We start from the raw sequence: 57,671 nt of genomic DNA, 5'->3' as shown, positions 1-57,671 counted from the left end.
GCGCTTTTGTCAGCGCTATTTTGTCACCCCGGGTCAAGGGGCTTGAGGCGAAATCGAGGTCAGCACCGGCTGCAGCTCTCTAGGCACAGAAAGTACTTTGTCTTCGACCACACCGGACGGCTCGCATGTGCCGTGGGCTTGGGGTTCCCCACCCAGCGGATTGGCCCTGGCGGCGTCGCCCGGTTGGGGCCGGTGGTGGCCCGAGCGGGGCAGGAGGCACGTTATGCGCTCGGGTATGAGGGGCACGGGGACTGGCCGAGGACGCCCTGGCCTGCCAGGTTGGATTCAGGACTTGTCGCCTGGCATCGGATGGGCTGTCAGTTGATTGGCTGTTTGAATCGGCGGCGACGGATCACGGTGTCGGCAACTGCTACGCCAATGAGGGGAAGCAATGCGCCCATAGCGGCAACGAAGGCGGGCAGGAGAAGGCTCAAGCCTGCCAGCACCGCCAAGGTGCCGATGCCGATGAGATCAGTTGGATGGCGCAGGCCCAACACCTGGCGGATAAAAATGCCTCGGCCGGCAAGGAAGAGGGCGGGGCCGCCAAACAGGAGCAGAACGGTGGACAGTTCCGGACGGGCGGACGGATCGCTGATCACAAGCTGATCGCCCGCAGCCACAAGGATCAGGCCAGCCAGGAGCATCAACAAGGTGTTACCCGCCAATATGCCCGGCCGAAAATGATCATCGACCGTGGCGAGCTTGTCCAGGATGTCCCGTTCGAGGCTATGGAAGTAGCACCACCAGATGGCGATGCTTCCAGCCAAACCTACAGTCCCCGTCACAAAGATCAGAGGGTCCTCCAGATTCCCCGCTATTGCCAGGCCGGTCGAGAGGATTGTCTCGCCGAGCGCGATCAGGTAGAACAAACCAAACCGCTCGAACATCCTTTCCCCCGGGAGCGGAACCCGGCTTCCTTCGGTTTTGCGGCCCGGCAATCGGTGAGCCAGCATATGGCCAAGAAGGTCAATCGCGGCAGCAACACCCCAGATCATCAGACGTGGCACCGCATCAAAGAAGACCCCGGCAATCCAAAAAGGCGCGCTCATGAACCCCCAAGTCAGCGTGCGCACGAAATGGTTGTGCGTTGTCTCATCCAGTCCCGCCGTAAGCATCCACGCACCGCGGCCCAACTGGACCGCCAGATAGCAGGCAACGAACAGCCAGCCGAAAGCGCCAAATGACGAGTCGATGGAGGCGTTCATGAACAGCGTGACCAGCATGACGATCAGCAGCATCCACTGCACTTCCCGCAGCGAAGTGTCCAGCAATGTTGCTGACCAAGTGGTGTACACCCATACCTTGTAGACCGCCAGAAGCAGCACGAATGTCTCCCCGGCACCCAGCCAGGACAGATGTTCCAGTAAATGATGGGACAGCTGTGACAGCGCGAAGACGAAGACCAGGTCGAAGAACAGTTCCACGCGGGTAACCCGGTCTCCGGAGGTCGCGGAGCGCATCAGCGACCTGGCACGGACCATCAGTATCCTCCACTGGACCAGGAACGGACGGATGCCCCCTCCTGTTGTCGACAACAGTGGCTGTGGTCAGTAGCAAAGTCAAGGGAGGGGAGCCAGCACAAACGTCAGGAGGTCGCAGGCGCGGGAGAGCGGCTTGGTTACACGGAAGATATCAGCGCATCAGGTTCACCGCCGCGTTGACGATCGATGCTTCGTCTATGCCGTGGATGCGGCAGGCGTCCTCCACGTCGGATGACTGACCGAAATCCCTCACACCCAGTGAGACAGCTCGGTCCCCGCGTGCCCCGGCCAAAAAGGACAGGGTGTGTGGGTGCCCGTCCTGGACCGTGACAAGGGGCGCAGGAGCGTGCCGCGGAAAGAGAGCGTCGACGATGTCGAATCCGGCTGGTCCGGATCCGTGGTTCAGCGAGTTGCGGCTTTGGAGGGAGTCGAAGACCAGGTCGGGGCTGGTGAGACAGACGACGCCGGCCGTGATGCCCAGTTCTTTCAGCCGTGCAGCCGAGGCGATGACTTCGTGCATCATTGCTCCGATGCCGACCAGGGTGACCTTGACTTCGACCGGGTCGTGGTCGCTCAGCCGGCCACCGAGTGCCAGCGGCGTCGCTCCACCAGCACCTCGTCCGTCGGCATGGCGGCCAGGCCTTGATCCAGTGGACGGGTGGTGAGCCGGAAGTAGGCAGAGCGTCCTCCGGGGAGGCCGATCCGGCGCTGCGCCTCGAGCATGCACCATTCCGGATCCTGGGCGAAGGCAGGCTCCCAAGCCGTGCACTCGGCTGTTCCAGGCCAATGGAGGCAGTGGTGAGGGATTGGTGGGCGCCGCCTTCCGGTGCCAGAGTCACACCTGACGGTGTTCCAATGAGGATGGACTGGCCGCCGGCATACATGCCAAAGGACCACGGTTCGAGGGTGCGGGCCACAAAGGGGTCATAGATGGTGGCGATCGGAATCAGGGGCTGACCCCAGCGGCTCCAGGTCGTTCCGAGCTCGGAGACCAAGCCCACGAGGTTGGTGGAGGAGGCAACGTCAGGACTGCAGGTGACGACACGGTGGGCTACGTCGGGCGCTGCCCGTTTCAGGTCGGACAGGAACCGTCCCAGCGCCGCTGCGTGGAAATTCTGTCACCATAGCCCCAAGGCAGGGAATCGGGGTTCTGTTCGAGCGGAGCCTGCTCGGGTTGCCTGCGTTTGAGGCGGAGGGATGTCCGGGCGCAGGTCCGTTCCTCGACCGTTCCCGCGGGGAATTTCCGTCAAGGATCGCCCAGGTCCATCCCTCGAGCAGCAGTCCAATGGCATGTCCGGCGAGGTCCCGTACCGCCACAGCCTGTCCGGCCGGGAAACATCGGACTCTGCACATCCAAAAACGGGAACGGGCTCTGTCGACGGGGGCTACTATGCGCGAGATGCTTCTTCCGTCCGGTGAAGCACTGATGTGCCCTGAAGTTCGAGTTCGCGTCTGACGCGGCATAGGCCATTCGGGATGTCGATGGACGCTCCGGCGTTAACGAGGACGACGGCGGGAGTTATGCTCCCGCCGTCGTGCGCCGTTCGGCTTGCCGCCTCGCATCGTTGGCGCGGCGCTCAGCCTTCATGCTTGGAATGCTCGCCCAAGCGGTGCCATGAGCGGTTGTGGTAGACCAGAGCGTCGCCGGGTTCGCCAGCTTGGACGTCACGCATCACGCGGGACTCCAGGGCGTGAACGGCGATGATTGTGGAGGTCCCCACCTCCATGCGATTGACGACGGCGCAGCGCACCCAGGCGCGGACATCGTCATACACCGCTTCGCCGGTTGCAAGGGTCGACCAACGGTGCGTCTGGTCAAAGCGGTCGGCGCCAGGGGTCGCGCCAAACTTCGCCAAGTCGACGTCGTGCGCGTCCAGCAGGTGCACGACGACAGTTTCGGCGCGTGAAAGCACCTCGGAGGCAGAGGACAGTGCCGAGACCGAGAAAATCAGCAACGGAGGTTCCGCACTCACTGACACCACCGACGATACCGTCAGCGCCACCGGTCCTTCGCCGGCATCCGCCGTGATGACGGCGACACCTCCCGGGTGGCCGCGGAACAGTGCTTTGAAATCGTCGGCCGATAGGGAGGACGGGAAGCCCGGCTTGGGAGCCTCGAGCCGGGTGTCTGGGGGGTAAGCGTGAAACATGGTTATGACACCGGGGTTGCAGAGCGGGCGAGTTCTTCGCGAATGATGTTCGTCCCTGCGCTGAGAGCACTCAGCTTGGCCAGTGCGACGTCCCGGGGGAACGGTGCCATGCCGCAGTTGGAGCTGGCGATGAGCTTGTCCGCATTGACGAACTGCAGGGCCTTGCGGAGGGTGTTGGCGACGTCCTCCGGGGTCTCGATAATCTCGCTTGCGACGTCGATTGCCCCGAGCATGACTTTCTTGCCGCGGAGGAGCTCGATGAGGTCCATGGGCACGTGGGAGTTCTGGGATTCCAGCGAGATGATGTCGATGCTGGAGCTCTGAAGCAGCGGGAACGTTTCCTCGTACTGCCGCCACTGTGAGCCGAGCGTCGCTTTCCAGTCAGTATTCGCCTTGATCCCGTAGCCATAGCAGATATGCACGGCGGTCTCCGCACGCAGCCCTTCTGCCGCCCGCTCCAGCGCAGCCACGCCCCAGTCCTTGACCTCATCGAGGAAGACATTGAACGCGGGCTCGTCGAACTGGATGATGTCCACGCCGGCCGCCTCCAGTTCTTTCGCTTCCTGGTTCAGGATTGCAGCGAATTCCCAGGCCAGCTTCTCGCGGCTCTTGTAGTGGTCATCGTAGAGCGTGTCCACCATGGTCATGGGGCCGGGAAGAGTCCATTTGATCGGCCGGTCTGTGGTTGCGCGGAGGAACTTTGCGTCTTCGACGAATACCGGACGCTCGCGGCGCACCGCTCCGACGACGGTCGGCACGCTCGCGTCGTAGCGATCGCGGATGCGCACGGTCTTACGCTGTTCAAAGTCGACCCCGCTGAGATGTTCGATAAAGGTGGTGACGAAGTGCTGGCGGGTTTGCTCGCCGTCGCTGACGATGTCGATGCCGCGTCGGGTCTGTTCGTGGATGGCGATGCGCAGAGCATCTTGCTTGCCCTCGAGCAGCTCATCTCCCTCCAGTTTCCACGGGGACCAAAGAGTCTCCGGCTGTGCGAGCCACGATGGTTTCGGCAGGCTTCCGACAACGGTGGTGGGCAAAAGTGTGTTCATGATTGACGATTCTCCGTGGGTCAGTTGACGAGAGCGGGGTATTTGGCGGTCCACTGGTCCAATAGATCCTTGTGGGGCGTGATGAAGTGTTCCTCCGTGTACTTCGCCTGAGTGATCGCGAGCTGACTGCGCTCTACGCGGTCATAAGCGATCTGGGTCCGCGAGTAGTCCTGCTCTCCCAGGCTCGGCTGGTAGACGACGGCGGCGGCGGAGTTCGCGTTGTAGATCTCCGGGCGGTAGATCTTCTGGAACGTCTCCATAGTGCTGATCGTGCCGATGAGCTGCAGGTTGGAGTAGTCGTTAAGCAGGTCGCCGCGGAAATAGAAGGCGAGCGGCGCAACGCTGCCGCGTGGCATGAAGTAGCGGACCTGCAGCCCCATCTTTGCGAAGTACGCGTCCGTCAGCGAGAACTCGTCCTGCTGGTACTCGACGCCCAGGACGGGGTGACGGTTCTCCGTTCGCCGGTACGTCTTGCTCGTTGAGACGCTGATGCACACCACTGGCGGCTGCGGGAAGCGTTCCTGGCACGCCGGGGAATCGAGGAATTGCTGGAACAGTTTGCCGTGAAGATCGCCGAAGTCCTCGGGCACGGTGGGCCCGCCTGCCGCCGCTGCTGCCGCTGGCAGTACGACGCTGAAGTCGAAGTCACGGACGTACGAGGAGAAGTTGTTCCCCACGATCCCTTGGTGGCGGACCCCGTTCAGCTGGTCGACGATCTGGATGTCGAGAACCTCGAACAGCGGGAACTGCTGATCCGTACCTTCCGCGGTGAACTCTATCTGCACGGAAACGATCTCAAGGTCGAGCGTGTAACGGTCCCGGTCCGGGTTGTCCCAGCTTGCGAGATCGTTGAAGCGGCGCCGAATCATGGTCAAGGCGTTGCGGAGATTCTCTTGGCGGTGCTCGCCCCGTGCCAGGTTGGCGAAATTCGTCGTGATCCGCGAGCCTTCCGACGGGGAGTAGTCCTCGTCGAAGGGGGTGGTGGTGATGCTGAAGGTGAAGTCGTCTGCCATGTGCTGCCAATCCGTTGATGGGCCGGAGACGGCCTTTCAGAAGGTGATGTATCCATGGTGCAGCTTTCCGATGGGTATCAGGTAACTAGTGGTTACTATGCATTCATATAGAATTTCCCTATGTCCCAGATTTCGAGCGGATTGACCCTGCAGCAGCTCCGTTACTTCATAGAAGTTGCAGCTGAGGGATCCATCTCCGCGGCCGCCGATCTTCTCTACGTAGCGCAGCCGACAATGTCCGCCTCGATGAAGGATCTTGAGGCCCGGGTTGGCCGTGCACTCCTGCTTCGCTCCGCCCGCGGAGTCACCCTCACCGCCGACGGGGTAGAGTTCCTCGGCTACGCGAGACAGGTCGTAGAGCAGTTCGCTCTCCTCGAGCAGCGCTACCTTGGTAGGCCACCGCGGCGACGTCTGCTCGGGGTGTCAACGCAGCACTACTCGTTCGCGGTGGACGCCTTCGTCCGGATGGTCAAGGCCACTGATGTGGCCGAATACGAGTTCTCGCTGCGTGAGTCCCGTACTTGGGACATCATCGAGGATGTCCGGACGCTCCGCAGCGAGATAGGCATCCTCTACCGGAACGATTTCAACCGGAAGGTCATCGACAAGCTGCTCCGGGAATCCGGGCTCGCGTTCACTCCACTCTTCCTCGCCGATCCGCACATCTTCATTTCACGGAAGAACCCGCTCGCCTCAAAAGAGCGTGCAACTCTCGACGATCTCGCCGGCTTACCGCGGCTAACCTTTGATCAAGGTGCGAACAACTCCTTTTACTTCGCCGAGGAGATTCTCTCCACCTTGTCCAGCAAGCAGGAGATCCGGGTCTCTGACCGTGCCACGATCTTCAACCTCATGATCGGGCTCCACGGGTACACGATCTCGACGGGCATCATCAGCGGGCAGCTCGACCCGGAGATCGTCGCTATCCCGCTCGACGTTGACGAACGCATCGAGATCGGCTGGATCGGCCACGCCGCGATTCCGCTCACCGACCAAGCGCAGCGCTACCTCAAGGAATTGCGGGCCGTCGTGGCTGAGTTCGGCGTCGCGCTACTCGACTGACTGCCGCTGAGCGGGCGGGTCTTTACCCTGCAGTGATGGCACGTAGTTGATGCAGCCGTGCAGGTTGCTGAGCCGTGAGGCATGTTGGGCAGCCCTCGGAAACTGCAAGACAAAGATGCCTAGCGGGCATGCCCCCGTCAGAGGGGTTTTTGCTTTTGACGTGTATATATTCTGTTCGGTCAGGTCCCTCTGACACTGGCCGCGGGTGCGCTTGGCGTTGCGGGTCGCCTGTTTAGTTGTGGGGGGAGCACGTTATGGCTGGTGTGCCCTGCGCTTGCCGTGAACTGGGACTGAGCGTTCCTCGCTTGGTTCTTCTGGTTGGCCTACACCGCTTCATGGGTGGAAGGGCGGAGCGCAACATGACTTCTGGAGGACGAGTCGAAGCCACCTGGTTTCAACTCGTTTTTGGTTCCCAAAAGCGAGTAGCTGCAGCAGCGTGAGTCTCCACACGTTATTTTGAGTAGATCGTAATAAGGCGTACCTTGGATGTAGGCCAGAGTAGCCCTCGAGTACCGCACCGGTGAACATCCCCGGGCCGGCAGGGCAAGCAACACAACCAGCACAGCCCTTCCGCTTGAGCGGCACTGAACCTGAACCGGCCCTGATCCTGAACCCCAAGGAGAACCCATGACTTTGCTTACCGAGCGCCCCGCAACAACCGAACCCGCCCCTGAGGCCGTAAACCGTATCTCTGTAGCCGGTACCGCACTGCGTGGCGGCAGCTACGTATCCCTTCCCGCAGGCAGCGCCCAGGCCCGTGTTGAAGGCGCCTATGTCACCGCCCCCTGTAGCCGAAAAATCTCTGCTGTCACCCATGGCAGCTATGTCGCGGTATCCGGCGCTCCCGCTGTTGCCGGCGGCACCGTCGAAGGCAGCTACGTAACGCTTTCGAAGGCAGCCTAAGCCCCGGGCGTCTGTGGTGGATGGCGCCATCCGGCGCAAGAAGGGGAGGACGACGGCGACACTGCGTGTCGTCGTCGTCCCTTTTTATGCAGCCTTCGGCGGTCGGCGGGTTGTCCACATGCAGCACTTCGGGGCTGCCTCCATGGGGTGGCCGCTGCAATGCTCGAGGTGCCCAGGCGGCTCAGAGAGGCCCCCTCCCGGAGCGGTAGCACCCAAGCCCCGCCTGGGCAGTCACAGCGGCCGGCACCTCGGTCGGATCGAGGTGGTGGAACGCGACGAGAACATCCACTGTCTCTCCAAACAGGGGGTCACAGTAGGTGGCTCGACAGCAAGACTCGCCGTCAGCAGGGCGACAACCTACAGCTGGATGGACAGGCTGGAGGATCACCCATCCGAAATAGGCGGTCGCCGCGCAGACTCCGGGGAGCCCCCTGTATCTTTCGTGTCCTCCGGCAGCGGAGTAGATTGAAGAAACACGGCGGGTGTCGCCATGGTCCGGACGAGAATCATCGGACGCGGTGCGGCCGACAACGGAACGGGCTCTTTCTGAGAGGAGTTACGTTGCGCGAGATATCTCTTCCTTCCGGTGAGACTGTCCCGGTGCTCGGGATCGGAACGTGGGGCATGGGCGAGAACCCCGACAACGCCCGCCAAGAGACCGCGGCGATCCATATGGCCTTGGACGTGGGAATGTCCGTGGTTGATACCGCCGAGATGTATGGCAATGGCGCGGCCGAGGAACTCGTCGGAAGGGCGCTGGCAGCCCGGCGGAATGAAACGTTTCTGATCACCAAAGTCCTGCCGCATCACGCCACATTGCGCGGAACCATCGATGCCTGCGAAGGTAGCCTGCGCCGGCTTGGAACGGACAGCATCGACCTCTATTTGCTGCATTGGCGAGGTGTTGTTCCCTTGGCCGAAACGCTCGAAGCCTTCGAACACCTGCAGCGGGCCGGGAAGATCCGGTACTGGGGCGTCAGTAACCTCGATGTAGCGGACATGGAAGAACTTCTGCGCTTGCCGGGCGGCCGGAATGTCGCGACAGACCAAGTGCTCTATAACCTGACCCGCCGGGGCATCGAGTTCGATCTGTTGCCCCGCTGCGTCGAGAGGGGCATCCCGGTGACGGCGTACTCGCCGCTGGAGCAGGGGCGGATGCTGAATGATCCAGTGCTGGTGCGCATCGCAACCGAACACGGCGTCAGTCCCGCGCAGATTGCCCTTGCCTGGGTGCTCAGGCAGCCACTCGTCTTGGCCATTCCCAAAGCGTCAAGCCCACAACATGTCCAGGAATGCCATCGGGCCCTCGACGTTCGGCTTGCGCCCCAGGACCTGGCCGACTTGGATCGCGCCCATCCTTCTCCCACCCACAAACGCGTGCTTGAGATGCTCTAGCGGCCTCCTCGTGGCGCGCATCCCTCAGCCGGGACCAAGGCTGCGATGCCAGTCCACCGGCAAGCGGAACCGTCTCTTGTGGTGACCAGCGATCACTGCGAGACTGGCAGTGCATCGCGCCGCTCCGTCGATAGGTTGAGGAGGGTTCCACGATGTCGGCTCGGTCCGCATCTTCCCCGCCGCAGTTCCGTTCACAGGAGGCTCGCCATGAAAACTGCCCTGCAGTATGGAATCCGTCAGATCGGGCCGGGTGAGGGAGCATGATTGAGGTTGCATTGTCGGTGATCCTGAAGGCAAAACCCGGCAAGGAGCAGGACGTCGCAGAGTTCCTCCGCTCCGCACGCTCCGTCGTTGAACAGGAGCAAGGGACGCGCGCCTGGTTCGCTCTCAAGTTCGACGATTCGACCTTCGGAGTATTCGACGTATTCCCCGATGACGAAGCCCGCCAGACTCACCTTGCCGGGGGTGTCGGGCAAGCACTAGCTGCTCAGGGAGCTGAGCTGTTCAGCGCGGAACCGAACATTCAGAACATTGACGTGCTCGCCTACAAGCTGCCCGGTGAAAGCGGGTAGAGGGCTACCGCTCCGCCGTCACCGCACTGCGATCCCGCCTGATGCATAGGTTCAGGAGCGGAGGGTGACACGCTCCGACACCGGCCGTGCCGAGGCGTTCAGCGATGCCGTCATCGCGATCGTTATCACGCTACTGGTACTTGAGCTCACTCCGCCGGAGACCGAACCCGGGGAGCTGCTGGCCGGACTGCTCGGTCAATGGCCGACATACCTGGCGTATGCGGCGTCCTACATCTATTTGGCCGTGATCTGGCTCAACCACAAATCTGCCTTCTCCCGTATCCGGCAGATGGACATCGGCCTACAGTGGGCCAATCTGGGAATCCTTGCCACGCTCGCCCTTTTGCCCTGGCCAACAGCCGTGATCATCGATACAGCCAAGACAGGCAATGTGGCCGACGAGCGGGTCGCGGTCGCGTTGTACGCGATCGTCGGGGCACTGCTGTGCCTGTCATGGCTGGTGTTCTTCTCGCACTTGGCACGGCATCCTGAGCTCACCGAGGAAGAAGTGGAGGATTCCTACTTCGCACGCGAGCGACCACGTGCCCTTGCCGGGGTAGTGCTGTACCTCGCGGCGGGAACAGTAGGTGTCCTCGTCCATCCGCTGGTAGCATCGGTGATTTTCGTGATCCTGCCTGTTTTCTACGGTCTCACCAGCCACGGGGTCGAGCACAGGCCGGGCTTCCTGCGAGGTCTCTAGGGCGCTGTCCACAGCCGCAATCGCGTTACTTTGCCGCGCCGACTTTGCAAGCGGGATTCCCGGCCCCTAGGGTACTAAGGAAGCTTACCTTTTTGGTTGAGTGCAGTAATCGATTTGCCGATCAACATCGAGGAGAACGCGCAGTGCCAACTGAGGACAACATTAAGATTCCAGGGGCTCCGTCGATTGAGCAGCCCGCCGTAGAAGAGCCCACAGCGTCGCGTGAGCCTTTGCCGCCGAAGCCTGATCAGCAGGGGCCGGAGGCCGTGTCACCCACGGGGAGCCCCACCGGCGCACCCGCAAACTCACGTGCCCAGTCCGGCCAGTACCTGACAACGGCCCAAGGTCTGAGGCTCGGAGATACAGACCATTCCTTGAAGGCCGGGCCGCGGGGCCCGATTTTGCTGCAGGACCATCACTTGCGTGAGAAGATCACGCACTTTGATCACGAGAGAATTCCTGAGCGCGTGGTCCACGCCAGAGGAGCCGGGGCGCATGGAACGTTCCGCTCTTACGGCACGGCTTCGAAGATCACCAAGGCAGGGTTCCTTGCGCCGGATGTAGAAACCCCGGTGTTCGTGAGGTTTTCCACTGTTCTGGGATCCAGAGGGTCGGCTGATACGGTCCGTGACACCCGTGGCTTCTCCACCAAGTTCTACACGGATGAGGGCACCTACGACCTGGTGGGGAATAACATTCCTGTTTTCTTCATTCAGGACGGCATCAAGTTCCCGGACCTCATCCACGCGGGGAAACCGCACCCTGACAGGGAAATCCCGCAGGCTCAGAGTGCGCACGACACATTTTGGGATTTTGTTTCGTTGCATACCGAAGCGCAGGCCCACACGATGTGGAATATGTCGGACCGTGGAATTCCCCGTTCCTACCGGACCATGGAAGGGTTTGGCGTCCACACATTCCGGTTGGTGGATGCTGTAGGTAAGACCACTCTGGTGAAATTCCACTGGAAGCCGAAGCTGGGTGTTCACTCATTGGTGTGGGAGGAGGCCCAGATTATTAACGGCATGGATCCCGATTTCCACCGTCGCGATCTGGCCGATGCGATCGAATCAGGTGCGTACCCGGAGTGGGAGCTTGGCATCCAGACGTTCCCGGACACCGAAGATCAAATGTTCGAAGGTATCGACCTTCTGGATCCCACCAAGTTGTCCCTGAGGAACTGGCGCCGGTTCAGCCAATCGGACTGATGACGCTGAACGCCAACCCGACCAACTACTTTGCCGAGACCGAGCAGGTGGCCTTCCATCCGGGACACCTCGTCCCAGGCATCGATGTCACCAATGATCCTCTGCTGCAGGTCCGCCTGTTCTCATACCTGGACACGCAGATTTCGCGGCTCGGTGGACCGAACTTCGCCCAAATTCCCATCAATCGTCCCCACGCCCCGGTCAACGACATGCTGAGGGACGGGATGCACCAGACTGCCGTGCATGGGGGAGTGGCCCCTTACCATCCGAATTCCCTTGATGGTGGTTGCCCCTTCATGGCCGGGCAGGACGTGGGAGCATTCGTGGACGTACCTGAGGAAATCGCGGCAGGAATTAAGGAACGGAGAAACCCGGCGTCCTTCGATGACCACTTCAGCCAAGCCCGGCTGTTCTTCCGCAGTTTGACGTCGGTAGAGCAGGACCACGTGATTCAGGCCTACACCTTTGAGCTTGGCAAGTGCTATGAAGCGGCGATCCGGGAACGGCAACTCATGGCGCTGGCTAATATTGACGCCGGACTTTGCGCCGCCGTCGCCAAGGGCCTCGGGATGCCGGCTCCCACGGCCACCGTTGACACGCCGGACGTGGAGCCCAGCCCCGCTGTGTCCCAGATTGGTGGGAAATGGCCTGTTGCTGGTCGTGTCGTGGGCATCATCGCGGACAATGAAAGTGACCTGTCGCTGGTGGCCGCAGCCCGCGAGGCGGTTGACGCGGCAGGCATGGTCCCCCTGATCATTGCGCCGACCGGTGGTGTGATTGAGCCGGAGCATGGTGCTGCAGTGACTGTCCAGCGGAGCTACCTCACAGCACGCTCGATCGAGTTTGACGCAATTATTGCAGCGGGCGGTGGGATTCCAGCAGCCGATGCCGTTCCGGGCCGCGATGCCAAGGCCGGCGAACCAGGTGCGACCCTTGATCCGCGCGTGGTTCTTATGGTCTCTGAAGCTTTCCGTCATGGCAAAGCCATTGGCGCCTGGGGTCCAGGTGCCGCAGTTCTGGACGCGGCCGGCGTCCCTCAAGATGCCCCCGGAATCATCAGTGGAGAAGGTCCGGACACAGTGATTCCGGTGGTCCGGGAACTGCTCTCTGCACACCGGGCATGGGAGCGGTTCCCGGCGGCAGGATCAGCTTCGTAGCACTTCCAGTAGGAGGCTGTTAGGTTCGACGGCGGCGGGTTGCCTATACGGGCCAGCCCGCCGCCGTCGGGCTGTCAGGCCGGACGGTGCTTTCGCAGCGTTCTCAAGGCGGCTACTGCCCCCAGTCCCGCCAGTACCCACGGGGCGCCGACGAGGATGGGGTCGATCCACTGATGGTTCAGGTCGGCGCGCCTTTTCCCGACGCGGGAGCTCGCACCATGGTGGGAGAGCTCGCTGAGCACACCGGTTTCGGTCACCGGGTTGTCCGGTCGCAGGGTTGCGAACGAACGCAGGTGGCTTTCCCACGCGTCCACTCTGTCGGCGGCGATCAGGACCAGCCAGTGGGCTGCGCGGCCCTCGCTGTACTTCCGGTACGCGTACTTTCGCAGCGCACCGGAGATACCCTTGGGAGGGGTTGAGGTGCCAAAGACGGGGGTCACGAAAGCGTGTTCAACGGACCGTTCCCTGGGCCACTTCTCCGGCTGACGTTCGGGAAAGTCCCAGCGCGCACCGGTCTCGATACCGGGCTGCTCGCGGGGGTAGGAGGGTCTGTCCGCCGGGTCGAGGTCAACGCCCCATCCCGGAATCCGTGCCCGCAGCTCCTCCGCAGTCTCCTTCAGCGCGGGGGTGCTGGAGGTGTAAGGCGTTGGTATTTCAGCCATCATGGTCCCTTTCAGGCCGAGGTTGCGACGATGAGGGGCTTGATGCAGTCATCAAGCTTCGCCGAGAAGATGTGGTAGCCCTCGGCGATGTGCTCCAGAGGGATGCGGTGGGTGACAATGTCACTGGGTTTGAGGTGCCCGTTCCGGATGTGTTCGAACAACCGGGGCCACTGCCTTTTGACCGGGCATTGGTTCATCCGAAGCGTCAGCCCTTTGTTCATCGCGTCGCCGAACTTCACGGCGCTGAAGAGCGGCCCGTAGGCGCCCACGACTGACACAGTGCCGCCCTTGCGGACGGAGTCGATGGCCCAGTTGAGGGCGATGGGGGATCCGCCCTGCAGTTTCAGCTTGCTGCTGGTCACATGCTGGAGGAAGTTGCCGTCCGCTTCGGCTCCCACCGCATCGATGACGACGTCGGCGCCCAGATAGTCCGTGGCTTTCTTCAGGTGCACCACAATGTCGTCGTACTCCACAAAGTTGTAGGTCTCGGCGTGGGCGAATGAGCGGGCCTTTTCCAGTCGGTATTCCAGGTGGTCGATGACGATCACCCGCCCCGCTCCCATGAGCCAGGCTGACTTCGCTGCGAACAGTCCCACCGGGCCGGCACCGAACACCACAACGGTGTCACCTTCGGCAATGTCGCCCAACTGGGCGCCGAAGTAGCCAGTGGGCAGGGCGTCGGTGAGCAGTACGGCGTCCTCCTCGTCCATCCAGTCCGGAATCTTGGTGGGACCCACATCAGCGAATGGCACGCGCACAAACTCAGCCTGGCCGCCGTCGTAACCCCCGCAGGTGTGGGAGTAGCCGTAAATGCCGCCCACGGCGGTGGCGTTCGGATTGACGTTGTGGCAGTTGGAATACAGGCCGCGGGAGCAGAAGTAGCAGGACCCGCAGTAGATGTTGAACGGAACCATGACCCGATCCCCGACCTCCAGGTTTTGGACTGAGGAACCCACCTCGTGGACCACGCCCACAAACTCATGTCCGAAGGTCATCCCGACCCGCGTGTCCGGCATCATGCCGTGATAAAGGTGCAGGTCTGAGCCGCAGATGGCCCCCAATTTCACTTGCACGATCGCATCATTGGGATGTTCGATCTGCGGTATGTCTTTCTCTTCCACGCGCACCTTATAAGGCCCGCGATACACCATGGATCGCATCAGTTCCCCTTCCGGGAAGTAGTTCGTTCCGGCATCGGATTAGCCTGTCAGGCTCTAGGAGCCGGCCGGGTGGAGGACCACTTTGGTCCAACCGTCGACGCGGTCATCGAAGTTCCTGTAGGCCTCCGGGGCCTTGTCCAGTGGCAGTTCGTGGCTGACGAGGAAGGAGGGGCTGGCCTTCCCGCCGGCAATGAGGTCGCGAAGGGCCCGATTGTATTTCTTGACCGGGCACTGACCGGAGCCCATCGTTTGTCCTTTGAACCAGTAGTTTCCGTAGTCGAAGGCCACCTGCCCCTGCTTGGCTAGTTCGTCCGGGGCTCCAGGATCCTGCGGCAGGAACACGCCTACTACGCCTAGGCCGCCGACGAACCGGACGGAGTCCACCAGGCGGTTCAACGTCAGGTTGGGCTGTTCGTTTCCGCTCGGGTCGTGGGCTTGGTACCCGACGCACTCGCAACCCCGGTCAGCCCCGAACCCCATGGTTTGGTCTTTGACGAACTCAACAGGGTCCACTTTGGAATCGTCTACAGGGATGGCACCGATCTGTTCGGCAAGCTTCAAGCGGTCACTTTGCCGGTCCACCACCATGACTTTTCCGGCGCCCTTGATGATGGCCGAGTAGGCTGCCATAAGTCCTACTGGCCCTGCGCCGTAGATGACTACCGAGTCGCCGGGGTAAACGCCGGCCATCTCGGTTGCGTGCCATCCGGTGGGGAAGATGTCCGCGACCATGACATAGTCGAGTTCCTTCTCCTCGGCGTCCTCGCCCAAACGCAGGCAGTTGAAGTCTCCGTACGGCACGCGCAGGTACTCGGCCTGTCCGCCTTGATACGGGCCCATGTCCGCGAACCCGTACGCCGCGCCGGCGAGCTTGGGTTCGGGCTGCATGGTCAGGCAGTAGTTGGTGAAGCCCCGTTCACAGTTCTTACAGAATCCGCAGGCGATGTTGAACGGCAGTACCACCCGTTCGCCCACCTTGACCTTGCTCACTGCTGAGCCGACCTCGATCACTTCACCGAGGTTCTCGTGCCCGAAGGTGCGTCCGGTTTCGAAGCTGGTGCGGCCCTCGTACATATGCAGATCGGAACCGCAAATATTCGACGACGTTATTCGCACCAACACGTCGGCGGGGCGCTCAATCTTGGCGTCAGGTACGTCCTCGACGCTGACATCGTTCGGTCCTTTGTAGACTACTGCCTTCATTTTTCCGCTCTTTTCTTGTTGCCCAAGCCGATCCGACCACGTCGATGTAGCTTTCCGTGGGCGCAGGCGCAGAAATGCCGCGGTGCCCTGAACGGAATGATGGCGCAGCCGTTACCCAGAAACGGGCGTTGATTCAGCGAGGAAATGGGGAATGCAAGTTGAGGTCCGGGCCCGCTCAAAGGGGCGGAATGCCCGAGGCTCTTAGACGTCAGGCTGTCCGGGTACCTGCCCGTCCGCCCGAAAACGAGACAACGAATGAGCCTTAATACTAAGCACACTTATTAACGCTGTCGAGGTGTAGCGCCAGAAACTTGTTGCAGACGGGTGGGCGGGTGGCAACGAATGAACTGGGCCTGTGCCTCGTCCACTTGTGACGCGCGAACGGGGCCGGCGTTGGTCATTTCAATGCCGGGATTTCCCGATTTCGATCAGAGATAGTGTTGCGGACCGTTTCGAGGACCTTCCCTGAACGCCTTTGAGGGAGATTCCCAGGAGCGTGGGAGGCTGCCACCCCGCCCATCAACCCAACTGCCTTGTCAGACCCGAAGGATGCCTGCAGGAGACCTGCCGCGAAGTTGCGGCCGCCGCGGGCCGTGCGTCGATCACTGGAGACTTAATCGAGGAACTCGGTAATCAGCGAATCCGCCACTGAGGACGAGACGCTGCGAAGTGGGCTCCGCCAACTACCTCGACCCCGGCCGGAACATGGGTTGCGAACGTCATTCCCACATGGCACGGACAACCATGGCCGCGTCGATTGCGATGTGCCGTCCAGTATGCCCGGCATCGAGAACGCACATCTCCTCGATTTCGTGCTGACCTGACCAGACAGGGCACCCGACGGCGCTAAAACTCAACAGCTCCAAGGGGAGGTTGTCGCCCACGCGGAGTTCGCTCATGATGTCCTTTGTTTGGTCCGGGAATTCTCAGTGGGGTCCGTGCCCGGCTCGGGGGAGGGACTGGTTCTCTTCCCCGGAGGCGGCCGGAAGTCATCAGCGTATAGCCCACCGTTGCCCGCCGGATTTACTGGCGCCGGGTGGAACATCTCCTGATTCGACGGGCCCGTGCGATGAATTGCGCGTTCTGGATGGCCCCTTGGGCGGAATGTTCCAGGGCGGCAAGTTGTCGTCAATGTGCGGCGCGGACAGGATTCTGCACGAATTGATCGCTTAGCAATCAAAGGATGCACACATTGGAATGCTTGACGCCCAGGCCCGGTGGGCGGCAACCGTAGGATTTGAAAACCGGTCGGCGGCTTCAAAGCCCACAAGTGCGGGAGGCAGCGTTTGCCCATGCGCGGCACTATGGCCCGGCGACCCCAACACGAACAGGAGGGCCTTATGTGCACCGTCAACACCATGCCGACTTTTCCCAGCGTGGGCTGTCGGCCACAGGTGATGGCCCTGCGTCCTCGTTTCCGTCGAGGGAGTGGCGTGGAAGCGGGCCCGCAGAGAGTGCGGATTTCTCGTGAAGCGCCATCGATCGACCCCCATTCAGTGAACACCCGATGCGCTGCATCACCACACTCCCACGACTGATGCAGCGGCTAGGAGCGCACGTCGGAGCATTTCTCCGTCGACGCCTGTTGTCCATGTGTCCAGCTCTGACTGACGGCGTCCCCCCTCATAAGAGCGTTGGTAGTCGATGGTTGCTATGCCTGCTGTTCGGCGGGGTGCTGTCAACGTTGTCGGTACTCCTGCCCCTCGCTTTTGGACTTGAGCCGTGGGCCGGCCTGGAGGCGCATGCCAGAGTGTGCACCCTCATCACGGTCCTGCTTTTCCCGGCCGCAGTTCATGGCACGTGGCGGCTCATTCGGCACCGAGACGGTGAGCTCATCGAAGCCTCACATACCTTCGGCCCTATGGAGCTCGCCACCGCGGATGTCCCGCGTGCGCTGAGCCGAAGGGACCAGGACATTGCGGCACGCGTCGATTCTCTGTTGACCACCCGGTCACTAACCGTGGTTTTCCAGCCGATCTGTCATTTGGGAACGGGCGAGGTTGTAGGCGTCGAAGCGCTCACGCGCATCATAGGCCCTCCGTTCAGGTCTGTAGATCAGTGGTTCACAGACGCAGAGTCAATCGGTCGCGGCCTCGAACTCGAATTCCTGGCCTTGAAAATGGCACTGGCCGCCGCTGCGGGTCTTCCTGCCCACGTCTACGTCGCCGTCAATCTCTCACCATCTGCGTGCCTTGACGTGAGGCTAAGTGGGATCGTCAGGAAATCAGGTCTCAGGCCAGAGCGAATCGTCGTAGAGCTGACCGAGCGCTCACCCGTAGCTGACTACGCCCGTCTCACGGCAGCGCTCGCCCCACTGAGAAGCGCTGGGGTACGCATAGCTATTGATGACGTCGGAGCCGGGTTCTCCTCCATGCGACACATCCTGAGGCTCAATCCGGAGCTCATCAAACTCGACCGGTCAATCGTCGCGGGAGTTGATACCAATCCTGGCCAGAAAGCTCTGCTCGCGGCGATGCTCAGCTTCTCTTCCCACATCGGGGCCGGGCTGGTCGCCGAGGGAATTGAAACCAGTTCCGAATTGGCCACGCTGGCTGAGCTGGGAGTTAAGACCGGACAAGGGTACCTCTTGGGGCGACCCTCTGTGCTTCGGGCGATCGGGTCCCACTCGTGGTGGCGGAACCGGTTGCCAACAAGTGCGATTGACGATCGTCACCATATCCAGGGCTGATCCTCGGGAGCAAGGGGCTGCGCCGGCCAATAGGGACCTCGATGATCTTGATCGCTTGGTGTCCCTCCGAGCCCGGCGCCGAGCCACCTGGCTTATCCCTCTGAAGCAAACGCGGTCCGGCGGTTTCATGCCAGGCGAGCAGCTGTCCGAGGGGTCACAACTCGGTCTGTTTTCTTAGTTCGGCGGCTCTAATCTGCAGTAGTACTGGCTTCTCCTGCGCGTCCCTCAACGAGAGGCCAGTGAGTTCCTTGACAGCGCGCCGCATGGCTGGGAGGGTTGTGAACCCGCTGGCGCCCGCTATGTCCGTCAGGGAACGTCTCCATGAGTTTGCCTCGGCCAGGAGATCAATGGCCTCCAAGGTCCGCAGGGCGCGGATGTATCCGCTGACCTGAAGTGTTTCGTCGTCGAAAAGGTAGTAGAGCGCCCGGCGTGAAAGAAAAGAGTAAGCTACAACCTCGTCAACGGTGAGCGCAGGACTTCTGAAGTTCTTGCGCACGAATTTCTTGATCGTTGCGATGCGGGCCAGCTTGAGATCCCCGGGATCGGCCGGGGTTTCAAGCAAGGAGCTGACCAGAGCCAACATCATGGACCGGGCGACCGGCTGGAGATGTTGGATCTCCTGCGCAATGACCGTCCGCTGCCACCCAGACAGGGCAGGAAGAATCAACCCACGCAGGATGGGATTGCTTCTGATATCAGCCAGCTCTTTCAGCCGTTTCATGGCTTTGTCGTCCAAGCCCAGCAGGTCCCGATCGAAGTGGATCCGCACAGCGCTAAAACCGGCTGGTGCATGGAAGTTGCCCGGCAAAGAAAGATCAAAGAACCTGACTGTCCCGGGCGAGACGGACTCCCCGCGTCCCGAGAAGCTGAACTTGTTACAGGCAGTTCTGAAATATACAAGCCAATCGCTGGGCCTCGTTTCACCGCTCCAGAAACAATCGGCGGGTTCATTCGTGACATCGACAAGGCTGAAGCCGGGACCGTCCAGGCTCAGGGCTGTTGGATTGAAACTCGGTCGTACCAGCTTGTCGGTCTTTTCCAGCCGAACTGGAGCGTCAATTGCACTGCCGTACCAGCTTCGCCAGTGTTCGAACTTTTCTTCGGGACTGAGCCCGACCGGAACCGCGTAGCGCCGTACGTGATCATGCGGTGCGCCGTCCGGTCTGCCAACGGGATTGTCGCGAGAAGTGTTTTCCATGGGCTTGGGACTTTCTGGCTGGAACTAGATTAGATGTGCCGCGTCCCTGCGACTGTTCGTGATCATGTTGTTGGGGTGGTTGGCCGACAGTAAATTCTACCTGCGGCCGACGGGGAGGTTCGTCCGCTGAGGGTGGGTCGGCCTGCGCCGCGGCGGAATGACGTTAAAGTCGTGGATTTCCGCCGTCAGGACACGATCATTCGTCATCGGCGACCGACTGGCGACGGTGGCGTTCCCGTTGACCGTACGCAGCTCGAAGAATGTCGTCCTTTGACTCGAATCCCGAGCCCAACGCACCACCGATCAGCGCCGCCGAAGTGGTCATCCACGCGACTTCGGCAAAGTCCCAAAAAGTCACTGGGTGTTGCATGGTTACCGCCAACAGGGCGTTGTCGATGGTGAACGCAGCGGCCAGCAGCACGGCCACGAACAGCAGGAAGTAGCTGATAACGACGCCGATTATGAGGGACCACACCGTCGAGATGTTATACAAGGAAGCCTTGTATCGTTCGAGGGAATCGTTGCGTTTGGCGCTTTCCCACAGATCGTGCTGGACGATGATCCAGAACACCATCGAACTGATGGAAAGTGCCATCAACAGTGTCAGTCTCGTCGTCCCGAGGAGGTCTGCGAGCTGCCAGATGGTGTTCGTGACAAGGGCGAAAGCGCCGGTGGCAATCGCGGCGGCCATCGCGCTTCTCAGGCCGAAGACGAGACGCCATGGACGGTTCGCACGCAGCATGCCCGCCAGTAATCGTCCCCGGCCGAGGCGGGTTGCTGAGACGTAGCGGAACCCAATCGGCCCCTGGTCGGGAACAGTGGCTTCAATATGCCTCGATTTGTGTAACGAGGGTGGACCGAATTCCACCGCTTCATCTTCGGGATCGAAAGGACGGTGCATCGCCCAGCTGAGATCGGCGACGGCGGTGCGGACCCGGCGGTCCATGTTGATGGCACCGAGAGCGGGCACGGAAACAAGGGAGATCTGCTCGCCAAGCGCAACCTCCGCGATCACGGTCCGGCCATCCATCCGGATCGGAAGGTCGGTGAGGCAAACCATGACGTCCCATGCGCGGAGGTTCCTATGCTTCGCCAAGGAGCCCAACATGGGCTCCAACCCGTTGCCGGCAGTAAAATCCTGGTACTCAATCACCACTGACCAGACGTGCCGCTCATCGGCGAGGTTGAGCAGATCGCGTACTTCGCGCCCGTTGCGCTCGGCAAATTCGGCTGTGACTTCGGGTTCGGCGAGCACGCCCAGCGTACGGGCACTAGTAGGGTTCATATCGAAAGAATGTTCCAGCACGCGCTTGTCTCCTGTTGTTCATCGTTCATAACGAGTGAAGCCGGATTCCGTGACGCATCCCCGCATGGTCAACCGGTGGCGCGCTCACTGCGGCCACAGCCTGATTTAGGCACCGCTATGGGAGGTGGAACAAGGCACCGTGCGGACGAAGGCGCCAAGCCCGCGTTGCTACGTGCAGATTCAGGCGGGTCTCGGGATGGGCAAGATCGAAGCCGGTGATCTGCCGGATGGAATTCAAGCGATAGCGCAGAGTGCTTCGATGGATGGCCAGACTTTCTGCCGTCTTGTCGTAGTTGCCGCCGTGGTCAAGGTATTGGGCCAAAGTTTGAACCAGGTCCGACCCTCGGCTCTCGTCGGAACGCTGAAGGTCACCTAGCCACTCGTCGAGATAACCGACCAGGTCCGGTACGTTCCCAGCTGTGTCCAGGATCCGGTAGATCCCGAGTTGATCAAAGCGGGTGGCCCCGTAGCAATCGATTGAGGCGGTTCGAATGTGCAGCGCGTGCAAGGCCTCCGAGAAGGAACGCGGAATTTGCTCGACATCAAGGCTGGAACCACCGATGCCCACGGAACCGGTGGCACTTCGCAGGGTTTTGGCAACGACGGAATACACTTCGGCACCCAACGGATCTCCACGCACCACGGCAACAGCCATGTCCGAACGCCCTGATACAAGTGCGGAGCAGTGGAGTTTCTGGAACGTCCGGCGCAATGCGTCTACCACCGTGTCATCAGTTCTTGGCGGCTCCCACACCGCCACGACGACGTGCTGCGGACCACTGATGTCATATCCCAATGCCGCGGTACGGACTACTGCTGTTGCGGCCTCCATTCCGGATACGAGTTCGTCCACGAGGTCCCGCCCCAGCTTCAGCTCCAGCAAGGCAAGAGCGCGGCGGTGCGACAACTCTGCTTCCAAGAGCCGCGCTGCGTACTTCAACGCGAAGACATTGGCGGCGGTGACCGGAAGGTCGGTTTCCAGCATGCAGACAGCTCCCAGCACCTCTCCGTGCGACAAGGCAAGGGCGACGAGCCTTCGATGTTCGCTGACTGGCAAGCCCGAGGAGATCCAAAGTTGGGCAGTGCGCAACCTGGCCGCTGCGGGCAGCCTCGGGTAAGGGGGAGTCGAACCGATGCCAGCCTCCGCACTGATTTTCCCGAAGGCGTCCTCAATGTAGATGGGCCGGCCCGTCAGCCGTGAAAGGACCTTCGCCAGTAGTCCCTCCCTGGTCTCACTTGTACCGAGGTCGAGGGCCGCGCCCTGGTCCAAAGCCTCCCGGATACTGTCGCGTTCTTCCAGCTCCAGGATTCGCACCGACAGAGACCGGAGTCGCGGGTCCACGCCGTCACGTCGGTGTGGCTGACCGGGAGTGTCCTGGGGAAGTTCTGAGGTGCGAGCTGCTGCCACTACCCCTGCAACGGCCCGCAGCTGTTTTAGCTGGGGGATATCCGGCGGGTTGTCGGCGGACAGGACCAAGCACCCATTCAGCTCGCCGCCGCTACTTGTGAACAGCGCATAGAGCCAGCCAGGCCTGGCGCCCGGGAGCACCGAGTCCTTGCCGTTGAGGCGTCGGACGTCTTGATCCTGCGGTGATGCCGCGCGTGCCAGGACGGGCTTCAGCTGGCCATTCACCGCAAGGTACCGGTCCTGGATCTCACAAAACGACAATTCGGATACCGCCTGCGTGGCCGTGTTGAGGAATTCCTCTGCCGCACGTTGGTCGATCATGTGAATCCTCGCTTCGTCCAATGGGAGGCCTGCTGGACACAAGACCGGGCGGAACTGTTGCTCTCAGTGATCACGACCCGGCCAAGCCGCTTGCCTCCATCACGTGCAACAAAAAATCGACGATCCTGGGCCCCGGTAGGCCTTCCTGTAGATGAGCCTCTCCGCAGGTTAGCCAACGCCGTATTTGGCCAACATGCCGTCTTTCATTCACTTGCCAATGTGGAAGGCTTGAATCGGCATCTTGGGACCCAACCTACGCCTGTACTCCGCCGTTGTTAAGCTGTTGTGGCCGATGTGCGATCTGAGGCTAATGGTTCAGCGTCCGACGACGGCCCAAACCGGAGTAAGCGCAGGTGTTCGTGGATCATGGCCACCGCTGTTGAGCCCTCACCGGCAGCAGCTGTTACACGTTTCACTGATCCATGCCGAACATCCCCCACCGCGAACATCCCGGGTACGCTGGTTTCGAGGGGTAGTCTTCTGCGCCCCAGATGGCTGAATTCTGGAGGGAACTCCCCGAGGTCAGCGCCGGTCAGAATGAAGCCTTTGTCATCCAGCGCGAGCGTACCCTGCAACCATTCTGTGTGCGGTACGGCACCGATGAAAATGAAGAGGTAGCGGGAATCGAAGGTGTGTTGTTCACCCGTGGCCCGCAGATCGACCACGACCTGTTCCAGTGCGCCTGAACCACTGACGCCCACGATAGTGGCCCCCAGAAGCACCGTTATGGCAGATTGCTCTTCGATCCGGTCCGCGAGGTACCTCGACATATCCGCGCGCAGGTCCGTCCCCCGCACCACCAGACGCACTGCTGCTCCGGTGCCGGCCAGGAAAAGCGCGGCCTGGCCGGCGGAGTTTCCCCCGCCGACGACTGTCACTGGTTGCGATCCGCAGAGCCTGGCTTCATGGACAGTGGCGGCGTAGAAGACGCTGTTTCCCTCCAGCGACTCCAGCCCAGCAATCGGCAGCCGGCGGTAGTGGACCCCTGTTGCCAGCAGAGCGGCCCGTGATGAGGCAGGGCCGCTGCCGTTGAACTCGGCGCGGAAACCGCCATCCGTCAAGGCGATGGTGCGTGCCCCGCAGGCGACGTTAATGTGTACCCCGAACTTTCGGGCCTGAAGGATCGCCCTTTCTGTGAGTTCGCCGCCGGAGATGCCGGCGGGGAAGCCGAGAAAGTTTTCGATCCGCGGTGAGGTACCTGCCTGCCCACCCAGCCCGCCGCCCTCTTTAAGGACGACGGACAGTCCGTCGGATGCTGCATACACGGCCGCCGCCAGGCCAGCAGGACCAGCGCCGATCACCATGAGATCGTAGGTGGTCGAATGTTCTTTGACAGCTCGCAATCCCGTGGCGAGGGCCAGGTCTGCGTTTGAGGGGTTCCTGAGGACTTGCGAAGCATTCAGCACCACTGCGGGAAGGTCGCCCGCGGGGATACCGACCCGGTCCAGAATGGCTTGTGCTTGGCCGTCGTTCTCAAGATCAACCAGTCGGTGCGGCAAACGGTTGGAGGCGGAGAACTCCAGGAGGCGGAGGGTGTCGCGGCTGAAGCGGGATCCGACGATCCGGATGCCCGCGCCGGTACCGATCAGCAGGATGCGGCGCTGAAGATACGCACGGAGGATGGTCTCACCCACCGCGGCGTCCGTCAGAACCACGCGGCGCAGATCTTCACCACTGATCTGCAGCACCTTGGAAGCTTCGGCGGACACGCTACTGACAAAGGACGGTTGCCCCTCGACCAGGCCCAGCTCCCCGAGGAACCGTCCAGGACCGTGGACTTCGAGGATGTGCGTGCCTGGACCCAGCTGCGCGGCCTGGTTGCCCTGAACGTCCAATAGCCCCTCCACGACCACTACGGTGCCCTGCAGAACGACGAAGAAGTCGCCGTCGAGGTCGCCCTCCCGTGTGAGGACTTCGCCGGCGGCGGAACCCCTGATGGTGCCGACTCTGCTCAGTAAATCGATCTGGGCCTGGCTTAGCCGCGGATAGGCGCCGGAGACATCCGGTGTTTCAACCGGCCCGGAGTCTGCGAAAGGCTGCATCAGATGTTGCCCCCGTCAACTTCTTAGACGAATGCCTCGTGGGGATAGCACCAGCGCCAATTCTCGCCGGGCTCCAAGGAAAGAACGATTGGATGCAACTCGGTGGCGTGGGCTCGGGCGTGCCGCATGGGCGACGAATCACAACACCCGACATGGCCGCAGGACAGACACAGCCTCAAGTGAACCCAAGGAGTACCCAGGGATAGACATTCCTCGCAGCCTTCCGGCGTGCGCACCCGAACCGGACGAATTTGCGCGAGATGCGGGTCGGGAATTCGTGTAGTCATGTCCGCTCCTGTGATGGTTCGTTCATGGAGCCGACCCGGCCGTGACAGCCAACAACGATGTTACGTCGGCACTGACCAATGGTGTGGGTACCATCCGGCCCGGCGAGCGGGGTGCACCAGATATAGCCCAGTACTAGACCCGGCTCAGCTGCCTGTCAAGTGGTTTACGTGCTCGTGACCCTTGCTTGGTTGGACCGGCCATGTGGCCGATCCCCCCCCTGTGTCAGTGCCTTCGTCTCCACGCCCGGGGCCGTTCGCACGACAGGTTAATTTGCTGCAGCATATTTGACCTAACAGGGTCATGCGGCTCTCCCGTCCAGGGGGCAGACTCAACTTTATAAGACTGCATGACGAAGCCACGAAACCCCTGAGCCTCTTGGCTGGGCGGCAACGGCCTGCGTCGTGCGGTGCAACCTCGGGCGGACGTCGCCGCAGGGCCGGTCGCGTTCTCCAGGACCGGAGTCAGTCATGGGCAAGGCAGTAGGAATTGATCTCGGAACAACCAACTCGGTGATCGCTGTCTGGGAAGGTGGGGAGGCGCGCGTCATTCCCAACGCGGAAGGAGCGCGGACAACCCCGTCAGTTGTGGCTTACACCGACAGCGGGGAACGGCTCGTGGGGCAACTGGCCCGCCGGCAGGCGATCCTCAACCCCAAGGGAACCATCACGTCGGCCAAGCGATTTATCGGCCGTCACAATGATGAGATCACTGATGAGGCCAAGGCAGTGAGTTTCGACGTCGTGGCGGACGACAACGGTGTGGCGCGTTTCCAGGTGCAAGGTAAGAAGGTGGCACCTGAGGAAGTGAGTGCGCTCGTTCTTCGTAAGCTGGTGGACGACGCCGCGAAGCAACTGGGCGAGAAGGTAACGGAAGCAGTCATTACGGTTCCTGCGTACTTCAACGATGCACAGCGAACCGCCACCAAGGACGCTGGCAGAATTGCGGGGTTGGAAGTCCTGCGGATTATCAATGAACCTACCGCAGCCGCCCTGGCCTACGGCATCGACAAACGTCAGCATGAGACGGTTCTGGTTTTCGACCTGGGCGGAGGAACCTTTGACGTGAGCCTGTTGGACGTCGGCGACGGCGTTGTGGAGGTCCGTTCGACGGCGGGCGACACGCACCTTGGCGGGGACGATTTCGACCGGCGCCTTGTTGATTACTTGGCCGATGATTTCCAGAAGCAGGAGGGCATTGACCTGCGTGCGGATGCGCAGGCCTTGCAACGTCTGTTCGAAGCGGCCGAGAAAGCGAAGGTCGAGCTAAGTTCTGTGACCCAGACGCAGGTCAGCCTCCCCTTCGTCACTGCGGACGCGGCGGGGCCCAAGCATCTGACCACCACTGTTCGGCGCTCTGTTTTTGAAGACATTACTCATGATCTGGTGGAACGGACCATGGATCCGGTCAAACAGGCGATGACGGATGCCAAGGTTACCGCCAACGACATCGATGAAGTGATTTTGGTCGGGGGATCCACCCGTATTCCGGCGGTACAAAATGTGGTCCGGCGCCTGACCGGTGGAAAAGATCCGAACATGAGCGTCAATCCGGACGAAGTCGTGGCCATAGGTGCGGCGATTCAGGCCGGAGTTCTTAAGGGCGAAGTCTCGGATGTCTTGCTGTTGGATGTTGTGCCGCTTTCCCTGGGGGTTGAGACCCGCGGCGGTGTCATGACAAAGATCATCGAGCGCAACACGACCATCCCCGCACGGCGAAGCGAAGTGTTCTCCACCGCCGATGATAACCAGCCTGCCGTGGACGTCGTGGTCCTGCAGGGGGAGCGGGAACTGGCTGCGGATAATCGGGTTCTGGGTCGATTCCAGCTAACCGATATCCGGCCGGCGCCTCGCGGCGAACCGCAGGTTGAGGTCACGTTCGACGTCGACGCAAACGGCATTCTCAACGTCACAGCCCGCGATAAAGACACAGGCAAGGAACAAGGCATCACGATCAGTGAAGGATCCAACCTCGATGCCAAGGAAGTCGAGCGAATGATTGCCGAGGCCGAGTCCCACAGGAGCGAGGATGTGCAGAATCGGGAGCGCATTGACACCCTGAATGAACTCGACGCGGTGGCTTATCGCGTTGAGCGGGCCGTCAATGAACTTGGTGATGCTGTCCCGGTGCACGACAAGGCCCGTGCTGAACTACTGGTTGGTCAGGCGCGGGACGCCGTCAGCAACCAGGCCGACGTTGGGGCGGCGAGGGAACTGATTTCCGAGCTCCAGCAGCTGCAGTCGGCCCTGAGTGCCTCGGCAGCCTCCGTGGCCAGTGCAGGGGCTGGCCCGGGACCCGTGTCTCAGCCCGGGACTTCTGACAATGTGGATGACGATGACATTGTCGATGCAGAATTCGATCGTGGCTAGGTACGGCCATGAGCGACCACGCAGGGCCGGCTGGGCACGCCGATCCAGGAAGTGATGGAACGGAGGCCGCCGCAGCCGGCGAAACGGAAACCATGCCTGGGGCGTCGGCGGAAGCGCTGGCCAAAATGGAGGATCTTTGGCGCCGCGCGCTGGCTGACGCAGACAATATTCGAAAACGCGCCGCCAGGGAGGCCTCACAGCTAAGGGCCCAGGAGCGCGCAGCGGTCTCGCTGCTGTGGCTGCCCGTCTTGGACAATCTGGAACTTGCCCTCGCTCATGCCCCCTCTGCCGGGGACCCCCTCGTGGATGGACTGGCCGCTATCCGTTCTCAGGCCATCGATATCCTGGCCCGCCTCGGGTACCCCCGGATCGACGGCGAGAACGTCCCCTTTGACCCTAGGATTCACGAGGTGGTCAGCGTATCGGAGACGGATGACGTTCCTCCCGGGACAGTGATCACCGTCCTGCGCCCGGGTTACGGCGGGACTGATACCATCCTCAGGCCCGCCGCCGTCGTCGTGAGCCGGGCGGTGACCGCTGACCGTGGCTAAGGATCACTACTCAGTCCTCGGCGTCCCTCGCACGGCGAAGCCGGATGCAATCCAGCGGGCTTACCGAAAACTGGCAAGGAAATACCATCCGGACGTCAATCGGGAGCCGGATGCTGCGGACAAGTTCAAGGAGATCGGCGAGGCGTACGATACTTTGTCAGATCGCGAAACCAGGGCGCGCTATGACCGGCTCGGCGCGGACTACCGGCAATATGCCGGTAGCGGTGCTGATTCGGAGGCCGGCGGCGCGGGGTGGGGTTCAGGTGGTCCGCGCCCAGGCCCGCGCCCGGGACGCGGCCCGTACGGCGGCGCCCATGTCGACATGGGAGGGGACGTCGATTGGGAGGATCTGCTGGGTGGCTGGTTCCGTCAGCACGGGGCGGGTCCGGCGCCGGGCTCAGACCACGAGGCCGAGCTTCGGCTGACGCTCGAAGAAGCAATCCGCGGCGGGCGGCGCACGGTTCGCCTGGCAGAGCCAGGTGGCGAGACGCGGAATTACGACGTCGACGTGCCGCCCGGTGTGGTGGACGGCCAGCGTATCCGACTCGCGGGGGAGGGCGCCGGTGGCCGCGACGGGGGCCGGCCGGGGGATCTCTTCCTGACCGTGAGCATCCAGCCGGACGCGAGGTACCGCCTCAAAGGCCGGGACATCCATTTCGACCTTCCCGTCACGCCGTCCGAAGCGGCGCTCGGGGCCAGGATCAAGGTCAACGCGCCCGGCGGCCCTGTGACCATGACCGTTCCAGAAGGGTCTTCCAGCGGACGCAGACTACGGCTTCGCGGGCAGGGGTTGCCCGACCCGAAAGGCCAGCCGGGGAACCTCTACGCCGAGATCCGCGTCATGGTGCCCCCGCGGTTGAGTAATGAGGTGCGCAAGATCTACGAGCAGCTTGCAGCCGTGTCCGATTTCCACCCGAGGGAGGGGCTGCTGTGAGCCGCCAATATCCGCTCGCCTATCCGTGGCGCCTGAGTCTCGAAGCGGTGGCTCGTAGCAGCGGTGTCCACTCCGACGTCGTCATGAGGTTCGTGGAGCTGGATCTGATCCGGCCGCTGGGAGGCGATGGTCCGGGCGGTCCCTGGTTCAGCCCGCGGGCTCCTGAATTGATCGCCCGCGTCCTGCGTCTGCATTCGGAGCTGTCGCTGAACTATGCGGCAATCCCGCTGGTACTGGATTTGCTGGCGAGGGTGGACACGCTGGAACGTCGTTTGGTTGAAATCTCGTATGTGGAAAGGACTGCTTCGCCATGAACATGGAGAGCTTTACCCAGAAGTCGCAGGAGGCGTTGGCAGGGGCACAGCGGATCGCCCAGCAACACGGCCATACCGAGACCGACGGGGAGCACCTGCTTGCGGCCCTGCTGGAACAGGAGGCGGGACTGGTCCCGCGACTGCTCGCAGGCATGCAGATTGACGTTGAGGAGCTGAACAGGGCGGTCGAGACCGAGCTGCAAAAGAAGCCGAAAGTCACGGGGCCTGGCGCAGCACCCGGTCAGGTGTACGTCAGCCGTAGGCTTGGCACACTCCTTGATGCTGCTGAACGTGAAGCCAAACGGCTCAAAGACGAGTACGTCTCGGTGGAACACCTGCTGGTCGCGCTTGCGGAGGAAGGCCGGGCATCGGCGGCCGGCAGGGTGCTGGCGGAACACGGCATTACCCGCGAGGCATTCTTGTCGGTCCTGACCCAGGTTAGGGGAAACCAGCGCGTTACCTCGGCAACGCCGGAACAAACCTACGAAGCGCTGGAGAAGTACGGCCGCGATCTGGTGGCGGACGCGCGTACCGGAAAGCTGGATCCGGTCATCGGCCGCGACTCGGAAATCCGGCGGGTTGTCCAGATACTGTCACGCAAGACCAAAAACAACCCGGTGCTTATCGGTGAGCCTGGAGTCGGCAAAACCGCCATTGTGGAGGGACTGGCCCAGCGGATCGTCCGGCAGGATGTGCCCGAAGGCCTGAAGAACAAGACCATTTTCTCGCTCGACCTGAGCGCCCTGGTGGCCGGTGCCAAGTACCGCGGCGAATTCGAGGAACGGTTGAAGGCTGTGCTGGCCGAGGTGCTGGCGGCAGAAGGCAGGATCCTGCTCTTTGTGGACGAACTGCACACCGTCGTCGGGGCAGGCGCTTCCGAGGGGTCGATGGACGCCGGCAACATGCTGAAGCCCATGTTGGCCCGCGGGGAGCTGCACATGATCGGCGCTACCACGCTCGACGAATACCGCAAACACATCGAGTCTGACGCCGCATTGGAGCGCCGCTTCCAGCCGGTCACGGTTGAGGAGCCCGACGTCGAGGACGCCATTTCAATCCTTCGAGGCTTGCGGGAGCGACTCGAGGTATTCCATGGCGTACGGATCCAGGATAGTGCCCTGGTGGCCGCGGCCACCCTTTCCCACCGGTACATCACTGACCGGTTTCTTCCCGACAAGGCCATTGACCTTGTGGATGAAGCGTGCGCCCGGCTCAGGACGGAAATCGACTCGATGCCGGCGGAACTGGATGAGCTCACCCGGAAGGTCACGCGGCTCGAAATCGAAGAAGCGGCACTTGCCAAGGAAACCGATCCGGCCAGCAAGACCCGGCTCACGGAGTTGAGGCGTGAATTGGCGGACTTGCGCGCCGAAGCCGACGCCAAGAGGGCCCAATGGGAGGCCGAGCGCCAGGCGATCCACAAACTGCAGGAAATACGTACTGAACTGGAGCGGGCGCGGCTGGAGGCTGAGGAAGCCGAACGGAATTACGACCTCAACCTGGCGGCAGAGCTACGCTACGGGCGACTTGCCGACCTCGAACGGCGGCTGGCCGCCGAAGAAGAACGGCTGACCGCTAAACAGGGCGAAAAGCGCTTGCTCCGCGAGGTGGTGACCGAGGACGAGATCGCCGACATTGTCGCGGCCTGGACCGGGATACCGGTCGCCCGGCTGAAGCAGGGCGAACGGGAGAAGGTCCTTCACCTGGATGAAATCCTTCGCGCCCGCGTCGTCGGACAGGAAGAAGCGATTACCGCGGTGTCGGACGCCATTATCCGGGCCCGCTCCGGTATCCGGGATCCCCGGCGACCCATTGGCTCCTTCATCTTCCTCGGCCCCACGGGAGTCGGGAAAACCGAGCTTGCCAAGGCATTGGCTGCATCGCTATTTGACAGCGAGAACGCAATGATCCGGCTGGATATGAGCGAGTATCAGGAACGCCACACAGTGAGCCGCCTGCTGGGCGCTCCGCCCGGCTACATCGGCTACGACGAAGGAGGACAGCTCACAGAAGCGGTACGCCGGAAGCCATACTCGGTGGTGCTCTTTGACGAGGTGGAAAAGGCCCATCCGGACATCTTTAACACCTTGTTACAGGTGCTCGACGACGGACGGATTACAGACTCGCAGGGCCGGACGGTCGATTTCCGCAACACTGTCATCATTATGACGTCCAATATTGGCTCCCAGTATCTTCTGGAAGGTTCGGCCGAAGGAGGGACGATCACGGAGGAGGCGCGCGGCATGGTGATGGGTGAGCTCCGGGCGCACTTCCGACCCGAGTTCCTTAACCGCGTCGACGACACGGTCCTGTTCGCGCCCTTGGGACTGGCGCAAATCGAACGAATCGTTGATCTGCTGTTTCAGCAGCTGCGGCAGCGGCTGGCCGAGCAGCAAATAGAGCTGCACCTGACCGAAGAAGCACGCCTTCTGATTGCCGAACGGGGCTTCGATCCGGTCTACGGAGCCCGGCCCTTGCGCCGCTATATTTCCCATGTTGTCGAAACGCAGGTGGGTCGGGCCTTGCTGCGCGGAAGCATCGAGGAGGGCGGAGTGATCACAGTGACCGTATCCGGAAACGAGCTCGTGGTTGAATACAACACATCGGAGCTAGAGGAGGCCGGAACCACATGAATAAAGCCATCATCAAATGTCCTCACTGTGGCAAGTCGAACCGCGTTCCGGCCGCCGCCGACGGCCGGCCGCGCTGCGGGAATTGCCACCACGACCTCCCTTGGGTGGTTGAAGCGGGCGACGACGACTTCAGCGCGATCGCCGAACGAGCCAGTGTTCCGGTATTGGTGGACTTTTGGGCGGTGTGGTGCGGACCCTGCCGGATGGTGAGCCCCGTGCTCGACCAACTGGCACACGAACGCGCCGGGCAGATCAAACTTGTGAAGGTCGATGTGGATCACTCGCCGCAGCTCTCTGCCAGGTTCGCCATCCAGGCGGTGCCGACGTTGATGGTCATTGTTGACGGCAAAATCGTGGCGAGGCAGGCCGGCGCGGCTCCCGCGCCGGTGTTGAGGTCATGGCTGGAGGAAGCACTCACGAAGTAGCCCGGAAACAGCGGACGACGGCGGCAGTGGCGGTGTCCCGCCGTCGTGCCTTTTGCGCTGCGCGTCCAAGTTCAGATGTCTGAGAACAATTCCAGTGTCTGACTGAAGGAATGGGAAGACTGCGAATATCGCGGTCTTCTCTTTTTGTATCCCGGCGCTCAACGGCCCCTTGCACGAAGTGATCCCTTTGCGGCAAAGCTCTGCACGAATCGGATTCTTCGCTACTTTTTCGCGCCATCAAGATTCATAGAATAATTTCACGCTGATCGTCGGGTTTCTCCGTCCCAGCGGGATGCGCGTTTTCACTTTTTGTCACCTCAAACACAGGAAACAATCATGCGTAGAATTACCAGGCTCTCTGCCATTTTCACCACTTCCGCTGTGGCTCTAACCCTCGGTTTGACCCCTGCCTCGGCCGACGTCGTCGACTCAACGATCTCCGGCGGAACGCTTACGGCCAATACCTACGGAGCGACCCTGACAGGGGTCACCCTGGACGGATCCAATACCCAGACCTCCACGGGCAATTCCTCCTCGGAGTGGACTATCACCGATGCCCGTGGCACGGGCTCGGCGTGGGCTCTTTCGGTGAGCGCATCCACGCCGACCAGCGCCGCAGGGACAGACGAATCGATCCCACGCACTATCCCTGTCAGCGGCTTGACGATCACGCCCGGCACCATCACCGCGGGCGCGGGCTCGGACTCTGCAGCTACTATCACCGCCCCGGCATTGGCTTTGTCAACGTCCTCTCAGGCTCTGGTCTCCACGGTGGGCCAGAACATGGGAACGTACACGCTGGCCCCGGCGTTCAGCCTCGCCATTCCGGCCAACGCCTACCGCTCCAATTACGCTGTTGGCGCCAGCGGAGCCCTGAACCCATACACCTCGACCATCACTTACACCATGGGCTAGAACACGCGGGCCCGTCCGCCGTCCTCTTTACGAGGAGGCGGGCGGGCTTTCGCTCCCCACACCACAGCACCACAATCGCTAATCCGGATGCTTCCAGGACTGAGAAAACGTGAAAACACCATCCCCGCGCCTGACCGGGCCAGTGATCATCGCTATGGCTTTGCTGATCCTGGAAATTCTCCTCATGGCCGGCCCCGCCTCTGCAGTCGATAACGGGACTTTGGGTATCCGCCCGGAGACAGAATCGGACTTCTTCCACTTGTCCCTCTATCCCGGGGCCACGACGGAGGCCACAGCCGTCGTTTCCAACCACACTTCCTCGCCAGTGACCCTGCTGACGTATCCCGTAGACGGGGAGAACACGGTGCAGGGAACCTTTGCGATGGCCGCACAATCCGCCCCCCGCGAAGGTGTGGGGGCGTGGGCCGAGCTTGATACGGAACAGATCACCGTCCCCGCCAACACGGACCTGAAAGTGCCCTTCCGTCTCACCGTTCCCGAAGGCACCCCTCCAGGAGACTACGCAGGAGGGCTCATCATCCAAAGCCCCACTGTCCAAGGCAAGACCACCGCGGTCAATGGTGATACCGCCATTCGACTGGACACGATTCAACGCCAAGGCGTCCGAATTTACCTCAACGTTGCCGGCACGGCAGCCAAATCACTGGCCCACGGCAGCCTGAGCTGGAAACACAACGGGGACAACCTCGACTTCACTCTGCCCATACGCAACACCGGCAACACCATCCTGCATCCGTCCGCTCACATGGACCTCTCAGGCTGGCCGGCAACGGCGACGAGGTTGGAATTCGACACACCCGATGGCCTCCTTCCAGGAGCGAGCATTGACCTGCACGCCACACTCGCGCGGGCACCCATGATCCAGAGCGGCGCGGCCGAGGCAACGCTGACTTCTGAGGCCGGCACCGCTCAGGCGGGCTTGCGCGTTTTCTACGCACCGTGGCCACTCCTTGTCATTGGCCCGGTCTGCTTTGCTGCTGCCTTCTACGGGGCGTGGAGGGCTTTCCGGTTCATTCGCCGCGCCCGCATTGCGCTCTCCCAGCTGAAATCCATGGGGAGCGCGGCACCTCAATAATGCGCGGGCGCCGTTTCCCGAGTGGTCCCGTCCGCGCGCCTGGGCAAGGTTCGAACAGCGCGTTGTTGGCGCCGTCAATCGCCGGTCCGGTCAGGTTGCAGAGTTGAGTCTCTGCCGCAGTTGTTGCAGGGCCATATGAACGACGGGCTCGGATTTATGGATCTCCCTGATATTCATCCCCGTAAACTCTTTGATTGCCCGGCGCATGCTTTGAACGTTAGTGAATCCGCACCGTGCGGCAATTTCTGAGTAGGTGATTCTTTGGGCATCGGCTTGAAGTAGGAGCTCCAGTGCTTTCCGCGTTCTCAAGGCGCGAATTCGCTCACCCAGACGGAGTTCTTCAGTCTCAAAAAAGTAGAACAAGGAGCGACGGGAGAGGTTGAACTTTCCGGCGATCATTGCCACGTCCAGACTTGGGTTATCGAAGCTGGTCTCAAGGTATTTCTTTACCGCCCGGCTTAGTGCGGGTTTCTGTGCCTCATCGTCGACCGGCGATTCGAGCAGGGAACCCACCAAGGTTGCCATGACGGATCGGAGGATCTCGCCGGTTGCTGATGCCTCACTGTCAATGCCCGGCCTCTTCCAACTCATCAAGGCGGGGACCACGAAGGTGCCCACAATTGGGTGGCTTGCAAGGTCAGGCAGGCGAAGAAGGGAGCGCAGTCCGCCTTCGCTGACGTTGAGACTGATGCGGTCTATGTTGAGCTGTTGTGCGTGAAACCCTTCGGGGGCATCGAAACTGCCGCCCAGCGACGTGTCGATGAATCTCACCGAGCCCGTCGGAATTGGTTCGGGTATGCCGTTGAGATCCAGGGTCAGGCCTGATGCCTTACGGAAGTATGCAAGGCGCAGATCCGTGGAGTCGGGATTCGGCGCCCAAAAGCCCAGCGCGGGGGTGTTGTGCATCTCTATGAGGCTGAAGCCCGGTCCGGCAAGATTAATGGCTGAGGGACTGACGGACGCAGGACTCTCGCCTTCTGACCTTTCCAGCCGCATCGGTGTTTCGACGGCGTTGCCGTACCACACCCGCCAATGCTCAAACCTTTGCTCGGGAGTGAGCCCTTCCGGCACTGCGTATCGTCGCACACGGGCGCTGTTTGCGTCACCAGATTGAGGCATGCCATCCTCCTTCACCAGCCGAGCATCATGGCAGTCGTGTGAGCTGCCACGGCGCCTTAAGGAAGCGGTTGCGGTGACTCGTCAGACCGGCCGAAAATGAGGTCCGCTGGTAGGGCAATTTTACCCCTGGATGCGCCTTCGGCTGGCGCGTTGATGTGCTTATATTGGTGCCGTCGAGGCCTGCATGAGCATGTCGTGCACAGGTACGTATTTGGAGAAAGGGCCGTGGCGGCAGGTCCAAACCCACGCGCGGCTGTCTAACCGAATCAGTGCAGAGAGGTGGTCACGTAGGTGCGTCCTGCAATTGTTTGGCCATCGCCTCAAGAAGCGGCCAGGGTGTCGGGGGAGCGGGCTCTTCCTGCCGATTGATATTTTCTTTTCCGCCGGAAAGCAGCCGGGTTGCCAGTTGATTTACTCGGTGGGGGGAGAGGACATGCTCGACGGCCAAGATGCTGGCCCCAACCACTCCAGCTTCCGGCCCGGTTGCGGATTGGGTGATGTTCAGGTGCTGGGTCGCCAATGGCGTTGATCGTGCATAGACCGTTTCGCGTATTCCTGCCATGAGGTGTTCTCCGGATTGGGCAAGCGAGCCGCCCACAACAATCAGGGATGGGTTGATGAAGCTCACGCACATGTTGAGCATTTCTCCGATGTCACGGCCCGCCTGGCGGACCGCTTGGATAGCAGCTGGATTCCCGGAACGAACGAGCGAAACGACGTCGCTTCCGTTGGTTGCCCCCAGTCCGTTCTCGCGGAGCTGGGCGGCGATGGCCGGGGCGCCCGCTATGGCTTCCAGACAGGCACTCTTGCCACAGCGACACAGAATTCCTGCCCCGCGGGAAACAGCAATATGGCCGACGTCTCCAGCGACACCTGCTGCGCCCCGCTGCAATTCTCCTCCACTAACCACTCCCGATCCGATCCCGGTGGCGACCTTGAGGAAGATCATGTTCTCCTCGTTTGGCCAGCGGGTGGCCCTCTCACCAAGTGCCATAAGGTTGACATCGTTATCCACGAGTACGGGTACGCCCAAGGTTTGCTGAATGTAAGCGGGAACATCGAATCCGTCCCATCCTGGCATGATCGGGGGGCTCGTCGGCTTCCCAGTGGAGTGCTCAACGGGGCCAGGTAGCCCAATGCCGACTGCGATGACATCAGCAGTCGGACGCTCCAGCACTTTCAAGTGTCCATTCACCATCGTCAAAAGCCAGTCCAGGACCGTTTCGGGTCCGCACGAAATCTCCATCCGCTCTGTGGTTTCCACGAGTACCGCTCCTGACAGGTCCGTGAGTGCCACGGTGGCGTGAGTGGCACCAACGTCTGCAGCCGCCACCAACTTTGCGCCTGGGTTGAAAGCTAGCCGCGCCGATGGACGGCCTCCAGTAGAAGGCGCCCCTGATACGGGTATCACCAGTTCCAGCTTCAGGAGCGGCTCAAGGCGGGAACTGACGGCGGCTCGGCCCAACCCTGTTGTCCCAGCCAAGTCGGCTCTGGTTCGGGGTTGTCCGTCCCGCAGGATTTGCAGAAGCTCGCCGGGTCCGCCGTTGTCCATGTCACTCCAATTCAGGGCTCAAAAGAGGTTGTTTGTGTGCGCCTGAATTGCTGACGCATCGGGCTCACCGGCCCCTGCGGGCCCTCATCTCCACTCAGTGTCAAGCTGCTCACTCGTTCCCGTCCACCCGGCGAAGTGCTAAGCATCAAAAAGTGCAACTTGGGCGTGCATTCGACCGTCCTCAGCGTCAAAAGGTGCAGACTTTTGCTGGGCCCCTGACCAAAGTCAGGTGCTGCGTGTCACTGTTTCGGCATGGAAAACGACAGAACCACGACAGCCCCCTCCCGGTTACGGGCCGGGTTCGTCGGCGCCGGGTTCATGGCCGAGGTGCACAGCCGAGCCGCCCGTGCTGCAGGGGCGGATATCGCCGGCATTGCGTCCTCGAGCCGTACCAGCGCCGACCGCGCCAAAGACCGCCTGGGTGTGCAGCAGGCCTACGACTCCGTACAGGACCTCGTCGAAGACGACGCCATCGACGTCATCCACATCTGCACGCCAAACGGCACTCACTACGGACTGGCTGAGGCCGCGCTGAAAGCAGGCAAGCATGTGGTTTGTGAGAAGCCTTTGGCCACCAACGTCCAGGACGCAACCGAACTTGTAGAGCTGGCCGCCAAGGCCGGGACTGTTGCGACCGTTCCCTTCGTCTATCGCTTCCATCCGATGATCCGGGAAGCCCGGGAACGTATTGCATCGGGCCAAACGGGACGGATCTCCGCCATCCAGGGCTCCTACCTTCAGGATTGGCTGCTCTCCCGGGAAGACGACAACTGGCGAGTTGACGCCACTTTGGGTGGGCCCTCACGGGCGTTCGCCGATATCGGCTCCCATCTGTGCGACCTTGTCGAATTCGTAAGCGGTGAACACATAACAAAAGTCGGCGCCCTGAGCCGGACTCTCTTCTCGGGCCGGACGAACAACAAGGACATCCAGACCGAGGACCTCGTTGCCGCTGTTTTCGCCACTGAATCCGGCACCGTGGGAAATCTCCTGGTAAGCCAGGTTGCTCCTGGACGGAAGAACCGCCTGATGATCGAGATCGCGGGTTCGGAGGGCACCCTCCAGTTCGACCAGGAAGCCCCGGAGACGTTGTGGCTAGGCAAGCGGGCGGGGTCCCAATTGCTTGTCCGTGACCCGGAGGTGCTTAGCCCGGACGCAGCACGGCTGAGTGTTCTGCCAGCTGGCCATCCGCAGGGTTATCAGGATGCCTTCAATGCGTTCGTGGCCGATACCTATGCCGCCATCGACGGTGACGTCCGCGAAGGCCTGCCCACGTTCCAGGACGGCCTCAGGTCAGCCATCCTCACCGAAAGCATCATCAAATCCAGTAAGGGCGGCGAATGGGTCGACGTCCCAAACACAAAAGAGTTAGAAGGAGTGCAGCAATGAAAATCATCCAAGTAGGCCTCGGCGCCTGGGGCGCCTCATGGCTGAACGTGATTCACCACAGCAAAAGTTGGGAGCTGGCCGGTGTTGTCGACGTCAACTCCGACGCCGCACGGGCCGCTGGTGAACAGTACGGAATCCCCGCGTACGCCACTATCGAGGACGCGCTGGACCACAAAGATACGTTCGACGCTGCCTTGGTCATCGTTCCACCCGAATACCACGCAGCCGTGGCCATCCCTGCTCTGGAAGCAGGCGTACACACACTCATTGAGAAGCCACTTGCGCACAGCCTTGAAGACGGCGTCCGGATTATCGAAGCGGCAGAGAAATCCGGGAAACAGGCCATGGTGTCACAGAACTACCGTTTCAAGCGCGCAGCCCGCACCGTTCAGCGGCTCATACGCGACGGAGTTATTGGAGACCTCGAGCATGTCTTCGTCGACTACAAGAAGAACCCGCCGTTCGAAGGCTTCAGGCTCGAAATGGATGAACCCTTGATCGTGGATGCCATGATCCATCATCTTGACCAGCTCCGCGGCATCGTTGGTGTCCAACCCACCGCAGTCCGTGCACGGTCCTGGAACACCGGCACCTCGAGGTTCAAGGGCAACGCGTCCGCGGTGGTGCAGTTCGACTGCGACAACGGGGCACGCGTCGTCTACACCGGATCATGGAGCTCATATGGCCCGCAGACCAGCTGGGACGGTGACTGGGAAATCCAAGGCAGCAAGGGCGCCATTACGTGGAAGAACAACGAGGTCACCATCAACTTCGCATCACTGTTCGACACCGTATTCCTCGCCGGCGCCGTGGAACGCTCCGGCGTCATGCACATCGATTTGGACCCGTTGCCGGTGGAGGAACGCTTGGGAACCCTCGAAGCGTTCCGCGACGCCATCGAAACCGGGAACAAGGCTGAGACGGATGTCACCGACAACATTCAGAGCCTGCAACTCGTCATGGCCACCGCCGACTCCGCCCGCCAAGATGGCGCGCCCATCACCTTGAAGACCAACGCCGAACTCTTCGGCAGCCACTAGCACTTCCGACCCGAGGAAGTGTCGAATTGACTGGAGATACAAACATGCAGCCACAAACAGCCACCGGCTCTGCCGGTCCGGTTTCCGGGAGGGCTGGCCCCGGAAAATCCCACGACGAGTCCCGTTCACGGCTCTCCGGCGTCGGCGACTTCATCGGTGCGCAGGGCCTGCTGGTCGTCGTCTTGCTCTTCGGTGTACTGCTGACGTTCCTGAGCCCGGTATTCCTGACCACAGTCAACCTGGTAAACCTGCTCTACCAGTGCACGATCCTCGGTGTGTTCGCCATCGGCATGACCTTCGTGATCCTTACCGGCGGCATCGACGTCTCGGTAGGATCTACGGCTGCCCTGTCGTCCGTGCTGTCCATGGGCGTGATCGTCAACATGGATATGCCGCCGGCAATCGGACTCCTGACCGGCCTCGTAGTTGGCGCCGGAGTCGGAGCGGTCAACGGACTGATGGTCACGAAGCTGGGCATATCCCCGCTGATCGCGACCCTGGCAACACTCTCCGCCGGCTCGGGAATCGCCTTCGCCTACTCGGACGGCGGCAACATCACGCCTGTGCCGAAGGTGCTCACCGATATGGTCAGCGCGAAGATCGCCGGAATTCCTTTGCTCATACCGGCCGTTCTGGTGCTGGCTTTCCTGGCCCACTTGGTCCTGACCCGAACTACCTACGGACGTTCCATTTACGCCGTCGGCGGCAACAAGGAAGCAGCCCTGCTTGCAGGCATCCGCGTCGATCGAGTCACGATGAACGCTTACATTATCGCCGGCCTCTCGGCGGGAATGGCGGGTCTTCTGCTCACCGGTCGTCTGGCCTCCGGAAGCCCGCGTGCCGGCGACGGCATTGAACTCACCGTCATTGCCGCCGTGGTCATCGGCGGAACAAGCCTCTTCGGTGGCCAAGGAAACATCAAGGGCACACTGCTCGGCGTGCTGTTGATCGCGATGGTCTCCAATGCCGTAAACCTTCTCGGAATCCCGTCGTCCTACGACCGCATTGTCCAGGGCGTCGTCATCTTCGCTGCGGCCGCCCTGGACGTGTACCGCTACAAGTACGTCCAGAAGAACCTGTCAAGGAAACGCAGGATCGGACCGCCGGCGGCGACAGACCCGACGACGGCGGGCAGCCCGGTTACCGGGCCAGCCACAGCGCACACCACCGGAACTTCGGCCTAACAGCTCACCCGCATACAGCCGGCACAGCCGGCATGTCCTAGCACCCAACAGAAAGAGTAAGTCAATGAAGACCTCACCCAAACTGGCGGTCCTCGCGGCAGTCTCCGCCGCAGCCATAGCCCTCACCGGCTGCGCACCCAGCGCCGCCCAGGAAGCCAACGACGGAACGAAGACTAAGAAGATCGCCGTCCTGCTCTATAGCCAGAGTTTTGAATTCATGGTTGCCCTCGGGCAGGGTGTCAAGGATAAGGCGAAGGAACTCGGCGTGGAGGTCACAGTCCTTGATGCCAAGGGCGATTCCAGCACGCAGATCAGCCAAATCCAGGACCAACTCGCCCAGGGTGTGGACGGCATTGTCCTCAGCCCGAATAACTCCGCTGAATTGGTTCCCGGAGTCCAGATGATCCACGATGCCGGAAAGACCGTCACCACCGTGGACTCGGTCATCCCGGGTGACATCGCCGACGCTGCCGTCGCCTTCGACAACGAAAAGGCCGGCAAGCTTGGCGCTGAAGCCTTGGCCAAACTGATGGGAGAAAAGGGAACCGTCCTTGAGTACCAAGGAGCCAAGGGTGCTTACCACGCGATTCTGCGTGGCAAGGGGTTCAACGATGGCATCAAGCAGTTCCCCGGCATCAAGGTCATCGGCCGTGACGCACAGTGGACTGCAGACAACGCGCTGTCCCTGACCGTCGATAACTTCACCGCAGATTCCAGTATCAATGGCCTTTTCAGCCACAACGACGAAATGGTGCGGGGAATAGTCTCCGGCCTCTCACAGATCAACAAGGACGCTCCGGTGGGCGCCGCAAACCACATCCCGCTCGTCGGAGTAGACGGCACACCCCTTGCCCTTGACCGGATCCGCAATGGTGTCCAGGACGCCACGATGGACCAGAACCCGTTTGAGATGGGCGCACTGGCCCTTCAGGCCCAGGTTGACCTGCTTGACGGCAAGCAGGTGCCCAAGATGCAGCTGACTGACACCAAGCTCATCACCAAAGAGAACGTCGATGACCCCACTCTCTGGGGCAACATCTTCAAGGACTAGCGCAGCTCACCCCTCGGCTGCTTGGCCAGGCCTCGCCGCTTGGCCAGGCAGCAACACCAATTCCATCAAGGAGAAACATGTCCCGCTTCAAGTATTCCTACAACGCCATCGTCTACTACCAGGAAGACATCGCCAAAGGCATTGACCGCGTCGCCCGTTATGGCTACGACGCCATCGAACTGGTCGGAGAACCGGCAACGCACAACGTCGATGAGATCAACAAACTGACCAGCGACGCCGGTATCGACGTCAGTTCCATCTGCAGCATCTGGTTTGGAGAGGAACGCGACCTGATCAACCCCAGCGCCGCCAACCGGCAGAAGGCCTTGGACTACGGCAAGTCAGTAGCTGACTTCGCCGCCGCCGTCGGAGCTCCGACCATCATCGTCGGGCCGTCCCCGGTGGGCAAGACCGAAGCCCTGGCGAGCGATGAACAGGAATGGGAATGGGCTGTGGAGAACGTCCGCACACTTGGCGAATACGCGGCCAGCGTCGGCATCAACATCACCCTCGAACCGTGGAACCGCTACGAGACGCATTTCCTGAACCGGCTCGACCGCGCCGTTGAACTCCTGGACGCTACCGGTCTGAAAAATGCCGGCGTGCACGGAGACCTCTTCCACATGAACATCGAAGAAGACACCATCCACGGTGCCTTCGCCCGCGCCGGCAGCAAGGTCAACCACGTCCACCTGGCCGACTCGAACCGGGCAGCCCCCGGTGTAGGACACATCGACTTCCGTCCGACACTGCAGACGCTGAAGGACATCAACTTCGACGGCTACCTGACCTTCGAACTTCTTCCCGCCGCGTCGAATCCCTTCGCCATGATGGCCCGTGGCGGCCACCTGGAGTTCCTGGACCCCTACACCGAAAAGGCCATCAACGAAATGAAGAAGCTGGAACAGGAGCTGTGGCCCAATGAGTAAATACCAATTCGGAGTCAGCACCTTCATCCTGGTCTCCCCGTTCACAGACCAGGACGTTGATCAGTTCGACGTCGCCAAGGAGATGGGCTACGACCTGATCGAGGTCTGCATTGAAGACCCGGCCGTAGTCAGTGCGGAAGCACTGAAGAAGGCCTCGGAACGGACCGGACTGCCCGTGTCCATCTGCGGTGCATTCGGACCCGATCGCGACGTCTCACACGAAGACCCGCAGAAGCGGCGGCAGGGCATTGACTACCTGAAACTCTGCGTTGACATCGCTCAAGCCGTCGGATCCCCCCACGTGGCCGGCCCGATGTACTCCGCCACCGGCAAAGCACGGCTCCTTCCCCCCGAGGAACGTCGGCAGCAGCGCCAGTGGGCAGCCGACAGTCTGCGGGAAGTGGCCGACTACGCCTCCGCACGAGGCGTTACCCTGGCCATAGAACCGCTCAATCGCTTCGAAACGGACCTGGTCAACACCGTCGAGCAGGGACTGGAACTCTGCGAATTGATCGGCCGGGACAACGTGGGCCTGATGCTGGACACGTTCCACATGAACATCGAAGAGAAGAACATCGCTGCGGCCATCACCTCTGCCGGTGACAAGGTCTTCCATTTCCAAGTGTCAGAAAACGATCGCGGAACGCCCGGCAGCGGACACGTTCCTTGGTCCGAGACCTTTGACGCGTTGAAAACGATCGATTACCAAGGTTCCATTGTGGTCGAATCGTTCCTTCCCACGGTGGAGGAAATCGCCAAGGCTGTTTCGCTCTGGCGGCCGGTGGCACCGTCCATGGACGCGCTGGCCAGAGATGGACTCACCTTCCTGAGGAGAGAACTGCCGTGACTAAGACGCCCGGACGTGCTCCAGCAATCGTTGAAGCACGTAATCTCGTAAAACTGTTTCCGGGCGTCGTCGCCCTCTCCGGCATGAACTTCGAACTTCATGCCGGAGAGGTGCACTGCGTCTGTGGTGAGAACGGAGCCGGTAAATCGACGCTGATTAAGACGCTCAGCGGGTTTTACACTCCCGACGAAGGGGGCGTGTACGTGGACGGCGAACTCATGCCCTCCAGTACAGCGGCTTCCAAAGCCGCCGGGATTGCAACCATCTACCAGGAGCACAACCTGGTCCCGGACCTGTCCGTAGCCGAAAATGTACTGCTGGGAAACTGGGGTGGACGCAACGGCATCCTCTCTCGCCGCGAGATCCGCAAGCGGGCAAGGAAGGCACTCGACCAGGTTGCACCGCACCTCAACCTCGACACTCCTGCCATGGCGCTCTCAACGGTGGACGGCCAGATGGTGGAAATCGCGCGCGCCATAGCCCAGGACGCGAGAGTGATCATCATGGATGAGCCAACCACCGCCCTGACCGAGCAGGACGTTGAGAAGCTGTACAAGCTCGTCAACGAGCTTCGGGGCAAGGGCTTGGCGATCATGTACGTTTCGCACAAACTGGAGGAAGTCTTCACCCTGGCCGACCGGATAACCGTCATCCGCGAAGGCAAGACCGTGGCCTCATCCGTCCCCGCGGGTGAGCTAGATGCCCGATCCGTCGTGCAGTTGATGGTGGGCCGGGACGTGGACCTTTACGAGCATATTCCCCGCGAACGCGGTGAACTGGTTCTTGAGGCGCGGGGTCTAAGCCGTGCGGGAGCGTTTGAGGACGTGAATGTTCGACTGCACGCAGGGGAAATCGTTGGACTGGCAGGACTCGTCGGCGCAGGCCGGACAGAGGTCGCCCGGTGCATCTACGGGGCAGACAAACCAGACGCAGGAACCGTAGAGATCAACGGCCGGAAACTACGTCTCCATGGTGCGTCTGACGGCATCGCCGCCGGCATTGCCCTCGTCCCGGAGGAGCGAAAGCTGCAGGCCATCATCCCCATGCTGTCCATCCGCGAAAACACCACCCTGACTCTCCTGAAACAGATCAGCAAGTGGGGCGTGCTGAAGAGGGGCCACGAAAAGAAGATGGTTGGCGACTACATCAAAGAACTTGATGTCAGGACCCCCTCTGCGGAAACGCCGATACAGTCCCTGTCCGGCGGCAACCAGCAAAAGGTCATCATCGCACGCTGTCTGGCCAGCAATCCCAAGGTCCTCATCCTGGACGAGCCAACAAAGGGCATCGACATCGGCGCGAAGGCCGAGATCCACCGTCTGATCGAACAACTGGCTCGCAGAGGCGTAGCCGTACTCGTGATTTCCAGCGAACTCCCCGAGTTGCTCGAGCTCTCCGACAGAGTGATGGTCATGCGGTCCGGCCGAGTAGTGGCCGCACTGGACAAGGCACAAGCAACCAAAGAAAACGTCATCGCATATGCCGCGGCGTAAGCGATCCAACCAGAACGGATAGAATCATGCCCGATCAACCGACCCGGCCGTTCACCCTGTTCACCGGCCAGTGGGCCGACCTTCCCTTCGAGGAAGTCGCGCGCCTTGCCTCGGGCTGGGGCTACGACGGCCTGGAAATCGCCGTCTCCGGAGACCACCTGGACGTCTGGCGCTGGGACGAACCCGGCTACGTCGAATCCAAACTCGCCATCCTGGAAAAGTACAACCTGAAGGTCTGGGCCATCTCCAACCACCTCAAGGGCCAAGCCGTCTGCGATGACCCCATCGACTTCCGCCACGAAGCAATCGTCGGATCCCGCGTCTGGGGCGACGGGGAACCCGAAGGCGTCCGCAAACGCGCCGCCGAAGAAATGAAACACACCGCCCGTCTGGCTCGCGCCCTGGGCGTGGACACCGTGGTCGGCTTCACCGGCTCCTCCATCTGGCAATACGTCGCGATGTTCCCGCCCGTCCCGGAAAAGGTCATCGAGGCCGGCTACCAGGACTTCGCCGACCGGTGGAACCCCATCCTGGACGTCTTCGACGAATGCGGGGTCCGCTTCGCCCACGAAGTCCACCCCTCCGAGATCGCCTACGACTACTGGACCACCGTCCGGACCCTCGAAGCGATCGGACACCGGGAAGCGTTCGGCCTGAACTGGGACCCGTCCCACTTCATGTGGCAGGGCATCGACCCCGTGTCCTTCATCTGGGACTTCAAGGACCGGATTTACCACGTGGACTGCAAGGACACCAAGCTCCGCCCCACCGGCCGGAACACCGTGATGGGCTCGCACCTGCCCTGGGGCGATCCGCGCCGTGGCTGGGACTTTGTCTCCGCCGGACGCGGTGACGTGCCCTGGGAATCGTCCTTCCGGGCCCTGACTGCCATCGGCTACACCGGACCCATCAGCGTGGAATGGGAAGACGCAGGCATGGACCGCCTCCACGGCGCCCCCGAAGCCCTCGCGGCGCTGAAGAAGTTCGACTTCCCGGCGTCGCAAACCAGCTTCGACGCCGCCTTCAGCAGCAAGGACTAAACCGAAGACCATGACGCCTAAGACTCCCGGAGGTCCGGGGTGTCTTACATTCAGGCCAATTCGGTGATGCTCCTGGATTGGGCCTCCGCTCCTCGAAAGTTGTAGGGCGGAGGTCCAATCAGTTGACTGGAGCGCCACGCTTTTGGGAGGCGGCGGGCTTGGAGGGAGTTGCTCGCCAACACTCCGGATGATGGACACCATCGAATCATCTGTGCCGACTCCCTGCCTCTGAGCACGAGTTTCCTGAGTCACGTTTGATCCGCTGCCCACGAGCTTGATGACCTTTCGTTACTTCGTGGGTATGTTGCGCGAGTCACATCTATTTGCTTCCACTGAGCTGGTGCCTTGATCCTTGCATGACCTAGTTTTTTAGCGCTTGTCAGAGCGTGCCCAATGGAGGACACAATTTATGACTAACGTTCTTTGGTTTTCGGAGCTTGGCTTGTCCGACCTTGACCAGGTTGGCGGCAAAAATGCATCGCTTGGCGAAATGGTCCGGAATCTCGCCTCTGCCGGGGTGAAAGTTCCGGGCGGATTCGCGACGACGGCGGACGCTTACCGGCGTTTTCTGGCGGAGTCCGGGTTGGATGCCCGGATCGAAGGCATCCTGGAAGGCCTGGACAGCAGCGACGTCACTGCTTTGGCCAAAGTCGGCCAGGAAATTCGCACCTTGATTCGTGAAACACCGTTCCCGGCCGGATTCGAAGGAGACATCCGGACCGCTTATGAGCGCCTTACGCAGGAGCATGGTGGGGATGTGTCGTGGGCGGTGCGTTCCAGCGCCACGGCTGAGGACCTTCCGGATGCATCATTCGCCGGTCAGCAGGAGACGTTCCTGAACATCCGTGGCATAGACAACATTCTCCTGGCCATCAAGGATGTGTTCGCTTCCCTGTATAACGACCGGGCCATAGCCTACCGGGTGCATCACGGCTTCACGCATTCTGAAGTGGCGCTGTCGGCCGGTATTCAGCGGATGGTGCGTTCCGACGTCGGCGCCTCTGGCGTGATGTTCACCATGGACACCGAAACCGGCTTCACGGACGCTGTGTTCATTACGTCCTCGTATGGGCTGGGGGAGGCCGTGGTCCAGGGTGCTGTGAACCCGGACGAGTTCTATGTTTACAAGCCGGCCCTGGCAGCCGGTCGTCCGGCCGTGCTCAAGCGCGGACTGGGGGAGAAGGCCGTTCAGATGGTCTACACGGACTCGGAGGAAGTTGGCCGGACCGTTGACTTCGTTCCTGTGGCGCAGGATTTGCGGAGCCGTTTCAGCCTGACCGATGCCGAAGTCCAGGAGCTCGCCCGGCACGCTGTAGCCATCGAGGCACACTATGGCCGTCCGATGGATATTGAGTGGGGTAAGGACGGTGTGGATGGTGAGCTGTACATTCTTCAGGCTCGTCCGGAAACCGTCGAGTCCCGTAAGGCCGCCGGGACCACGTCCCGGTACACGCTCACGGAACGTTCCACGGTGTTGGTGGAAGGCCGGGCGATCGGTCAGCGGATCGGTGCCGGGCAGGTTCGGGTGCTGACCTCGATCGATCAGATGGCCTCCTTCCAAGAGGGTGATGTCCTGGTGGCGAACATGACGGATCCGGACTGGGAACCGATCATGAAGAAGGCCGCGGCTATTGTCACCGACCGTGGCGGACGGACCTGCCACGCAGCGATCATTGCCCGGGAGCTGGGTATCCCCGCCGTCGTCGGTACCGGGTATGCGTCCCAGATCCTCAAAGACGGGGCCCCGGTCACGGTGTCCTGCGCTGAGGGGGAGGCCGGTCTGGTCTATGAGGGTTTGCTCGAGTACTCCTTGCACGAGACCAGCGTGGAGACCATGCCGGAAGCTCCGGTGAAGATCATGATGAACGTGGGTACCCCGGAACAGGCGTTCAGTTTCTCCAGGCTCCCCAACCATGGCGTGGGCCTGGCCCGCCTGGAGTTCATCATCAATCGACAGATCGGCGTCCACCCCAACGCCTTGCTGGCGGTGGCAGGCGAAATTGAGCGCCCGGCTGCCTTGGATGACTACACCGTCCGGCAAATCCAGGAAAAGACCGCCGCTTACGATGGTCCCCGCGATTACTATGTCCGCCGCCTGGCCGAAGGCATCGCCACCATCGCGGCGGCGTTTGCGCCGGACCCGGTCATCATCCGGCTCTCGGACTTCAAGTCCAACGAGTACGCCAACCTCATCGGTGGTCCGGCTTTCGAGCCGGAGGAGGAGAACCCGATGATCGGGTACCGTGGCGCGTCCCGGTACCTGTCGGCGTCCTTCCGCCAAGCGTTCGAACTCGAGTGCGAAGCCTTGAAGTACGTCCGCAACGAGATGGGCCTGAGCAACATCAAGCTGATGGTCCCGTTCGTCCGGACCTTGGACGAGGCTCGCGGTGTGATTGAACTCCTCGCCGCCAATGGGCTCCGCCGGGGCGAGGATGGGCTGGAGATCGTGATGATGTGCGAACTGCCGGCCAACGCACTCCTGGCCGATGAGTTCCTGGAGTACTTCGATGGTTTCTCCATCGGCTCCAACGACCTCACCCAGCTCACTCTGGGACTGGATCGTGACTCCGCCCTGGTTGCTGAGGGCTTCGATGAGCGGAATCCGGCAGTGACCAAATTGCTGGAATTGGCGATCACCGCATGTCGCGCCAAGGGCCGCTATGTGGGAATCTGCGGCCAAGGCCCCAGCGACCACCCGGACTTTGCCGAGTGGCTGCTCGGACAGGGCATCAGTTCGATTTCGCTGAACCCCGATGCCGTAACCGAGACCTGGCTGCGCCTGGCCCGCACCACACGTACCACCAGCACCACCGCCTAAATGGCAAACCACACCACCGCGGGGGCGGGCTCCGTGCCCGCCCCCACGGTGTTCTTCCTTTCCGACAGCACCGGAATCACGGCTGAAACACTCGGCAACACGCTGCTGACCCAGTTTCCCGGCCAGCGGCTGGAACGGCGCACCATCCCGTTCATCACCACCAGCGAGCAAGCGCGTGAGGTGGTGGCACTGATCGACCGGGTCGCGGACAGCGGTTCCCTGCCGATCATCTTTTCCACGGCTGTGGGGCAGGACATCCGTGCCATCCTTTCCCGGAGCCGCGGGCAGTTCTTCGACTTGTTCGGCACGCACATCGGACAACTCGAACAGACCCTTGGCGCGCAGGCCAACGGCAAGCCCGGCCAGGCCCACGGCGTGGGTGACGCCGTCCGCTACCAATCCCGCATGGCCGCCGTCGAATACGCGATAGAGCACGACGACGGTCAGTCGCTTCGGGCGCTCGAACGCGCCGAGCTGATACTCATCGCGCCGTCGCGGTGCGGGAAAACTCCCACCACCATGTACCTGGCCCTGCAACACGGCATCCTCGCCGCGAACTTCCCCCTGGTGGAGGAAGACTTCGACACCATGACTCTCCCGAAACCCTTGCTGCCCTTCGCGAGCAAATGTTTCGGGCTGACCTCCCAGCCCGTTCGCCTCAGCCAGATCCGGCAGGAACGCCGCCCGGGCAGCAACTACGCCTCACTGAATCAGTGCGCCTTCGAGCTGCGCAATGCCGAGGACATGTACCGGGCCAACAACATCCCTTACGTCAACTCCGCGTCCATGTCCGTGGAAGAAATATCCGCCACCGTCCTCCAACGCATGCAGCTGCACCACTGATGACGCTTGGTGGCCAACGTTCGTCCCCTACCATGTAACCGGGCAGGCATGACCCACATGCGATTGCAGACTCGATGTTTTCATGCTCGACATGTGCGCCGTTATCGGCGTTACTTGCGTTTATCTTTTGTGACTATCGAATGGAACTCTGAATCTGGGCAGGTCAAGGTCGAAAGCAATGATGAATGGTTTGCCGTCGGCTTTGCCTGCCTCCATGAGGACGTTCATGCGAAGCGCCTGTTCCTGCGAAGTGGCTTGGTCGAGTGGAGGGATTCCGGGCAGCAGGGTCCGTACTTCGCGAAAGGGGACCCTTAGCACGTAGTTCACATGGTGAAGTCGATTGCAGCGTTCGAAGACGCCGCGATCGAATCGTGCTAGATGGGTGTTCGGGTTGGTCGAAAGCGCTACTTTTCTCGCATCACGGGCGGGAAGTGTAGATGAGGCGTCTCCGCTGATAGTTTGTACCGTTTTGGTACCATAAGGGCCTGGCAATGAACCTCCGCGTCCCGGAAGACCTCGATCGCCGGCTCGAGGAGCTCGCAGCCGAGGAACATACGTCCAAGTCGGCGTTGCTCTTGCAGGGTGCCGAGCTTGTCTTGCAGCGCCACGCGCGCCGGCGTGAGATTAGTGCGGGCCTTGATTTCGTTATGGGCCATGACGCCGAGCTGCTGACCCGCCTTGAGGACGCGTGACCGCGTACCTCGACATTGAGGACGCACTGCAGGTAATCGACCGGTACGGGTTACACATCCGCGACGTCGGCCTGCTCGCCTCGGCACTGGCCAGGCCAGCGACAACAGTCATGGGCACTGAGGCCTATCCGGAATTGGCGATGAAGGCGGCCGCATTGCTGGAGTCGGTGGCCCGCTTCCATCCGCTCATTGACGGTAACAAGCGTATCGCCTGGACGCTCATGGTTCTGTTGTTGTGGATCAACGGCTACCGTCATGACTTCACGACTGACGAGGGCTTCGGCCTCGTGGTCGGAGTCGACGAAGGAAGTGTTGAACTGCGGGACTCCGCCGCGCTGCTTTCCCAGCATCTGGTTTCGCGCTAGCCCAGGCTGCAGTCCGGTCAGGGCCATTGATCGGGGTCCCGCCGCCGGTCTGCCCAGGCGTCGTCGGCTAGCGGCCGCAGCAATTGCGAGGGCGCGTGTCCGTACCGCTGGCGGAAGGCCCGGCTGAAGTGCGAGGGGTCCGAGAATCCCCACGTAAGAAACAAGTCCGTCAGTGTGCCCTCATATCTTCCGGTCAATAAGGTCTCCCGGATCCTCTTTAGACGTTGCTGCCAGACCCAGCCCATCACTGTCTCACCGTCCGCTGCGAAGGCGCGGTGGATGCTGCTCGGAGATAGGTGAAGGTCGCTTGCGATGGATTTGATACTGAGGGACTCGTCGCCCAGGTTTTCGAGGATATGGGTTTGCACGAGCTTGCGCCGGGAGATTCGGTGCGCGTCCGGGACGCCCCGGGTGAGGCCGCCCAAGCCAGCAACAATCAGATGCTCAACGCCCTGGGAGACCGATAAGGCAACATCGGGAGACAGTACGTCAATATCGTTCGCTAGGAACTGCACTGTATTTACCAGAAGACGTCCAGCCCCCGGATCCGCGTTTACTGCCAGCGCGGTGAGTCTGGCAGCTTCGGGCAAGTATCGCTCCAAAGCGGTTCTCGGAAGGCGGATCACAAGTTGCTCAAAGTGGTCGGTCAGCAGCAGTGAATACCGTCGGGTGGTGTCATAGAGCGCGAATCCGCCGTCGTGGAGGGCTGCCGAGCGGCCATCCTGGGTTACCAAGCATGAGCCTTCGGTTTGCATGCCCACGAGATAGTAGTCGTCGGAGGAAGCGTCAATGGCGGCTGGTGTGCGGTGGACGGATTGCGCGGAGGCACGAACGCGGGCCAGATCAATCGACGCCAGCGTCTGGACAGCTATTTCACCGTCTATGGACTCGCGGCCGTCACCCGCCTTGCAGTCGAGGACAACAAAAGTATCAGAGACGGCCTCCGTCCAGAACGAAACACTGTTCCGGGGAGACACCGCCGCTGTGCTCACAACCTTGGCCATGCCCCATCTTACCGTCGCCCTGCGCCCACTCTGCGGTCAATTTCAGAAGGGAAGCGGGGGTGCATTCAACGTGACACTCGCAGTCAACGTTCCTGCGATTCTCGATCAAGAATCCCTCGGAATTGAGACTTACCGTTGAAATGCATTCAGTTTATGACTCGCATCACATGCTTTAGGAGATCCCAATGACCCACCCCCAGTTCAAGGCAGCCGTAGTTCAGGCAGCACCGGTATTCCTCAATTTGGACAAGACCATCGATAAAACGATCGCCTTGATCGAGGACGCGGCCCGTAACGGCGCGGAGATCATTGCGTTCCCCGAGACCTGGCTCCCGGGTTACCCATGGTACGCCTGGCTCGACGCCCCTGCCCTGTGGCTACCGCCATACACCCAACGCTACTTCGATAATTCCCTCGAGTACGGCACTCCCCAGGCTGAGCGGATCTCAAAGGCAGCCAAGGAAAACAACATCATGGTCAGCATGGGCCTGAGCGAACGCCACGGCGGCAGCCTCTACATCGCTCAATGGTTCATCGACAGTGAAGGGCAGACCATCTCCCAGCGCCGCAAGCTCAAGCCTACCTTTGTGGAGCGCACCATCTTCGGCGAAGGCGACGGAAGCGACCTTGCCGTCTGGGACACCAAGCTGGGCCGCGTCGGGGGGCTCTGCTGCTGGGAGCACCTGCAGCCACTGTCCAAGTACGCCATGTACGCCCAAAACGAGCAGGTCCACGTCGCCGCATGGCCAAGCTTTTCCCTTTATGAAGGTGGCGCTTACGCCCTCGGCCCTGAGGTCAACAGTTCCGCCTCGCGGATCTATGCCGTGGAAGGCCAATGCTTCGTCCTGGCTCCTTGCGCCACCGTATCCCAGGAGATGGTCGACGAAATGTGCACCACCGACATGCAGAAGGCACTCCTGAAAACCGGCGGCGGACATGCCCGCATCTTCGGACCCGACGGCCAGCAACTCCACGAATCCCTCCCGGAAAACCAGGAAGGCCTCATCTACGCTGAGATAGATCTGGGTCTCATCTCAGCGTCGAAGACTATTTCCGACCCCGCAGGCCACTACGCCCGCCCCGATGTCACCCAGCTGGTCCTCAACAAGGTTCCTCGGCGGGCCGTCATCGACGCCGCCCCGCCAGCGGATTCCGCCCCCGGTCCTGAACAGTTCCGCCACGTAGAGGAGCCAGCCCTTCCAGACATGGCGGAACTCTAGATGGCTCCTGACCCAAGCCGGCAAGACCCGGCTATTGAGTCTTCGATCCCGAGACACTTCACTGTCAAACGGACGCGCCCGAAGCGGGCAGGTGCTGGCTATACGCCGCCCTATCCGTCCTACTCCGTGCGATTCGCGGAAGGCGTCAGCAATCTTGTTTGCGCCTTCCTCGGCGTCCAAAGCAGGGCGCCGCTCTCTCACGAGGCGAAAGTAGCTTCCGCTGGAATGTGGGAGCTGTGTGCCAACGAAGACGGACCGATGTCCCGCGAGCATGCAGTCCACACGGACGAACAAGGCTTCGATAACCAGGTCATCATTGCCTATTGGGACGATGTCGACGCCTATGGTCGCTGGTTCAAGAAGCACCGTGACGCACTGATCGGTGCTGGCCTGGAGCCCTCCGACTACGGCCGCTGGATCGAAGCAGTCACGCCGGAAGCACGCGGGTTTGAGACCCTATATTCTTCCAATACCTTCCCGGAAGGCGCCGCGCGAATGGCCACAGGAGGATTCACTGGGGAAATCCAGGAGCACGGGTACTGGGGCAGTATGCGCGACCGCCTGCCGATTGCGCAAACCGACGCCCTCAAGCCTGTGGGCGATCCAGTCGTCCCCCGGAACCCGGGGATCGTCCGGGTTGAACCGCACGACAACCTGGCGGTCATCCGTTCCGGCCAAGACTGGAGCCTTTGCGACGACGCAGAACGTGCGTCCTATTTCAGCGATGTGGAACCCCAGCTGAAAGCAGGCATGGACTTCCTGACGACGGAAGGTGCATCGATCGGTTGCTACGCGAACAGGTACATGACGAGCAGCGATGGAAACGGCAATGTCCTTGAACAGAGCTTCGGTCTGAGCTTCTGGCATAGCCTGGAGGATATGGAGAGGTGGGCGGAATCGCATCCCACCCACGTCGCCATCTTTAGGTCCGCCATGACATTCCTGCAGGCAAACGCGGGCGCTAGGCTTCGCCTCAGCCATGAGGTTGCAGTGGTCTCACGCGACCAGCAGTACTACGAGTACAACAATTGCCACGCTGGAACAGGCATGCTCGGCGCCAGGAGGCCGCTGGGAACAGCCACTCCTGGCACTCGGACCTAATCTGCAAGGCGGGCGGCCAGTTCAATCTGTCCGCCCGCCGGCAATCCCGGCATGCGTGGGTGCATGCGCACAGGGTGCAGACTTTAGTACATGAACATGACCGCTGGACGTCGGGCAGCGCTAACGCGGGAGCAGGCTTCGTCAGAGACGATGACTATGGAAAGCAGTGCGTATGGCGAGGCAGTCCGGGCAGTCCGGACGGGTGAAATCAGCGCGGATGAAGCGGCGAACCAGCTGATAGACCGGATGACGGAGGGGGAGGTTCTCGGCCTGCTCGACGGCGACTCGTCCAGGTGGGTGCTCCCGTTCATTCCCGCTCTGCTCGACAGACGACCGTTCGTGGCCGGGGCGGTCTCACGGCTCGGCATACCAGGCATTCGGTTCAGCGACGGTGGCCGTGGTGTAGTGATAGGCGCCTCCACGGCTTTCCCTGTGACGATTGCCCGGGCAGCGACCTGGGATCCATCGCTGGAGGAACGTGTCGGGATCGCTATCGGCTTGGAGACCAGGGCGAGGGGAGCGAACTACTCTGCCTCCGTCTGCGTGAACCTCCTTCGCCACCCCGCGTGGGGCCGGGCCCAGGAATGCTACGGAGAAGATCCGGTGCTCACCGGCCGGATGGGATCGGCCCTTACACGAGGCGTACGTTTGCACGTCATGGCGTGCGTGAAGCACTTCGCGCTCAACTCGATGGAGAACGAGCGCTTCGAGGTGGACGTGGCGGTGGACGAACACGCCCTGCATGAGGTGTACTTGCCGCACTTCAAGGCTGTAGTGGACGCTGGCGCCGATTCCGTCATGAGTTCGTACAACCGCGTGCGAGGCGAGTATATGGACGTCAACCGCGCCCTGCTCACCGACGTGTTGAGGCGGGAGTGGGGTTTCTCCGGGTTCGTGACGAGCGACTGGGTGTTCGGCACCCACGACGCAGTGGCCAGCCTGGAGGCGGGGATGGACGTGGAGATGCCACTGCGGCTGCTACGCGCCCGCGAGCTGCCCGCCGCGCTGCGGAACGGTGTCCTGGCCCGGGCCACAGTTCTGCAATCCGCGCGCCGGGTTCTGCGCACGTGCGTCGAGCATGCCGCGAACCGGGAACTGGCGGCCCCTACTCGCGCCGTTATTGCGTCCCCGGCGCACCGGGCGCTCGCCCACCAAGTCGCTGCGGAGTCGATCGTAATGCTGAAGAACGAAACCGTCGGCGCGGCACCGCTGCTGCCTTTGGCTCCCACCATCCAGCATCTCGCGGTGATCGGACGACTCGCCGCACAAGGGAACCTCGGCGATCATGGTTCCTCACGCGTCCGTCCTCCCTCCACTGTCTCGCCGCTGCAGGGCTTGCGTGAGGCGCTTCCCGGTGTCCTGATATCGACCACCACCGGCCGAGACGAGCGCCGCGCGGCGGCGATGGCCGCCGCGGCGGAGATGGCGATCGTCGTCGTCGGGCTGGACCAGCACGATGAAGGCGAATCTGTTGTCACTGGAGGTGTAGACGTGGGCGTGATCGGCCGAACCTTTGGCTCAGGCCCTCTCCGACAGGTTCTCATTGGACTCGCACACCTGGCTTCGCGCTTCGTCCGGGGCGGCGACCGCAGCTCGCTTAACCTGCGTCCCTCTGACGAGCGGCTTATCCAGGCGGTCGTCGCCGCGAACCCCAGGACCGTCGTCGTGCTTGTTAGCGGCAGTGCGATCCTCACCGAGGCGTGGCGTGATCGCGTGCCAGCGCTCCTCCTTGCCTGGTACGGCGGTATGGAGGGCGGCCGTGCGCTCGCGAGTGTGCTGACCGGCAGTGAGGAGCCCGGCGGACGGCTGCCCTTTGTGCTGCCAACGGATGCCGCGCACCTGCCATTCTTCGACTCCGCTGCCAAGTCCGTGGTCTATGACGCCCAATGGGGTCAGCGCAGGCTCGACGGCGAGGGGCACCGGCCCGCCTACCCGTTTGGATTCGGCCTGGGCTATACAACCCTCGAGCACCGACTCATTGACCACACCTTGGACAGCTCAGGCGGCAACGCGAACGTGCACGTAACGAACAAAGGCCATCGCAAAGGCTCAACCGTCGTTCAGGTCTATGCGGCAGATGTGTCCCTCCGCAGACCTGTGGCCCAACTCCTTGGCTTCCGGAAGGTGACCCTGCAGCCTGGCGCGGAGACCACCGTGCGTGTCGTTTTGGATGCGGGCCCCACCCTGCAGCGTGATTCGACCACACAGCGCTGGTCTCCCCGATCGGGGGTGTGGGCCCTGCAAGCGAGCCAACACAGCCCGGACAGCTGGGAGAACGCCGTCCGCTTGCGTCGCACGGAGGGTCTGATTGACCAGGAAGGTACTTCAGACGTCAAGCCGGCCTGATGTAGTCAGGGGTTCCGCCGATTATCCGGGAAGATCGCGAAACGGGGCCAACGGCCCTTCGACACGGACCGCCAAATGGTCATCGCCCCGAAGCATGGCGCGGAGCAGCCGACGTTCCTCCCAGTGGAGAATCAGAGACGCTCGGCCTGGGCGCAGGACCATGTCTTCGTCCGGCGTCGTGTACCGCTTCTGCAGATCCGCCAGCTCTTCCTCTTGCAGCAGTGCAACTGTGCTGCCCGAAGCCTGGTCGACTAATCGGACCAATGAGGAGGGGCCGGTGAGATCGGTCGCGACGAAGCGCTGCTCGCTGGCGGCAAGAATGGTCCTCTGCGCCGCCCGCGTCACGACCAGCGGACGGGACGGTCCGCCCAGGAGGGCGCCTAGTACGTCGGCCGCAGCATCAGGGCGACCTGTTCTCTGCGCCGCCGCCTGCATCTTTTGCAAACGGCCGGGCTCACGCAGCACCTGATCGATCTTCCAGCCGATCGTTGCCGCTGCGTTGCACCGGACGGCCGCGCCCTGCTCCATGAGGTAGTCGCCGTTGCGTACCTCCTGACCAGGGATCGGGTTCACAAGTACCATCGGCAGCCCCGCAGCCATGCACTCCGACGCCGAGAGCCCACCCGGCTTGCCCACGAACAAATCTGCCCGCTGCAACAGCTGCGGCATTTCCGTCGTGAAGCCGAGCACGCTGTAGCGGTCGCGGGCGGTCGCCACCAGCTTTTCGATGCGTTGCCGCAACGCAATATTGTTTCCGCACACGACTGTCGCCGTGAACGCCGAGCGCATGTGCATCGTTTGCCGCACCACCGAGACAGCGTAGTCGCCGCCGGTCGCACCTGCCGAGATGATCAGCATCGGCGGCTTTTTGGCATCGCGTACGGGCGCTGGACTGGGCTGTTTGGTGATCGGGATTCCCGTGGCAACAACACGGTCGGGAGGAAGACCCAGGGCCATCAGCTCCACCTTTCCCTCCTCCCTGGCCACAAAGATCTTGTGGAACGCCCCGGAAAGGGACAAGCCTTGGAAGTCGTAGTCGGTGGTCACGACAGCTGTCTTGGCGTCGATCACGCCGCGAAGGAGCAGTGAGGCCATCAGCTGGGCCGGGAGGAAATGCGTGCACACAATCGCGGTGGGCCGGAACTGCTTGATGGCACTGATAACCGGGCTGGCATTCAAGCGCGTCCAGGGGTCAATCGGGCCGCGACGCCGGAACGGCGGGTTGCTGATGTCGTAACCCCACTCGACCAACCAGGGCAAGTCCTCCACGAGGACGAAGTAGCCCTTACTCAGCAGCGCTCGGTAGAGCACACTGCTTACCTTCAGCACATCAAGCACCTGCACCTCGGCGATGTCATCGCGTGCGGCACATGCTTGTTGTACCGCGGTCGCTGCGCTGTTATGCCCGGATCCCACGCCTGCAGACAGGATCAAAAC

The 57,671-nt window shown here is 61.6% G+C and carries 48 protein-coding genes and 1 pseudogene (1 of these 49 running past the window's edge); 30 read left to right on the top strand and 19 right to left on the bottom strand.

Annotation, left to right across the window (positions count from 1 at the left end):
• Positions 1 to 317: 317 nt before the first annotated feature.
• The 6 genes from AC1RJY_RS04130 to AC1RJY_RS04105 all read right to left on the bottom strand — a co-directional run bounded on the left by AC1RJY_RS04130 (position 318) and on the right by AC1RJY_RS04105 (position 5,693).
• Positions 318 to 1,424 carry a low temperature requirement protein A gene (locus AC1RJY_RS04130; protein WP_238324570.1) on the bottom strand — a complete coding sequence of 369 codons (1,107 nt, stop codon included), beginning with the start codon at positions 1,422 to 1,424 and terminating at the stop codon, positions 318 to 320.
• Positions 1,425 to 1,632: 208 nt separating this feature from the next.
• Positions 1,633 to 2,004 (bottom strand): hypothetical protein, encoded by a 372-nt coding sequence (locus tag AC1RJY_RS04125; protein WP_286140360.1) that lies wholly within the window; start codon positions 2,002 to 2,004, stop codon positions 1,633 to 1,635.
• A gap of 50 nt (positions 2,005 to 2,054) precedes the next feature.
• Positions 2,055 to 2,204 (bottom strand): hypothetical protein, encoded by a 150-nt coding sequence (locus AC1RJY_RS04120; RefSeq protein WP_498601458.1) that lies wholly within the window; start codon positions 2,202 to 2,204, stop codon positions 2,055 to 2,057.
• A gap of 854 nt (positions 2,205 to 3,058) precedes the next feature.
• Positions 3,059 to 3,631, bottom strand: a complete 573-nt coding sequence (locus AC1RJY_RS04115; RefSeq protein ID WP_011774548.1) for a flavin reductase family protein — start codon at positions 3,629 to 3,631, stop codon at positions 3,059 to 3,061.
• A 2-nt stretch (positions 3,632 to 3,633) separates the two neighbouring features.
• Positions 3,634 to 4,680: a methionine synthase gene (locus AC1RJY_RS04110; protein WP_498601457.1), complete on the bottom strand. Its 1,047-nt coding sequence runs from the start codon at positions 4,678 to 4,680 to the stop codon at positions 3,634 to 3,636.
• 20 nt (positions 4,681 to 4,700) lie between these two features.
• On the bottom strand, positions 4,701 to 5,693 hold the full coding sequence (locus tag AC1RJY_RS04105) for a DUF1852 domain-containing protein (protein WP_014921681.1): 993 nt from the start codon (positions 5,691 to 5,693) through the stop codon (positions 4,701 to 4,703).
• 120 nt (positions 5,694 to 5,813) lie between these two features.
• Here AC1RJY_RS04105 and AC1RJY_RS04100 point away from each other — a divergent pair, with 120 nt between their 5' ends.
• The 6 genes and pseudogenes from AC1RJY_RS04100 (at position 5,814) to AC1RJY_RS04075 (ending at position 12,690) form a co-directional block, all read left to right on the top strand.
• Positions 5,814 to 6,755 carry a LysR family transcriptional regulator gene (locus tag AC1RJY_RS04100; RefSeq protein ID WP_011774551.1) on the top strand — a complete coding sequence of 314 codons (942 nt, stop codon included), beginning with the start codon at positions 5,814 to 5,816 and terminating at the stop codon, positions 6,753 to 6,755.
• Positions 6,756 to 7,382: 627 nt separating this feature from the next.
• The gene (locus AC1RJY_RS04095) at positions 7,383 to 7,658 is read left to right on the top strand and encodes a hypothetical protein (RefSeq protein WP_011774553.1); all 276 of its coding nucleotides are present in this window, start codon (positions 7,383 to 7,385) and stop codon (positions 7,656 to 7,658) included.
• A 561-nt stretch (positions 7,659 to 8,219) separates the two neighbouring features.
• Positions 8,220 to 9,053, top strand: coding sequence for an aldo/keto reductase (locus AC1RJY_RS04090; protein WP_014921683.1), 834 nt, complete (start codon positions 8,220 to 8,222; stop codon positions 9,051 to 9,053).
• A gap of 260 nt (positions 9,054 to 9,313) precedes the next feature.
• Positions 9,314 to 9,625, top strand: a complete 312-nt coding sequence (locus AC1RJY_RS04085; RefSeq protein ID WP_011774555.1) for a putative quinol monooxygenase — start codon at positions 9,314 to 9,316, stop codon at positions 9,623 to 9,625.
• 64 nt (positions 9,626 to 9,689) lie between these two features.
• Positions 9,690 to 10,325 (top strand): TMEM175 family protein, encoded by a 636-nt coding sequence (locus AC1RJY_RS04080; RefSeq protein WP_017197474.1) that lies wholly within the window; start codon positions 9,690 to 9,692, stop codon positions 10,323 to 10,325.
• Between the two features lie 143 nt (positions 10,326 to 10,468).
• Positions 10,469 to 12,690: pseudogene (locus tag AC1RJY_RS04075) on the top strand (catalase).
• A 74-nt stretch (positions 12,691 to 12,764) separates the two neighbouring features.
• Here AC1RJY_RS04075 and AC1RJY_RS04070 read toward each other — a convergent pair.
• The 4 genes from AC1RJY_RS04070 to AC1RJY_RS04055 form a co-directional block, all read right to left on the bottom strand.
• A complete protein-coding gene (locus AC1RJY_RS04070; RefSeq protein WP_498601455.1) occupies positions 12,765 to 13,352 on the bottom strand; it encodes a hypothetical protein in 588 nt (195 codons plus the stop codon).
• An 11-nt stretch (positions 13,353 to 13,363) separates the two neighbouring features.
• Complete coding sequence (locus AC1RJY_RS04065; RefSeq protein ID WP_014921687.1) at positions 13,364 to 14,512, bottom strand: zinc-dependent alcohol dehydrogenase; 1,149 nt, start codon at positions 14,510 to 14,512, stop codon at positions 13,364 to 13,366.
• A 54-nt stretch (positions 14,513 to 14,566) separates the two neighbouring features.
• Complete coding sequence (locus tag AC1RJY_RS04060; protein ID WP_011774560.1) at positions 14,567 to 15,715, bottom strand: glutathione-independent formaldehyde dehydrogenase; 1,149 nt, start codon at positions 15,713 to 15,715, stop codon at positions 14,567 to 14,569.
• Between the two features lie 719 nt (positions 15,716 to 16,434).
• Complete coding sequence (locus tag AC1RJY_RS04055) at positions 16,435 to 16,614, bottom strand: hypothetical protein (RefSeq protein ID WP_011774561.1); 180 nt, start codon at positions 16,612 to 16,614, stop codon at positions 16,435 to 16,437.
• Between the two features lie 851 nt (positions 16,615 to 17,465).
• Between AC1RJY_RS04055 and AC1RJY_RS04050 the strand changes: the two genes are divergently transcribed.
• Positions 17,466 to 18,404 carry an EAL domain-containing protein gene (locus AC1RJY_RS04050; RefSeq protein WP_307807171.1) on the top strand — a complete coding sequence of 313 codons (939 nt, stop codon included), beginning with the start codon at positions 17,466 to 17,468 and terminating at the stop codon, positions 18,402 to 18,404.
• 154 nt (positions 18,405 to 18,558) lie between these two features.
• On the opposite strand, the gene AC1RJY_RS04045 is transcribed toward AC1RJY_RS04050, so the two are convergent.
• The 5 genes from AC1RJY_RS04045 to AC1RJY_RS04025 all read right to left on the bottom strand — a co-directional run bounded on the left by AC1RJY_RS04045 (position 18,559) and on the right by AC1RJY_RS04025 (position 24,966).
• Entirely contained in the window at positions 18,559 to 19,602 is a 1,044-nt protein-coding gene (locus AC1RJY_RS04045) for a helix-turn-helix domain-containing protein (RefSeq protein ID WP_011774563.1), read from the bottom strand.
• 196 nt (positions 19,603 to 19,798) lie between these two features.
• Positions 19,799 to 20,887, bottom strand: coding sequence for a hypothetical protein (locus tag AC1RJY_RS04040; RefSeq protein WP_011774564.1), 1,089 nt, complete (start codon positions 20,885 to 20,887; stop codon positions 19,799 to 19,801).
• A 136-nt stretch (positions 20,888 to 21,023) separates the two neighbouring features.
• A complete protein-coding gene (locus AC1RJY_RS04035) occupies positions 21,024 to 22,637 on the bottom strand; it encodes a PucR family transcriptional regulator (protein WP_011774565.1) in 1,614 nt (537 codons plus the stop codon).
• 275 nt (positions 22,638 to 22,912) lie between these two features.
• Entirely contained in the window at positions 22,913 to 24,679 is a 1,767-nt protein-coding gene (locus AC1RJY_RS04030) for an FAD-dependent oxidoreductase (RefSeq protein WP_011774566.1), read from the bottom strand.
• A gap of 23 nt (positions 24,680 to 24,702) precedes the next feature.
• Positions 24,703 to 24,966 (bottom strand): UBP-type zinc finger domain-containing protein, encoded by a 264-nt coding sequence (locus AC1RJY_RS04025; protein ID WP_011774567.1) that lies wholly within the window; start codon positions 24,964 to 24,966, stop codon positions 24,703 to 24,705.
• Between the two features lie 468 nt (positions 24,967 to 25,434).
• On the opposite strand from AC1RJY_RS04025, the gene dnaK reads away from it, so the two are divergent.
• The 8 genes from dnaK to AC1RJY_RS03985 all read left to right on the top strand — a co-directional run bounded on the left by dnaK (position 25,435) and on the right by AC1RJY_RS03985 (position 34,201).
• Positions 25,435 to 27,333, top strand: coding sequence for a molecular chaperone DnaK (gene dnaK / locus AC1RJY_RS04020; RefSeq protein WP_011774569.1), 1,899 nt, complete (start codon positions 25,435 to 25,437; stop codon positions 27,331 to 27,333).
• Positions 27,334 to 27,341: 8 nt separating this feature from the next.
• On the top strand, positions 27,342 to 27,884 hold the full coding sequence (locus AC1RJY_RS04015) for a nucleotide exchange factor GrpE (RefSeq protein ID WP_014921692.1): 543 nt from the start codon (positions 27,342 to 27,344) through the stop codon (positions 27,882 to 27,884).
• On the top strand, positions 27,877 to 28,818 hold the full coding sequence (locus AC1RJY_RS04010; RefSeq protein WP_498601454.1) for a DnaJ C-terminal domain-containing protein: 942 nt from the start codon (positions 27,877 to 27,879) through the stop codon (positions 28,816 to 28,818). The genes AC1RJY_RS04015 and AC1RJY_RS04010 overlap by 8 nt, the downstream gene beginning before the upstream one ends.
• A complete protein-coding gene (locus tag AC1RJY_RS04005) occupies positions 28,815 to 29,132 on the top strand; it encodes a chaperone modulator CbpM (protein ID WP_011774572.1) in 318 nt (105 codons plus the stop codon). The genes AC1RJY_RS04010 and AC1RJY_RS04005 overlap by 4 nt, the downstream gene beginning before the upstream one ends.
• On the top strand, positions 29,129 to 31,765 hold the full coding sequence (gene clpB, locus AC1RJY_RS04000) for an ATP-dependent chaperone ClpB (protein ID WP_498601452.1): 2,637 nt from the start codon (positions 29,129 to 29,131) through the stop codon (positions 31,763 to 31,765). The genes AC1RJY_RS04005 and clpB overlap by 4 nt, the downstream gene beginning before the upstream one ends.
• Positions 31,762 to 32,190 (top strand): thioredoxin, encoded by a 429-nt coding sequence (trxA, locus tag AC1RJY_RS03995; protein WP_498601451.1) that lies wholly within the window; start codon positions 31,762 to 31,764, stop codon positions 32,188 to 32,190. The genes clpB and trxA overlap by 4 nt, the downstream gene beginning before the upstream one ends.
• 336 nt (positions 32,191 to 32,526) lie before the next feature.
• A complete protein-coding gene (locus AC1RJY_RS03990) occupies positions 32,527 to 33,105 on the top strand; it encodes a WxL domain-containing protein (RefSeq protein ID WP_014921694.1) in 579 nt (192 codons plus the stop codon).
• Between the two features lie 109 nt (positions 33,106 to 33,214).
• Positions 33,215 to 34,201: a WxL protein peptidoglycan domain-containing protein gene (locus tag AC1RJY_RS03985; protein WP_238324578.1), complete on the top strand. Its 987-nt coding sequence runs from the start codon at positions 33,215 to 33,217 to the stop codon at positions 34,199 to 34,201.
• 90 nt (positions 34,202 to 34,291) lie between these two features.
• Here the strand turns inward: AC1RJY_RS03985 and AC1RJY_RS03980 are convergent, their stop codons facing one another.
• Together AC1RJY_RS03980 and AC1RJY_RS03975 are read right to left on the bottom strand one after the other, a co-directional pair.
• The gene (locus AC1RJY_RS03980; protein WP_498601449.1) at positions 34,292 to 35,335 is read right to left on the bottom strand and encodes an AraC family transcriptional regulator; all 1,044 of its coding nucleotides are present in this window, start codon (positions 35,333 to 35,335) and stop codon (positions 34,292 to 34,294) included.
• 268 nt (positions 35,336 to 35,603) lie between these two features.
• The gene (locus tag AC1RJY_RS03975) at positions 35,604 to 36,872 is read right to left on the bottom strand and encodes an ROK family protein (RefSeq protein ID WP_011774578.1); all 1,269 of its coding nucleotides are present in this window, start codon (positions 36,870 to 36,872) and stop codon (positions 35,604 to 35,606) included.
• 252 nt (positions 36,873 to 37,124) lie between these two features.
• On the opposite strand from AC1RJY_RS03975, the gene AC1RJY_RS03970 reads away from it, so the two are divergent.
• From AC1RJY_RS03970 to AC1RJY_RS03915, 12 genes are all read left to right on the top strand, one after another.
• Complete coding sequence (locus tag AC1RJY_RS03970) at positions 37,125 to 38,261, top strand: Gfo/Idh/MocA family protein (RefSeq protein ID WP_011774579.1); 1,137 nt, start codon at positions 37,125 to 37,127, stop codon at positions 38,259 to 38,261.
• The gene (locus tag AC1RJY_RS03965) at positions 38,258 to 39,301 is read left to right on the top strand and encodes a Gfo/Idh/MocA family protein (RefSeq protein WP_498601448.1); all 1,044 of its coding nucleotides are present in this window, start codon (positions 38,258 to 38,260) and stop codon (positions 39,299 to 39,301) included. The genes AC1RJY_RS03970 and AC1RJY_RS03965 overlap by 4 nt, the downstream gene beginning before the upstream one ends.
• Positions 39,302 to 39,345: 44 nt before the next feature.
• A complete protein-coding gene (locus tag AC1RJY_RS03960; protein WP_014921699.1) occupies positions 39,346 to 40,485 on the top strand; it encodes an ABC transporter permease in 1,140 nt (379 codons plus the stop codon).
• A 64-nt stretch (positions 40,486 to 40,549) separates the two neighbouring features.
• Positions 40,550 to 41,536 (top strand): sugar ABC transporter substrate-binding protein, encoded by a 987-nt coding sequence (locus tag AC1RJY_RS03955; protein ID WP_011774582.1) that lies wholly within the window; start codon positions 40,550 to 40,552, stop codon positions 41,534 to 41,536.
• A 77-nt stretch (positions 41,537 to 41,613) separates the two neighbouring features.
• Positions 41,614 to 42,465: a sugar phosphate isomerase/epimerase family protein gene (locus tag AC1RJY_RS03950; protein WP_014921700.1), complete on the top strand. Its 852-nt coding sequence runs from the start codon at positions 41,614 to 41,616 to the stop codon at positions 42,463 to 42,465.
• Positions 42,458 to 43,312, top strand: coding sequence for a sugar phosphate isomerase/epimerase family protein (locus AC1RJY_RS03945; RefSeq protein WP_014921701.1), 855 nt, complete (start codon positions 42,458 to 42,460; stop codon positions 43,310 to 43,312). The genes AC1RJY_RS03950 and AC1RJY_RS03945 overlap by 8 nt, the downstream gene beginning before the upstream one ends.
• Positions 43,309 to 44,805, top strand: coding sequence for a sugar ABC transporter ATP-binding protein (locus AC1RJY_RS03940; RefSeq protein WP_498601446.1), 1,497 nt, complete (start codon positions 43,309 to 43,311; stop codon positions 44,803 to 44,805). Before AC1RJY_RS03945 ends, AC1RJY_RS03940 begins: the two co-directional genes overlap by 4 nt.
• 26 nt (positions 44,806 to 44,831) lie before the next feature.
• Entirely contained in the window at positions 44,832 to 45,845 is a 1,014-nt protein-coding gene (locus AC1RJY_RS03935) for a sugar phosphate isomerase/epimerase family protein (protein ID WP_498601445.1), read from the top strand.
• Between the two features lie 409 nt (positions 45,846 to 46,254).
• Positions 46,255 to 48,663, top strand: coding sequence for a phosphoenolpyruvate synthase (ppsA, locus tag AC1RJY_RS03930; protein ID WP_014921703.1), 2,409 nt, complete (start codon positions 46,255 to 46,257; stop codon positions 48,661 to 48,663).
• A complete protein-coding gene (locus AC1RJY_RS03925; RefSeq protein ID WP_498601444.1) occupies positions 48,664 to 49,506 on the top strand; it encodes a pyruvate, water dikinase regulatory protein in 843 nt (280 codons plus the stop codon).
• 491 nt (positions 49,507 to 49,997) lie between these two features.
• Positions 49,998 to 50,198: a ribbon-helix-helix protein, CopG family gene (locus tag AC1RJY_RS03920; RefSeq protein WP_210066078.1), complete on the top strand. Its 201-nt coding sequence runs from the start codon at positions 49,998 to 50,000 to the stop codon at positions 50,196 to 50,198.
• Positions 50,195 to 50,563 carry a type II toxin-antitoxin system death-on-curing family toxin gene (locus tag AC1RJY_RS03915; RefSeq protein ID WP_498601443.1) on the top strand — a complete coding sequence of 123 codons (369 nt, stop codon included), beginning with the start codon at positions 50,195 to 50,197 and terminating at the stop codon, positions 50,561 to 50,563. The genes AC1RJY_RS03920 and AC1RJY_RS03915 overlap by 4 nt, the downstream gene beginning before the upstream one ends.
• A gap of 17 nt (positions 50,564 to 50,580) precedes the next feature.
• Here the strand turns inward: AC1RJY_RS03915 and AC1RJY_RS03910 are convergent, their stop codons facing one another.
• On the bottom strand, positions 50,581 to 51,567 hold the full coding sequence (locus AC1RJY_RS03910) for an AraC-like ligand-binding domain-containing protein (protein WP_498601442.1): 987 nt from the start codon (positions 51,565 to 51,567) through the stop codon (positions 50,581 to 50,583).
• Between the two features lie 185 nt (positions 51,568 to 51,752).
• Here AC1RJY_RS03910 and AC1RJY_RS03905 point away from each other — a divergent pair, with 185 nt between their 5' ends.
• The 3 genes from AC1RJY_RS03905 (at position 51,753) to AC1RJY_RS03895 (ending at position 56,234) form a co-directional block, all read left to right on the top strand.
• A complete protein-coding gene (locus tag AC1RJY_RS03905; RefSeq protein ID WP_014921707.1) occupies positions 51,753 to 52,787 on the top strand; it encodes a carbon-nitrogen hydrolase family protein in 1,035 nt (344 codons plus the stop codon).
• Entirely contained in the window at positions 52,788 to 53,888 is a 1,101-nt protein-coding gene (locus tag AC1RJY_RS03900; protein ID WP_498601441.1) for a phenylacetaldoxime dehydratase family protein, read from the top strand.
• Between the two features lie 90 nt (positions 53,889 to 53,978).
• Positions 53,979 to 56,234 carry a beta-glucosidase family protein gene (locus AC1RJY_RS03895; RefSeq protein WP_498601439.1) on the top strand — a complete coding sequence of 752 codons (2,256 nt, stop codon included), beginning with the start codon at positions 53,979 to 53,981 and terminating at the stop codon, positions 56,232 to 56,234.
• 21 nt (positions 56,235 to 56,255) lie between these two features.
• Here AC1RJY_RS03895 and AC1RJY_RS03890 read toward each other — a convergent pair whose 3' ends face one another.
• On the bottom strand, positions 56,256 to 57,671 hold the 3' portion of the coding sequence (locus AC1RJY_RS03890) for an MGDG synthase family glycosyltransferase (protein WP_011774593.1). Its footprint extends 48 nt past the window's final position; the window shows 1,416 of its 1,464 coding nt (coding positions 49–1,464); its start codon lies beyond the right edge, outside the window; its stop codon occupies positions 56,256 to 56,258.

The organism is Arthrobacter sp. GW822-FHT05G07 (genome assembly GCF_058799755.1).
The sequence above is the reverse complement of the archived record's forward strand: the minus strand, read 5'-3'. Positions and strand labels throughout refer to the sequence as shown.

Coding starts and splice junctions, on each gene's coding strand:
- AC1RJY_RS04045 (WP_011774563.1), bottom strand. CDS start 19,602: ATGGAAAACACTTCTCGCGACAATCCCGTTGGCAGACCGGACGGCGCA.
- AC1RJY_RS04120 (WP_498601458.1), bottom strand. CDS start 2,204: ATGCTCGAGGCGCAGCGCCGGATCGGCCTCCCCGGAGGACGCTCTGCC.
- AC1RJY_RS03990 (WP_014921694.1), top strand. CDS start 32,527: ATGCGTAGAATTACCAGGCTCTCTGCCATTTTCACCACTTCCGCTGTG.
- AC1RJY_RS04055 (WP_011774561.1), bottom strand. CDS start 16,614: ATGAGCGAACTCCGCGTGGGCGACAACCTCCCCTTGGAGCTGTTGAGT.
- AC1RJY_RS03965 (WP_498601448.1), top strand. CDS start 38,258: ATGAAAATCATCCAAGTAGGCCTCGGCGCCTGGGGCGCCTCATGGCTG.
- AC1RJY_RS04070 (WP_498601455.1), bottom strand. CDS start 13,352: ATGGCTGAAATACCAACGCCTTACACCTCCAGCACCCCCGCGCTGAAG.
- AC1RJY_RS04065 (WP_014921687.1), bottom strand. CDS start 14,512: ATGCGATCCATGGTGTATCGCGGGCCTTATAAGGTGCGCGTGGAAGAG.
- AC1RJY_RS03920 (WP_210066078.1), top strand. CDS start 49,998: ATGAACCTCCGCGTCCCGGAAGACCTCGATCGCCGGCTCGAGGAGCTC.
- AC1RJY_RS04025 (WP_011774567.1), bottom strand. CDS start 24,966: ATGACTACACGAATTCCCGACCCGCATCTCGCGCAAATTCGTCCGGTT.
- AC1RJY_RS03910 (WP_498601442.1), bottom strand. CDS start 51,567: ATGGCCAAGGTTGTGAGCACAGCGGCGGTGTCTCCCCGGAACAGTGTT.
- AC1RJY_RS03960 (WP_014921699.1), top strand. CDS start 39,346: ATGCAGCCACAAACAGCCACCGGCTCTGCCGGTCCGGTTTCCGGGAGG.
- AC1RJY_RS04125 (WP_286140360.1), bottom strand. CDS start 2,004: ATGATGCACGAAGTCATCGCCTCGGCTGCACGGCTGAAAGAACTGGGC.
- AC1RJY_RS04110 (WP_498601457.1), bottom strand. CDS start 4,680: ATGAACACACTTTTGCCCACCACCGTTGTCGGAAGCCTGCCGAAACCA.
- AC1RJY_RS03950 (WP_014921700.1), top strand. CDS start 41,614: ATGTCCCGCTTCAAGTATTCCTACAACGCCATCGTCTACTACCAGGAA.
- AC1RJY_RS04105 (WP_014921681.1), bottom strand. CDS start 5,693: ATGGCAGACGACTTCACCTTCAGCATCACCACCACCCCCTTCGACGAG.
- ppsA (WP_014921703.1), top strand. CDS start 46,255: ATGACTAACGTTCTTTGGTTTTCGGAGCTTGGCTTGTCCGACCTTGAC.
- AC1RJY_RS03895 (WP_498601439.1), top strand. CDS start 53,979: ATGAACATGACCGCTGGACGTCGGGCAGCGCTAACGCGGGAGCAGGCT.
- AC1RJY_RS04060 (WP_011774560.1), bottom strand. CDS start 15,715: ATGAAGGCAGTAGTCTACAAAGGACCGAACGATGTCAGCGTCGAGGAC.
- AC1RJY_RS04035 (WP_011774565.1), bottom strand. CDS start 22,637: ATGATCGACCAACGTGCGGCAGAGGAATTCCTCAACACGGCCACGCAG.
- AC1RJY_RS04100 (WP_011774551.1), top strand. CDS start 5,814: ATGTCCCAGATTTCGAGCGGATTGACCCTGCAGCAGCTCCGTTACTTC.
- dnaK (WP_011774569.1), top strand. CDS start 25,435: ATGGGCAAGGCAGTAGGAATTGATCTCGGAACAACCAACTCGGTGATC.
- AC1RJY_RS03905 (WP_014921707.1), top strand. CDS start 51,753: ATGACCCACCCCCAGTTCAAGGCAGCCGTAGTTCAGGCAGCACCGGTA.
- AC1RJY_RS04015 (WP_014921692.1), top strand. CDS start 27,342: ATGAGCGACCACGCAGGGCCGGCTGGGCACGCCGATCCAGGAAGTGAT.
- AC1RJY_RS03900 (WP_498601441.1), top strand. CDS start 52,788: ATGGCTCCTGACCCAAGCCGGCAAGACCCGGCTATTGAGTCTTCGATC.
- AC1RJY_RS03945 (WP_014921701.1), top strand. CDS start 42,458: ATGAGTAAATACCAATTCGGAGTCAGCACCTTCATCCTGGTCTCCCCG.
- AC1RJY_RS03975 (WP_011774578.1), bottom strand. CDS start 36,872: ATGGACAACGGCGGACCCGGCGAGCTTCTGCAAATCCTGCGGGACGGA.
- AC1RJY_RS03955 (WP_011774582.1), top strand. CDS start 40,550: ATGAAGACCTCACCCAAACTGGCGGTCCTCGCGGCAGTCTCCGCCGCA.
- AC1RJY_RS03925 (WP_498601444.1), top strand. CDS start 48,664: ATGGCAAACCACACCACCGCGGGGGCGGGCTCCGTGCCCGCCCCCACG.
- AC1RJY_RS03935 (WP_498601445.1), top strand. CDS start 44,832: ATGCCCGATCAACCGACCCGGCCGTTCACCCTGTTCACCGGCCAGTGG.
- AC1RJY_RS03970 (WP_011774579.1), top strand. CDS start 37,125: ATGGAAAACGACAGAACCACGACAGCCCCCTCCCGGTTACGGGCCGGG.
- AC1RJY_RS04040 (WP_011774564.1), bottom strand. CDS start 20,887: ATGAACCCTACTAGTGCCCGTACGCTGGGCGTGCTCGCCGAACCCGAA.
- trxA (WP_498601451.1), top strand. CDS start 31,762: ATGAATAAAGCCATCATCAAATGTCCTCACTGTGGCAAGTCGAACCGC.
- AC1RJY_RS04095 (WP_011774553.1), top strand. CDS start 7,383: ATGACTTTGCTTACCGAGCGCCCCGCAACAACCGAACCCGCCCCTGAG.
- AC1RJY_RS04115 (WP_011774548.1), bottom strand. CDS start 3,631: ATGTTTCACGCTTACCCCCCAGACACCCGGCTCGAGGCTCCCAAGCCG.
- AC1RJY_RS04030 (WP_011774566.1), bottom strand. CDS start 24,679: ATGCAGCCTTTCGCAGACTCCGGGCCGGTTGAAACACCGGATGTCTCC.
- clpB (WP_498601452.1), top strand. CDS start 29,129: ATGAACATGGAGAGCTTTACCCAGAAGTCGCAGGAGGCGTTGGCAGGG.
- AC1RJY_RS04085 (WP_011774555.1), top strand. CDS start 9,314: ATGATTGAGGTTGCATTGTCGGTGATCCTGAAGGCAAAACCCGGCAAG.